Here is a 45601-nt window from a genome sequence, read left to right as displayed (position 1 = left end):
AACTGGAACAGCTGCGCGCACTTACTACTGTTGTTGCCGATACCGGCGACATCGAAGCGATTAAGAAATACCAACCGCAAGACGCCACCACCAACCCTTCCCTGATCCTGAAAGCCGCAGAAATTGAACAGTACGCACCGCTCATCGACGATGCGATTGCTTATGCCAAAGCGCAGAGCAGCGATAAAGCCCAGCAAATCGAAGACGCCGGTGACAAACTGGCGGTCAACATCGGTAAAGAAATCCTCAATGTGGTGCCGGGCCGTATCTCCACTGAAGTGGATGCCCGCCTGTCTTATGACACCGACGCCAGCGTGGCCAAAGCCCGCAAGCTGATCAAAATGTATAACGATGCCGGCATCAGCAACGACCGCATCCTGATCAAACTGGCTTCGACCTGGGAAGGGATCCGCGCGGCCGAAATCCTGGAAAAAGAAGGCATCAACTGTAACCTGACTCTGCTGTTCTCTTTTGCCCAGGCCCGTGCCTGTGCTGAAGCCGGTGTGTACCTGATCTCGCCGTTCGTCGGCCGCATCATGGACTGGTACAAAGCCAAAGAAGGCCGTGACTTCGACGCTGCTGAAGATCCGGGCGTGCTGTCGGTAACGGCTATCTATAACTACTACAAAGCCCTGGGCTACAACACTGTGGTGATGGGCGCGAGCTTCCGTAACACCGGTGAGATCCTGGAGCTGGCCGGCTGTGACCGCCTGACCATCAGCCCGCAGCTGCTGCAGGAGCTGTCTGAAGCCCAGGGTGACGTGGTGCAGAAACTCTCTGCTGACGTGGCGTCTGAAGAGCGTCCGGCACCTATGACCCACGCGGAGTTCCTGTGGGATCACAACCAGGACCCAATGGCCATCGAGAAGCTGGCGGAAGGGATCCGTAACTTCGCGATCGACCAGGGTAAACTGGAAACCATGATCGAAGCGCGTCTGTAATCCCGTTTCTATTTGAGAGCAGCACAACGCTGCTCTCACTCGTTTATGACCAACCTGTATTGAGTAAGAAGAACTAATTATGGATCGTAAAGTATTAGCGAATGCTATCCGTGCCCTGAGCATGGACGGTGTACAACAGGCCAACTCCGGCCACCCGGGTGCCCCGATGGGGATGGCGGACATCGCGGAAGTGCTGTGGCGCGACCACCTCAATCACAACCCGCAAAACCCGAACTGGGCTGACCGCGACCGCTTCGTGCTGTCCAACGGTCACGGCTCTATGCTGATTTACTCCCTGCTGCACCTGAGCGGCTACGAGCTGTCGATTGACGATCTGAAACACTTCCGTCAGCTGCACTCCAAAACCCCGGGTCACCCTGAGTACGGCTACGCGCCGGGCATCGAAACCACCACCGGCCCTCTGGGTCAGGGCATCTCCAATGCGGTGGGTATGGCGATTGCTGAAAAATCGCTGGCTGCACAGTTTAACCGTGACGGCCACGATGTGGTTGACCACTATACTTATGCGTTCCTGGGCGATGGCTGCCTGATGGAAGGGATTTCTCACGAAGCCTGCTCGCTGGCCGGTACCCTGGGTCTGGGCAAGCTGATCGCCTTCTGGGATGATAACGGCATCTCCATCGACGGTCACGTGGAAGGCTGGTTCTCCGACGATACACCAAAGCGTTTTGAAGCCTACGGCTGGCACGTGATCCCGGCGGTTGACGGCCACGACTCCGCAGCCATCAACGCGGCGATCGAAGCGGCAAAAGCCGATCCTCGCCCAACCCTGATCTGCACCAAAACCATCATTGGTTTCGGTTCGCCGAACAAAGCCGGCTCTCACGACTGTCACGGTGCCCCGCTGGGTCACGACGAAATCGCCGCCGCCCGTGAATTCCTGGGCTGGCAGCACGGTCCGTTTGAAATTCCTGCCGACGTTTACGCGCAGTGGGATGCCAAAGAAGCGGGCGCCGCCAAAGAAGCCACCTGGAATGAAAAACTGGCCGCGTATGAAGCCGCGCACCCAGAGCTGGCCGCGGAATTCAAGCGTCGCGTCAACGGTGAACTGCCGGCACAGTGGGAAGCCGCTACCAGCCAGATCATTGCCGATCTGCAGGCCAACCCGGCCAACATCGCTTCCCGCAAAGCTTCTCAGAACGCACTGGAAGCCTTCGGCAAAATCCTGCCTGAGTTCATGGGCGGCTCGGCCGACCTGGCACCGTCAAACCTGACCATGTGGTCCGGCTCCAAGTCGCTGACCGCAGATGACGCATCCGGTAACTACATCCATTACGGTGTGCGTGAATTCGGCATGACGGCCATCATCAACGGTATCGCCCTGCACGGCGGTTTTGTGCCTTACGGCGCCACTTTCCTGATGTTCATGGAATATGCCCGTAACGCCATGCGCATGGCCGCGCTGATGGGTGTGCAGAACATTCAGGTCTATACCCACGATTCTATCGGTCTGGGTGAAGACGGCCCGACGCACCAGCCGGTGGAGCAAATCGCTTCGCTGCGCCTGACCCCGAACATGAGCACCTGGCGTCCGTGTGACCAGGTTGAATCGGCGGTGGCCTGGAAACTGGCCATTGAGCGTAAAGACGCGCCGTCTGCGCTGATCTTCTCGCGCCAGAACCTGGCCCAGCAGGAACGTAACGACGCGCAGGTTGCAGATATCGCCAAGGGGGGTTACATCCTGAAAGACTGCGCCGGCAAGCCTGAGCTGATTTTGATTGCTACCGGCTCTGAAGTTGAGCTGGCAGTGAACGCCGCGGCCGAGCTGAGCGCCGAAGGTAAGCAGGTGCGTGTGGTGTCTATGCCGTCCACCGATGCGTTCGACAAGCAAGACGCCGCTTACCGTGAGTCTGTGCTGCCATCGGATGTGACTGCCCGTATCGCTATCGAAGCCGGTATTGCTGACTTCTGGTACAAGTACGTGGGCTTTGACGGCCGCATCATCGGCATGACCAGCTTCGGTGAGTCAGCCCCGGCCGGCGAGCTGTTCAAGCTGTTCGGCTTCACCACTGAGAACGTGGTCAGTACAGCGAAAGAGCTGCTGGCGTAAGTGAACCGGAAGAGTTAACTCAACACGCCCCCAAAGCCAGTCGAAAGACTGGCTTTTTGTTTATAAGCAGCTCAGTATCGAGCCCAGTTTGGGGCTACCCGCCACAGCGCCTGAAAGCCTGTCACCGTATCTGTTCATCGCTTCTCTTTTCCACCAGTCAAAGATTTTCGCAGTTCTGCGTCGATAATGTTCTGATCCAGCCCGATATCATCCAGTAAGTAGTCAGGTAATTCACTTAAGTGGCGTAAGTCACGCTCCCGCTGACGCCAGCGTCGATAATAAGAAAAGCCAGACTTAATCCAACTCACCATTTCTTTGCTCCCGGCAAACGCAAGCTTATCTGTTGTTATCCCCATAGCAACCACCTATCATCATCGAAATACAGATTTATCTTCGACCAGAGTCAGCAGTTGCTCAAACGATAGATCCTGACACTCAGTTAAGGAAAACTAATGTCATTACCAAATAAACTCCGACAACGCATGCCGCCACTGCAGGGCTTATACTATTTTTACCAGGCGGCACATTACGGCAGTTTTAAAGCTGCTGCCGAGCACCTGCATGTCACTGCAGCTGCCATCAGCCAGCAGATCCGGTTATTGGAGGACTGGCTGGGTACCGCCTTATTTTACCGCCAGCACCGGCGAGTGGTGCTGACCCCGGAAGGTCAGACGCTGTTTGAGCACAGTCATGAAGGCTTCAAACACATTCAGAATGGCGTTTGGCTGATCAACAATGACCCGGAACCCCAGCGTTTATCCCTGTCGACACTGCCCTCATTTTCTGTCCATTGGCTGGTGCCCCGCATGACAGCATTTCGTGCTGAGCATCCTGACATTTCTGTGTTGGTTGAGTCGAAAAATGAACTGGTGGATTTTGAGCAATCTTCGTTAGATCTCTGTATCCGTTACGGTGAAGGTCGCTATCCGAATTTAACCAGTCAGTGGCTGATGGATGACTTGCTCTACCCCGTTTGCCATCCGATTTATCAGAAAGAACATCAGATTTTTGCGGTTGAAGACTTACAAGGTGCTCATCTGATTGGTGATCTTTTACCGGATATGGACTGGGAGCGCTGGATGTCGATTGTCGGCGTGACAGGCGGTTCCACCTCATTGGTGTACGATGGCGCCAGCTATGTGCTTGAAGGGGCCTTGTCTGTACAGGGCGTTGCGCTGGCCCGGCACAGCCTGGCTCACCGATTTGTCGAAGATGGCACCCTGGTGCGTATCGGTAACATTGCGGTACGACCCAATTACAGTTATTTCCTGTGTGCGCCGGAAGGTTATTTTAAACGTGAAAAGGTCAGGTTATTCAGCGACTGGATTCGCCGGCAGGCAGCAGCGTTTCAGCACACCCGGCCTGCCGATCTGGTAATCAAAGAAGCATGAAGGCAGCAAACAGGGGACGCAACAAATACTGTTCGTGATCTCTACCCCCCGTCCCTGCCTCTGCCTCTGCCTCTGCCTGAACAGTTTACTACCTGCTATTTTTTCAGCGCCGCCTGTAACAGGCTAATCACCGCTGCCGGTGCAGGTAACGAGGGATGACCAACCATCCGATTGAGCGACGCATCAAAATTCTCGTGCCAAACCGGTTCCACCACGTCATAACCGTCTTCACGCAATTGCTGGACATTGCGTTGCACCGCGGGCTTCTTCCACATCACGGCGCCCATCACGGGCAAAAAGCACACGGGAAAATCCGCTGCCAGGATCACGGTCGTCAACCGATTGGTCGCACCGCCCTGGGCTGCAGTAGCAAGTGTATTTGCCGTGGCTGGCATCACAAACAGCACATCATGATCGGCGACGATCCGGGAAGGTTTATCTGTCGGCCAGTCCCGGGGCTGTTCACCCGCGATCACCCGGTCACAATACAGTGCCATGCTGGATGCCGGTATGAATGTTTCTGCCGTCGGTGTCATCAGAACGGTCAGTTCACAGTCAATCTCTCCTTTAATCGCCTGTAAGTATTTTGGCAGCAGCATAATATCCACAGAACCTGATGCACCGATCAGTATCCTGGGCTTTGCTGTGGGTTGATTCTGAAGCTTATCCATATTTGATTTCCTTATTTATTACCGAATCTGTCCCTGACACCGATCAACATCTCTGCCGACGCTGTCGAAGCCGGTGCGTCACATCAAGAGCGTGTCGAGTACCCTTAACATGCCGGACGTATCACGGCCTTGTCTGTCTTTCGGGTAACCCAAAGACACTTCAACATGCGGTATTCCTTCCAGTACCGTGGAGCCATGCATGTGAAGATGCCCGTACACGACAAGGCAGACCGGAAAACGGCTCAGCCAGGACGCAACCTGACGTGTGCCGCACCAGATTGAAAACTCCTGCGGTTGCACGGACTGAGTCAGGACCTGCAGCATTGGAAAATGATTGATAAATATCATGGGAAGCTGCTCTGAGACGGCATTCAGCCGGGCTTCTGTGTACTGAACACGCTCATTACACCAGCTTCGGATATCCGGATAGGGATACGTTTTGAGAAAAAACTCGTCTGAGCAAACCGCACCTGCCCGTCTTGCCCTCTCTAACCCTTGCTGCGGCGTGAAATCAGAAGGGTGACGAAACGAGTAGTCATACAAGGTGAAAATAGGGGCAAGCAAAAATGATTGCCCGTTCTCAGCGGTATAAACCGGATAGTCATCCTCCGGGGTCAGGACGCCATATTGGTGGCAAATCTCGATAAGCTGCCGATATCGCATTTCACCAGGCAACGCCATCGGCTCTTTGGGTGTACACCAAAGCTCGTGATTACCGGGCACCCAGATGACCCGGTAAAACTGCGCGGCAACCAACCGGATGACCCACTCAAAATCGGTAAGATCATCAGCCACATCACCGCCCAGAATCAGCCAATCGCCGCGATGTCCAGCGCACAGTGCTTCTACAACCCGCCTGTTTTCCGGGTGAGAGACATGCAAATCACTGACAGCCACCAACATAGCTTTGCTCCTAAAGTGTGCCCGGAGGCGCTTCTCCCCATCCCCATCTGGGCACGGTATCTCGCTTGGAAGGCTTAGCACCCGGTTGTGAATTGGCCATGGCCCTGCGGGATCCCCACTCTATGTATGCCGTAAACGCTGAGCGGAACTCCGGATCACTTGGCAGTTCAATTTCATCCGCACTTTGCATCATCAAAGATACCCAACGATCACGCTGTTCCGCCTGAATCGAGCGCCCCCTGTGCTTGCGGATCATATTTTTGAACCCTCCTCTGTCATTGGTATACAGGGGCTCACCGCCAAAGACTTCTTCAAACCACATAGCCACATGGACATGGTGATCTGGCGGCATATGCTGAAAAAGGGGCTGCAGTAAGGCATCTTTTTCAACTTTGGCGTAAAACACTTGCAGCAAGTGACGGATCGCGTCGCGTCCCCCCATCCACTCCAGCAATGTGGGTGTTGATGGATTCATCACTTGTTTTTTTTCAGCTGTCTCAAGGTTCTCAGCCATGGTTTCTGTCATAGTTTCTGTCATAGTGTTTTCACTCATGATTAACCTAACTCCAGTGACGCAATGCACCAAACCTTGTGCTCTTGCTCTTTCGGCGGTTCGCCGCGATACATACGAAGTGTATGGAAGATGGATTCAAATCCATGCTGTTCAGCCAGATCAAACAATCTGGTATCTGACTTTTCCGGCACATCCAGCGTGATCAGGACACCTCGCGGAGCCACCGATAAAGCGGCCAGCAACAGGGACCCGACATCATCGGGATGGTCAGCAAACAATGGTCCGATACGGTATCCTTCCTGCGAGCGACGAATCCCTACCACGCCGCTGATACCCTGCCCATTGCGGCAAACAAAGCCGTACCTGTCATCCCCTGAAAACCACCGGTTCAATAAAGCGCTTCGGTTCACACCAGTACAACTGGCGTCATAATGAATCACCTCGTCTAACAGTGATTCGTCTATGGCCTCTATACCCGCAGGACAAGCGTAATCCTGCTGCAATTGTCCGACTAAACGCTGATTATTCCTGTGTGCGACAAAGCCCCATTTCGCATAGTTGTCCACTTGGCTCGGCATGCCATCCAGACCTATCGTACGTTCGCCACAATGATCAATCACACTCTGAAACAAACGCAGTCCGTGGCCCTGACCGCGAAACGAAGGAGGAACCAGATAATGTCCGAAGTAACTGAACTCAGACGAATAGTTCACCATGGACAAGGCTGCAACAGGCTGAGAGCCGATATAGCCGATGAAGAAACCCTCATTATCTACTTCGAAAAAGGCGTCAGCGTCACCGATACCTAAATCCCAGCCTTCATCTCTTGCCCATGCCTGAACCGTTACCCATTGCGACTTGTCTGCCGTTTCAATACGCCAGATGTTGTTTGATGTTTGCGTTTCGTTTTTTACGGTATCCATCATTTCCTCTCTAAAGCCCCATGGATTTACTGACGACTTCCAGCATGATCTCGCTGGTGCCGCCATAAATTTTCTGAACCCGGCTGTTGACCCACAATTTGCCAATCGACGAATCGCTCATATAAGCACTGCCGCCATGCAGCTGCAGGCATTCGTCCGCCACTTTGTTCTGCACTTCTGTTGCCCACCATTTCAGTCGGGCCGCATCTTCCAGGCTTAACGATCCGGTATTAAAACGATCTATGGCGTCATTGAGATAACTGCGGGTGACTTTGATTTGGGTATCCAGCTGCGCCAGTAGAAAGCGGTTGTACTGAAACGCTCCGATCGGCTGACCAAACGCCTTGCGCTGTTTCACGTAAGCCAGCGTTTCTGCCATCATGATTTCCGCGCTCGCCACCGCCACGGTACTGATACTTAAGCGTTCGCGTGTCATGCCTGTCATAAAGTAATAACTGCCAAGATTTTCACGCCCAAGCAGGTTACTTTTGGGTACGACACAATGATCAAACGCTAAATTTGCCGTATCACTGGCATGCCATCCCAGCTTTTTCAGTGCTTCACCCTGAGAAAAACCAGCCATGCCTTTTTCCACCACTATCAGGCTGATTCCCTGTCCCCGCGGCCCGGCGTCAGTCTTCACGGCGACGATAAACAGATCAGCATTCACGCCATTGGTGATAAATGCTTTACGGCCATTGAGCACATAGTTATCGCCGTCTGCTGTCGCTTCCGTACTCATCCCGGCTGAATCTGAACCTCCGCCTGGCTCTGTTATGGCAATGGCGGCTATCCGCCGGCCACTGCACAGGTCCGGTAACCAGCGCTGTTTCTGCTCTTCAGAAGCAAACTGATTGATATAACTGGCAATCACATCGTTATGGGAAATCACAATCGGCGCAGTCATTCCAATCGCCAGCATTTCTTCAGTAAGTGCCAGCGCATAGCGATAATCCGTTTTATCTTGTCCGCCCAGAGCCTGACTGACCCCCATGCCCAGCAGGCCATGGGCTCCCATGGTTTGCCAGAAGTCACGATCAACCAGGCCTTGTGTCTCCCATTTTTCAAGATGGGGTTTCGCGTAATGGTCAAAACACTCCCGGCAAGACAACCGGAATTCCTTTATCTCATCTGTGGTCGTACTCACTGAAACACACTCCAACTGTCCATTCTGTTTTCCACCGCAAGCCTTAACGAGGCTTCGGTATCGATTGCCTGCTGAATCACAGACCAGTGCCGGTAAACCGCAAAGTGGTCACCATCTACCCGGATCATGCTTGTTCGATCCGAAGTATGTTGCTGCCACTTCTGTAGTTGCTCCTCAGTGACGTGCGGATCGTCTGATGCCGCCACCAGCAACAGGGGCTGCGCGACTCGCAGATCCCTGAGCGAAGGAAACTGACTGCGCACCAGAAAATCACTGCGTAACTGAGCTACATAACGCCGGGCCAGCGCCGGTTCATTCAGCACCGTATTCGGTGTTCCCTGATCCTCACGCATTTTTTGCAGCAGCGATTCATCCGACCATAAGTGCAAATCATCGATACCTTGCTCACCAGGCGGAACGGATCCCGACACCATGCTGTAAACAGGTTTGAGCCCGTACTTTTTATGCATCACGTCTGTGACTGCGATACTGAGCACACCGCCAAAGCTGTGACCAAATGTCGCCCAGCACTGAATCCCCTGCTGCTGCTTTTGCTGAAAATCGCTAAACAGGGTATCTGCCAGTTTTTCAGCCAGCGTATGCAGGCATGTCACTTCGGGTTCACGCCCCAGCACTCCCCGTCCGGGTATTTCAACCGGATGTAATAATGCCGTGCCGCTGTTCTGATGAAGCTGGCAGAAAGGGCGATATATACCGGCACTTGCGCCTGCATGGGGAAAGGCATACACAACCAGGTTTTTATTCGCAGACATCCAGACCTCCTGTTCTCAATACATGCGCAATTCGCTCTGCCACCATGATGGTGGTCAAGTTGGTCGGCATGGAGGGAATCACAGGAAACAATGAGGCATCGGCAACGGTCAGGCCGCTGACCCCGTACACCCTGCCATTCTGATCTGCCGCGCAATCCGGGTTATGCTCAGGTCCCATCCGAACCGTTCCGGATGCGTGCCAGCCCGGATTCAGCATGTTCTTCACCGCACTGTGCATCACCCGGTCGCTGTTAATCATGGCCTCAGACCAGAATTGGACCCCATCCAGAAAACGGGCAACATCCGGGTCATGCAGTGCGCGCCACATTTGACGTACGGCACCTACCATGCGGTGAACATCCTCATCGTTCTCACGTAGCGGGAGCTGGATAGATGGCAGTACTTCTGCCTCGCGACTGGTAATAAAAACCTGTCCCCGCGCAGCGGGCTGCATCAGCATGGCAGAAGCACCAACGAGCATGGGATAGTCAAGCCGGTGCCTGAATTTAGGTACGGTGTGACTTTCGACATTGTTGAGCAGACCAATCTGGACATCGGCTTCTTCACCCGTACTGCTACAGATGCGCGCGGCAATCTGACGCCACGGCAAGCCGCGACGGCAGACACCGGCTTTGGGAAGCGCCCAAATCACCAGAGAGGCATGATCCTGCAGATTGCGGCCCACTGCTGGCCGCTCAACCCGCACTGGAATATTCAGGGCATGTAAATGCGCCGGATCGCCAATTCCGGAGCGCTGTAACAAAGCAGGGGTACCAATCGCCCCGGCAGCCAACACCACTTCACTGGCTTCGAAAGTGTGAAAGCGGCCCTGATAAATCGCTTCAATGCCTGATACCGCCGTACCGCTGAACCTGATGGCAGAGACAAGAACGTCTGTCAGTACCGTTAAGTTCGGCCTGTCCTGAACCGGTGCCAGATAAGCCTGGTAGGCGTCCAAACGCTCGGCGTGTTGTTTAACATTGGAAGGTACAGGACCGACACCGGGTGCTTCGCCGGCATTCAGATCTTCAATATAAGGAATGCCTTGCTTCTGGCAGGCGGCGGAGAAAGCCATATCTAGCGGATGCAGGCTATCCGCACCGGGACGACGCAGTACCATCGGCCCCTTATCACCGTGCAAATCATCGTCAGGAAAATCCGTATCGGTTTCCAGACGGCGATACCAGGGCAGTACATGTTGCCACGACCAATCCGGACACCCCATCTCTGCCCAACGCGCAAAGTCACGGGGGAAAGTCCGCAGTGCAACAGCGCCATTCACGGCTGATGATCCGCCCAGCACTTTCCCTACTCGGTAGTCGAAAAGAGGTGGAAATGTCTCCTTCTGTTGATCAGCAGACAGATGGCGAACCAGGTCACTGGCCGGGCTCAGGCTGCCTTTTAATTGCGCTTGATACGACCAGTTGTAACCTTCCAGCACCAAACGCGATGCATCAGCAAGCGGACTGTCAGCAAGGTGGGCATCTGACTCTGGCCCGGCTTCGAGCAACAACACCCGTTTGTGACTGTCTTCCGTCAGGCGGGCTGCGAGCACACAGCCCGCAGACCCTCCACCGACAATGATGAAATCAAACCGGCTCTGAGCCAGTGGTTCTTCGGCTAGAGCACTCATCCCAGGCTGACTCCATCCAGTTGTTTCATTGATTCAATGATCTGAGCAAACTGACGGATGCTGGTGTTCATGAAGAGACCTTCGATCAGATCCTGTTCCTGTACCGCCGTGACCTTGAACTCTTCACGCAGTGTGCTTAACAGCGCGACAGCAATCAGCGAGTCGCCGCCAACATCAAAGAACCCGGCATTCACATCCAGATCATCATGCTGTAACAGCTCGCGCCAGAGACTAAGCAACCGGCTTTCCGTGACAGAAACGGGTTTGGTATCAGCTGTCTGTGCATGCTCTTCCGGCCAGGGTGCCGGCAATGCTTTTCGATCTATCTTGCCGTTTGCGGTGAGTGGCATGTAAGGCAAAATGACGAAGTAAGTGGGCACCATATAGGGTGGCAAGGTGCTTTGTACCTGTTCCCGGCAGCCTTGTTTTATGGCTTCATGATCATAAGAATCAGCGCTCTCATGCAGCACCAGGTAGGCAACCAGCTGCCGTTGTCCCGATTTAGGGTGAACCGGCGCATCGATCACAACATGGTTAACGGCTTGCAAGCTCAGCAGAGCAAATTCCACTTCACCCAGCTCAACCCGGTAACCATTGATCTTGACCTGGTTATCCTCCCTGCCCAGAATTTCTATCAAGCCATCCTGGATATAGCGTCCCAAATCCCCTGTTTTATACAAACGTTCACCGGTTTTCGGATGGGTGAAAAATCGCTGCGCCGTTTTCTCCGGATCTGCCCAGTAACCTTGAGCAACCCCTTCACCCGCGATATACAGCTCACCGATCCCCCATTTGGGACAGTCTTCCAGCCACTCGTTGAGCACATGAAATCGCTGGTTGGCCAGTGGCTTGCCATAAGGAATGCTGACCCAGTCTTTCTCAACACGATCAATGGGATAGCAAATAGACCAGATGGAGCCTTCCGTTGCGCCGCCAAGACTGATCACCTGAGCGTCCGGCAGTGCGTTGCGGATCGCATCCGGCAAATCCACCGGAATCCAGTCGCCGCTCATTAAAATCAGTCGCAATTTGCTGCTGGCCAGCCGATCACTAGCCCGATCCACCATGACTTTGACCGGGGCAGGAACGCTGTTCCAGATAGTGATACCGTGATGAATCAGAGTCTCACACCAGATTTTGGGATCGTTCTGGGCGTCTGCAGCCTGAAACACCAAACGGCCACCGGCACCCAACACCCCGAAATAGTCATACACAGATAAATCAAACCCTGCCGGTGCAATAGAAAGGACGGCATCATCAGCGGTAACCTGGAAGCGGCGATTAATGTCCTCAAGGGTATTGACGGCATTGCTGTGACTGATCATGACACCTTTCGGTTCACCTGTTGAGCCGGAAGTGAAAATCACATAGGCCAGATCATCAGCGCACTGAATGGATGGCACAGCTGACAAAGGAGCTTCATCCGGCAAAGTATCCAAATCCACCCTTAAAAAAGGCTGATATTCTTCAGGGCTGATGAAAACCTCTGTGCTGGTCACAACCGCTTTGGCCTGACAGCGGTGCAGCAATTGCAGTCGTCTTTGCTGCGGTAAAGCAGGATCTATCGAGACATAGGCGCCACCAGACTGCAAGATCCCCAAAATACCAACGATCAGTTCAGGCCCTTGCGGCAAAGACACCGCTATAATATCTCCGGCTTCAATAAGCGCAGATTCTCGTAATTTCACTGCCAGTTGCGTTGATTTCGCGGCCAGTTCGCCATAAGTGAGGCGTTTTTCCCCTTGCTCTATGGCAACCGCATCCGGACAATTTTTCGCCGCATCCAGCAACCCGTCCTGCAACAACCTGGGGCTTACATCAACAAAAGTGTCATTCGCCGCCTGGCGTTCTGCCCTGTCTGACTCAGGTATGCTGACCACAGCACCGGTTTTCTGCCAGATGGTTTGCTCTGAGAGCGCTTCATCTGAAATCACCTGATTCAGCAAGTCCAGATAAGCGTCCATCATGTCTTCCGCCAGGTTTAGCGGGAACAAGCCATCCACATAATTAAAATGGATTCCCAGACCTTGCTGTTCGAGAGTGATCTGGTTTTCCAGCCAGATCTGCGGTGTTTGATTACTGGCATACACCTGCTTGCTGTCTGGTCCCCGCCAGTCGGGCACCCACTCCGCTAACTCAGGGGTCAATGTATTACTGAACACCACTGGCATTGAGATCGCGCGGTTTTCCTGTTTACGGCTGGTCAGCTCACGCAACACTTGAATGCCATTAAATGAGGCATGCAACTTTCCCTGATACAGCAAGGTTTGCACTTCTAGCATCCGCTCTGAAAAAGTACTTTCCGCGACACAAGAGACGGGTAACAGCTGGGGCTGGAGAAAATTCCCTACCGTTTGGTCAATCGCATCGTCATATGGCCTGCGCCCCATCAGGGTCAGGGTCAGGGTGAAATCCTGCCGTTTTGACCACTGACGAATGACCTCTGTGTAGCACCCCAGCAACAAGGCTTCCGCTGTCAGACCATGCTTATCAGCAGCTTGTTTTAAGGACGCCAAGGTCTGCATAGGTAACAATCTGGAAAGGCGCTGAATATTGGGGTGTTCAATTTGTTGCGGGGAAATATTGAGTGGCAGTTCAGGAGCAGGGGGAAGATGATTAATGCGTTCAAGCCAGTATTGCTGGTCGTTCTGGCCCTGCGCCTCCCCCTGAAGTATGCGCTCTGCGGCGACATAATTCAGGAAATCCGGTAACTTTACCGGTGTGGCATCTCCCTTCTGCTGATATTCACTCCAGATATCTTTCAGCACTAGCCTTACACTGATCACATCAAGAAACATGAGATCAAAATGGCAATGCAAGCGCCATGTCTTTTCCGTTAACCGGGTGATTCGCATTTCAAATGACGGCGCCTCGTCCAGCGTAAGCCGTTGCTTTTCCATGCTTTGGCGCAGTGTGGTGAGATACTTGTCCTGCTCTGAAGCTTCCCAGGCACTAATATCTTTTGATTTAATGCAATACAGGCTGCAAGCCGGCACAATTTTTTGTTTGCCGCCAGAAACAGCAACAGCCCTCAGCATGGCATGCCTGCCGATGATCTGATTCACGGCATACTTGAAACGATCCTCATCCAGAGTGTCGACATCCAGCTCCAGATAGTAACTGCTGGATAATCCTCCGAGCTCCAGACCTGTGTTCCGTCCAATCAGATACGCATACTGGATGTCCGTTAATGGCTGTTCCTGTGATTCAGAAACAGCGGTCATTTGCTCGGCCAGTGGCTGATGCAAAGGCAGATGCCCACGGTACAGGACGTCAAGATATGCATCTTCCCGGCCTGCTTCGTGTGACGCTTGACCGTCATGCCTGAATAACAGACGGCCATGCTTTTTAACTATCCGTTTATTAACGACCTGTTTTTTAATGGTTAATTTGCCAACTTGTTCACCGTTCATAATGGGTCATGTGTCCTTAGTTTGTCTTTCAATCATTTGCATTTAATAAAATTGTTATTATCTAAAACGCAAAAACCTATCTACTCGTTACTATGCAACAAGTAGATAGGTTACAAACTAGAAGGCAATATATTATTCGGTCAAGTGATCAATTGATTGTTTTGTATGTGTCTGTGACATATATGATCAAAAACAATATTTACAGTAACTAAAGGTGTCGCTCTATAAGCACTTTATTGCTCATCATCACAGTTAACCTGATTGCTCACTTGCTGTTTGTACTGTCGATTGATATCGACGCCTGGTGATCAACCAAGCCAGCAAGGCTGCCGCCACATAAATGCCCGCAGCTGTAGCAAACGCCAGACTATATCCCCCGACCACATCAGAGGCTATGCCCGTAATGGCCATCAAAGAAGCCAGTCCGAATGTCGGGCCCAGTTCCATCGAAGTATTCATCACTCCTCCCGCCAGACCGGCCTGATGCTGGGGTACATTCATGGTGGACAGCACAGCTGATCCCGAAAACATGAGCGATGTCCCCAAAGTCAGAATAACGATGCCCGGCAGTAATCCTGACACATAGGTGACTTCCTGATGAATGCCCGCCAGCAGGCTTAACCCGACAGCGCCAGTCACTAAGCCGCTGATTGTTACTTTCAGTGCTCCCAGGCGCCCGACAATGCGGCTTGCTGCTTGGTTCATGATCAGTAGGGTTAAGGTATAAGGCACAAAGGCACCTGCTGTTTCAAGCGGGGTCCAGCCTTGTTGAATCTGAAGGAACAGCGACAGCAGGAAAGTGACCAGCCCCATACTGGCGGCAGCCAGAAGAATACCCACCAGGCCCACAATACGATTCGGTTCACCGATAAATCCTTTTGGCAGCAACGGATCATTCACACGCCGCTCAACGGCCAGAAACAGGACGATCAGACAGAAGCCCACCAGTACGGGGACCAAAACCGCAGGGGTTGACCAGCCCAGTTCGCCGCTGGCTATCAGGCCATAGCTACCAATGGAAATACCCAGTGTGGCCAGCAAGGCACCGAGAGGGTCAAGCCCGATCTTATGTGTAGCTGTCTGGCTGTGCGCGTCTTTAGGTAGCACCCATTTCACAGCCATTAATCCGATGATGGCGATAAGCACAGGAACAACAAACATCCAGCGCCAGGAAACCCAGGTCGTTACCACGCCGGAGGCGAGAAAACCCACACCACCACCCAGCACTGATACACCTCCCCAGGTTGCCATTGCTCTCATGAAAGCGTTCGGGTCCGGAAACAGTGTGCGCAAAACAGCAACAGCAGCAGGTGCCGTCAAAGCAGCGCCCACTCCCTGCAAAAAACGCATAGCAACCATCATGTTGAAGTGAGTTGAAAAAGCCGCAACCGCCGAAGCCAGACCAAAAACACAAAGGCCCACTGTGAATAATTTCAATCCGCCGAATCTGTCGGTCAGCCGGCCTCCGAACAACAACAACCCGCTGAAAGGCAGCCCATATGCCGTGCTGACCAGAAGCAAATCTGCAGCCTGAAGCCCGAATTCGCGTCCGATATCCGGCAATGGGATGCCAATCATAACAATGGTGAAAATCAGTGTCGCCTGCACCACAGCCAGCAGGGGGAAAGCAAGTTTAGATGCAGACAGCACGTCCGTACCCATTGTCACCTGTGCATCCTGTTGTTCCTTGAGAGTCATCCCGGAATCCTTATGTAAATAGCCAACTAACGTCTGTTGAATGTTGAAATAACATTCAATTGAATTATTGATTGATATTCAGCATAGGATACCAGTCACCTATGTGTCAACGTTCAATTGATATTCTGGATGTTTATTCGGGGTGCTTATCCTGGATACTTAGAGAAAAGGTTTCTCACCGAACCCTCTCAGTGCGAAACCCAGGTCACTATGATAACCATATCGTTATGAAAACCACGCAATTATGAAGCCATGGAGACACTCAGATTGGATCAGAGAGCGTCAACTTTAAAGCCGGCCGCTTTCCATTCAGGCACACCATCGTTTAAACGGCGGGCAGATAAACCTTTTTCTTTAAGTGCATTAACCGCCGTTATAGATAACGAGCAATAAGGACCACGGCAATAGGCGACAATTTCCTGCTCTTCAGACAGCTCTGACAGCCGCACTTCCAGCTCGCCGAGTGGGATATTGATCGCGCCGGGCAAGTGCCCTTGCTCGAATTCTTCTTCCGGGCGCACATCCAGTAAGGTCACACTATTTTCCTGCATTCGGACCAGTAACTCTTCCCGCGAAATGGCTTCCACATCCTGCTGATGATGCAAAGTGCCTTTAACCAGTTTTCTGATCTCTGAGTGATTGAACTCGGCAAACTGACGCAATGCCATCAGGAGTTCAACAACGGGCGCATCACCGAGACGATAGAACACATGCTTGCCTTCGCGGCGGGTCTGGACATAGCCATTTCGCTTTAGTTGCTGCAAGTGCTGGGATGTGTTTGCCACTGTCAGATCTGCCAGTTCTGCCAATTTTTCAACAGACTTTTCCCCCTGGGCGATATGCTCCAGCAGTATGAGCCGGTGGGCGTTTCCTAATGGCCGGGCGAGGTCAGCCAACTCTGAATAAATATGATACTGATTGTTTATTGTTGACATAGAAGATTAACTGCCCCATCATTCAATCGATTTATTGAATTATATAGCATTATCAGTGAATTGATACCGCCCTTGCCTCATTTGCTGACATTTTTATAGTTAACCGCGCAGCAGCGTGCGATAAACCAACAAGGAGACAACCAAGATGGAACCTGATTTCATACTAAGCGCCATCGCTCTGGGTATAGGCGCCACCCTGGTCATGGACCTGTGGGCACTTTTCCTGAAAGTCTGTTTTAAGATCCCTTCTCTGAACTATTCCATGGTTGGCCGTTGGATCGGGCACTTCCCTAAAGGGCAATTCACCCACGCCAATATTGGTAAGGCAGAACCCGTCGCAGGTGAAACACTGCTTGGCTGGACGGCACATTATGCGATAGGCATTTGCTTCGCCGCCGTGCTGCTGTGGGGCTGGGGACTGGAATGGGCGGCCTCTCCGACCTTACTGCCCGCTTTAATTGTGGGTGTGCTGACTGTAGTTGCGCCATTTTTCCTGATGCAACCGGGTATGGGAGCTGGCGTGGCTGCCTCCAAAACACCACAACCCAATACCGCCCGATTACGCAGCCTGCTGGCTCATACCTCATTCGGTGTGGGGTTATATCTGACGGGGATAATATTGTCAGTTTATTGAATGCCATTTCAGGACGGGACAGAGTCAGCAAAAAAGCCCCCGAACCATTCGGGGGCTTCATCAACATGAACCAAACTGTTTCTGCACCAGAAGCTGGTTGATATTTTCACGGCCGCCGAGTGATCCAGCTTGGCGCGGGGGCAATGTCACTCACAGCGAAAACATCGGAGACATACCGGTATCCTGCCCGTTCATGAGCAATGCGCCGATCACCATCAGCAACACGCCGCAAAGTAGCTGAAGAGAATAACCGGCCAGTTGCCAGCCTGCCTTGCTGTGACTGTTGTCAGTCATCAGATACCGCTGAACCAATTGTTTTCCTGTTAGTGTCATGATTGCAATCAGAGACGTTGTGAATGCAGTCCCTGCGGCCATCACGATGGCACTGACAATACCCATCCAGTAAAGCCCGGCAAGATTGGCAAACAAAAGCACCATCACAGCTCCCGTACAAGGCCGGATCCCAATGGATGCCACAATAGCGACATACTCCCTCCAGGTTGAGGCCCGGTTGATTGCTTCCGCATCTGCGACATGCTGGTGTCCGCATCCGCAGTCCGCATGGTGATCATGACCCTGAGCGGTTTGTCTTGACGCAGTGGCGCGAATAGCCGGACGGTGAATCGCTGATGTTAACGCGGACTGGTACGGCGTAGCTGAACGCACCACCGGGAATGCTAATGACGCAGATGACGCAGATGACAAGGATGAAGCATGGCGCTGAGCACCACGTACTGAATGATAAATTTGCCTGATTGCTTTCCAGCAGATCAAGCCACCCAGTACCACAACCAGCGTAAAGCTCAACGACACGAAAACCATCGCTTTCTCATTCACAACGCGCATCGACGCCTGAAAGCCCCAAACCAGCACACTCACCAGAGCGATGGCAACAAGGGCCTGAAAAAATGCTGAAATGGCAGTCAGCATCAAGCTGGCTTTCACCTTGGTCGGATGTGTCGCGAGGTAGGTTGTCACAATCACTTTGCCATGTCCCGGACCCAGCGAATGCAACATGCCGTAAAGAAAACTGAACCCTGCCAGCGATACGCCGGCGATCAACGGATTAGATTTCGCATCGTATAACAAGTCAGCCAGTTGGGCGTTGACTTCCCGCTGCCACTGAATGCTTGCCACCACCAGGGTTGGCCACACCGACCACAACTGATAAAAGCTGAGAGCCATGACGCATACAAACGTTGCGCTGACATACCAACGACGCAGGTCTATTTTGCTTTGTGCCATTGACTTTATCTCTTCAACTGACTCAAGGATTTCACCTTGCACTGTATCCGGCTGCTTGATGAATCGATTCATTTTACGGCTGCAGTGTGCTCACAATGCATTTGCACGGTTTGCGTAAACAACTGCCCCAACGTGTTATCCGGATTCGCATCGGCGGGCAGAGACATGGCATAGCTCACCTGCTCCGGCGTCGGATTCGGCTCAATGAGTTCAACCCGGCAATCACGGGCAAGCGCATCGGATAACACAACATCCTCTTCACTATTCCATGTCATCCCGAGATAAAAACTCGGCTCAAACACTAACAGTCGCAATGTATCGGGTGTCATTGGCTGAGGGCTGGACAGGGGAAGCACGAAACTGAGCACCAGCTTTGCCCGGTCACGCGTCAGTTGCCCGCTATGGGCCGGTTTGTAGTGAAGCGGCTGATCACCGTCATAAAAATAGGTGAAATACTGATCACCCTGAATGTTTTCCAGCATGGATGCCGCCATCTTACGAAAGGTATGCTGCTCGTTTTCAGGGGAAGTATCCTCACCGTCCAGCATATAAGCGGACGTCATCGCATCAAACGTCCATTCCATTTTAAAGCCAGTGATCACGCCATCCTTTCCCTGGATATGCGTCTTCATATCCGCAAAGGAATGAGGATGCGCCTGTACTGTTGGCGCGACCAAAAGAGCAAACGCCCAGAAGCACCGCTGGATACCTTGCCTGAATCCATCAAAATGTTGCCGAAATCCGTGAATTTGAACCATGTGAGTACTGCTGATCGACATAAAGAAATTGTTATAACATAACGAATGTGAATCACAAGATCGCCGTAGGCGCATCAAATGCATCAGAGGTGCTGTGTTGAGACTCTCCGAGAACCACGACGATAGGCGAGATCCTTGCACGAAAAAAAACGTCATCACAATCTTTCAGCCAACTTCTGAAGAAAGGTAACAGATCGGTAGTACGCCGTGCCAAGCATCTGAGCTAGCTTGACCTGTGTGAATATGCGCTGACTGTGGGCAGAAACATTCCCAGAAGTGGTTTGGTTACTTTGGTTTGGCTGGGGCACTTGTGGGTACTCCGGGTGCCAAAAAACTAGAATTTTTTCCGTGAATTTGTCTCTGGGATAGGGTGATCCACGGACCACTTTAAAAGGACATCAATTCTTGCTGATCATATGTCGCGCTTGAGTTCAGTGCTTCTCTCATCATTGTCTGACGCGCGCCAGTTACTCTTTGCTGGCACAAACAGTAACCAGAAATGCCTTTGTTTCTCTGATGTTGGCCGGGGCGGTTGTAGGCGCTCCCGGCGCCGACAACCTAAAAATACATCCATGTATTTTTCCCCTGATCTGTGAATACATCTAAGTTTTAAAATCGATAGTAGAAATTTGTTACAGGGCACAAGGGCAAGAAGGGCTTCCTCTTTCATCACACCGCCCTGGCAAAAGTCTGGCGGGCACGGCTGCTCGATGCCATTGCACGCCACCCGACGCTTGGGCTGCCTGCGGCACCGCTGCCAACCGCGTGGGTGGTTGACTGCCGTGCGGTCGGACGGGGCCTGCCGGCATTGCAATACCTGTCGCGCTACCTCTACCGTGGCGTTCTGCCCGACAAGGATATTATCCGGTTCCATGACCGTCAGGTGACCTTCCGTTATACCGGACCCGGCAACCGGCAACGCGTACCCTGCCTGTGGTGCAGTTCCTGTGGCTGATCTTGCAGCATGTGCTGCCAAAAGGATTACAACGGGTGCGGGATTATGGCCTGCTGCATGGCAGCGCGCGAACACTGCAGCTCACCATCCAACAGATGTTGCTCAGCTTGCCAACATGGCAGTTGTCTGTGAAAACCGAGCCATTGAAAGCAACACGGGACTGCCCATGCTGCCAGCATGCCATGCACTGCGTCGGCATCACCCGACCGGGATAGCCGAAAGGCAAACAGAATAAGGAGAATGCGTAGCATCACCAACGAGGAGGAAGCCAATGCAAGACCGAATTCAGGCGGTAACCCATTGAAGTGAAACACACCGTGATCACTTCCCGGCTGCGCTCCCCTGAAGAAAACCGCGGGCGCAACCCCCACCGAATCCCAACCGACCAATTTGCTTAATAAGGCTGTCCGGGCTTGTTCAACACCCGGATAGATGTGCCGGCTGCGCGACACGTATCCTTATTTGTTAAACGTTTTTTTGCGAAAAATGTTCAACAACCTTCATTCCTACAACTGTATTTTTATGGTCAAAGAAACCCAAATATTTTTTCAGATCTGATGTACCACTGCGGCTAAGAATCAGTTTATTAACCATGGAACGAATGCCAAATTGGTTTACTAGTGTGTTTAGTGGCTGTCCTTTTACTGCTACCTTAAGTACACCAATACCGGCTGTGAATGTAGGAGCATTAGAGTCTACGGAGTCAATTGTTGAATCAACGTACAAAGAGATAGATTGAAGAATTTTGGAAAATTTATTCATGTCTTTGTAACTGCCATCACTTAATGCTTGCTGATAGCAATTTAACCAATCTCTTAGCTCTTGGTACTCACTTCTCAATTGAAGAGCCACTTTAATCATATCACTCGCAGTATTTGACTCTTGTATTACTCTGATTGGCAATGGAAGCATGTTTACATTTAATGCATATAACTCACTACCAGCATTGTGTAATGAAGCTATAGAAGCTCTTTTCTCTGAGACTAGTCGGTTTAGTCTTAGCACTGAGTCTTCGTTTGAAACCATTATCCCAGCATCAGTAAAAAAGCGCTTTCTCACAGGGTGTGGTGTATATCCTTTTTCATAAACAAAACCTCTAGCCAACATCCCTGCACCACCCCATAAAGTTTGGGATAAATAACCATGAGGAGCATATCTATTTTGAAGAAAACCTACACGGTTTTCTTCGTGATCTTTCTTTAAATCTGATGTTAGACTCAAACGGTCAATAAATTCGTCTCGTGGTCCTTGCAGTCTTTTATAGTCCACTAGAAAAGGATAAGGTCGGATGACACCTTGAGATACAGCTTCTTGAAATGGATTGCCTTCATGATTCCAAGCATGGATAAACTTTTCTTCAACTAAAATCTGATCACGTAAAATTATATCAGTAAGCAAATCAAACAGTGCTTCAGTATTAATGATGGCACTCAAGCTATCTTCGTAAGAATAACTGTCATTTTCTTTATCGATTACTATGTAATGTGATTTGCTTTCGCCAACACCTTTGGTCAATAATTCACCAACATTTTGTAATGACCAATTATCCGAAATTACACTGTGACTCATTTGCGATCCTTTAAATACTACTGATTCTGAAGTTGATAAAAACGTTTAACGCCGCCAGCACGCGCGGCTTTGTAGCGAAGGCGAAAGCCGTAGCGAAAAAGACGTCGCCGTGCCTGGCCTTGTTAGGAGACTCACTCATACCAACTCGAAATATCTACACTGAATCTATTAAGGTTAATAGAGCTACCCAATGGTTGTTTAAAAAGAACTTCCATTTCACTGTATACGGGAAACGAAGCTGGAATTTCAGCACCATCTCCTTTACGCCGATCGGATGCTGACCCATACATTAAGGTCGCACCAATACTCCCCTCAACATGCATTTCCAGAGAGTTAACGCCGATTTTAACAACATGAATTTTTTCCGCTGTTATTTCCTCAATGTACTGGTGGGTCGATATTTCCATTAACTCAACAACCGATTCGCTGTTTATTCTGTCAATCAGAACACCATCGATATCATCGAAAAGCTTATCCGCAACTTTTGTTCTCAGCTCATCAATCTTATTAACAAAGTCAAGAGTTGCTGAAAGGCATTCATCTGCTGTTCTTTCCGTCTCTTCTATTGAACTTTTAAATGTTGCTTCTTCTATGTGTGTAAATTCACTTAGACGATTGATGATAGCTACCAATTCGCTTGAAACCTCATCTAACTCATCAATGTAAAGTTTTTTCGTTACATAAAAATCAGAAAGGCCGCCTTGGATCGCAAATTTAATGCGGTGTTTTCGAGTAATCCCTGTAGATGATGTTTTCTCTGGCGCAAACCATTGGCATTGCTGAAGCTCATCATCTGGCGCCAATCGATGTAAAACATGCCTTGTCAGTTCGCGCAGAGCATAGGCAAAGTTGTTTAATCTAAGTGGGTTTGGTGTCAAAAGATTAACAAAAGCAGAGTCCAATAACTCTTTCTCAAAGCCATCAAGAAGGACACTGTTAATTCTTTCTTGGTATTGCTCTTTCAATCGATCCATTTACCCTCCTAACGCCCTGTTAAGGGGTGAGCAACGCAATACTGATGCCTCTGCATACCACCTTAATCACTTAGACCAACGCATAGTGAAAATGCCACGCGTTGAGAATCCCTCTTAAACAGATTGTTAGAAAAATTCTTGAGTTAGAAACACCTTTTCTACTGGGCCAAGATTATATAGTTCACCATTTTGTAAAAAGATATCTTTGGCATCCTTATTCATCTGATTTAAAAATTCTGACGAAAATACTAGTTTCTCTTTTGTAACATACATTAGGTCTATGAGTTGAAGTTCGTAATCAGCAGCCATCTGAGTGGCAACTTGTTTAGATGTTTCATTATCAAGCCAACAAACAAAAGCTTTTGAGTCCTCAAAAAAATCGATCTTGAACCAAAACAATATACATTCCTCTGTATCTTCTTCCATAGTGCAATCAAATACTTCGGAAAAGCAGTACCCTAGTTTAGGTTGACCTAATTCTCTATACTTAATGCAGTAATCTTGGTTATTAATCCCTGCATAAACCTTGTCGTAAACTTTCGAAAGAATTGAAACCCTTTCTAAGAGAATTTGTTTCTTACTCTCAAAGTGTTGTACAACCTGTTTAACTGGAGGAGAATCCAACAACTCATCCTCAATGTCATCTACAAATTTGTCTACCCCGCTAACTTGAAGGAGAAGATCAAACTTCTTTCTACGTATTGAGCGCAAACACTGCTTGTTTACAAAGTGTTCGTTCAATGAGGGGGAGCAATTTTCAATATCAGAAAACAATTTTGAATCATGCTCAGAACAATATCCTGGGAAGTTACTAGCATTTCTCTTATGTACTTCTTTCTCATGATAAAAAAATGCATTTCCTGATATATTTTTATCAATAATTACTACGTTTGAATCAAGATCTGCGAGGTGCTTAAGAAATAAATTCTCCGATATTTCATGGGAGTAACATGATTCAACCTCACAATTCTCGTGCCCACATTGCCACATTTCTTTACGTTTTAAGGGAAAATAAAGCTGATTTAGCAGTTTTTTATTGTTTTTATTAATATCATCTGGGAGGTTTTTGTAGAAGTTATCAAGTAACAGTGAGCTCATTAGCTCATTACCCTGAGTTAATTCTTCTATTTCAACCAAGTAATCTGAATAACTTTTCTCCATACGTCCTCATTTTTCTAACGTTGCCATCTGCAGCGGCCGGAACGCTTTTAGCGCGAAGCGCGTTGTGTAGGCCGTCTGCAGCATGGCCTTGTTAAGCGGGCCCCACGAAACGCCAAACCTCCCGCTTGAAACCAGACTTCTTGCCGCTCTCTAAACAATACGGGAAAGCCCAGCTACTGGAAAATATTTCTACTAATTTTTGCGCATTGGCGGACGACATACCCGAAAAGTTGGTCTCTACATGCTCAGGAAATCCGCCAATGGCAGGCACATCAAAAGTGACCTCTAGAGTACAGTTACCACATGGCATATCAATTGGGTTCATTGCCGCCAGAGGCAACAAATATCCTTGGTCATTTCTTTGCTCATGACCACAAGCTTGTGGGCGTACGACTTCAGCATCCACTGGAATAACACTACCCCATGCAAATACTGAGAAAAGAAACAAGAGCAACGCAGAATATTTCATCGTAAATGCCGCTTAACGCCGCAAACAGCGGCTGTTTGAAGTGGCATGGAGCGAAGCGGAAGACACTTTAAACTGTCCGACTGCTTTGCTTTGTTAAATCTAGCGACCACTACGAAGCCATCTTATGGATTTAATGATTAACTGTGGCAAGTAGTACCACCAAACAGTACCAACAATACCTATATATAGGGCGGGGTACCAAAAGTTTGGTATGTCTCGGTAGATACTGTAAGCCCCTTCATCTCCGGCAATATCCACGAAATTGATCATCTCAACCACGTAGGCGAGCGGCACCATGCCCCAAGCTACAGGAAAATCTATTGTGAGGTACAGAAGCCACGCCATAACCGCACTTGGATCAGTGCTATTTGCAATTGCATACCCCATAAAGAAAACGGATATGAGGTGTAACATTGCCAGTGTTGCAGAGATTTTTCGTATCATAAAGATTTAACATTTTATTCAACGACACCATGTCGTATAACTCTGTCATATAACTCTTTCAATCAGAAATAACTTAAGGTATTGATTATATTGAACTAAATGCGCTTAACCAGATAAATCTATCAGTAAGATACACGACATCATGTCGTATATCCTACTCAACCCACTTCTGCTAACCAACTGATATTTAATACTTTTCTTGTATTTCATGACTTACACCAAATATCAGCGACGCATAAGCTTGTGAGAAAAGCGACATCGGTCATTTACCCTGCACAAAGAAGCCTCAGCATATCCACCCATCTACAGAAACTGCACTCGTTGTATGGATTGCCGCCTGCGCGGCAATGACAGAAGTGAATAATGAATGCCTGGCTGAAAACACACTGTACAACAACAACCACAAGATCCAAGAAATCCTCTCCCCCAGGGAAAAATTCATGGACGAATTTTTAGGTTGTCGGCGCCGGGAGCGCCTACAACCGATCCGGACAACACCAAAGAATCAAAAGGCATTTCTGGGCACTCTTTGGGCCAGCAAAGAGTGTCTGGCGCGCATCCGGAAATGGTGAGATTGCCACCAAACGTAAGCGCGACATACCCGCAAAATCCTCAGAATTACCCCAAACCACGCTACCGCCAAAGCGCTCTATCAAGCCCCCCCTAAACATCCCGTTTCCAAGACTAGAACACGGTTTCAGGGTTGATGTATTGAATCAACCACAGTGTGATTTCAGGCAACAAATCAGTACAACGGCCTTGTTTTGCAATGTCTTCACCGCAGACGAGCGACCTGAAAGTACGCTCGTCTGGGTTAACTCAACCTGAAAGGTTTGCCCGCTTTGCCGGGCAACAAAAAAATGCCCGGACAAGCACTGCCCCTCTAACCAACAATGGGGCAAAAGCCTGTCACACATTCCCTCCCCAATACATGACTTACTTCAACCTTTCAGGTTGTCGCCTGGCACGGCGTTAAAGGAAGACGGGTATTTTTAGTTTAATATCATAATGTTATGTCGTCATTCCCGCGGATACGGAAATCCAGAGCTGGCGTCTAGGCCAGCTTAAACCGGTTGATCATCGTCATCAGATCAGCAGAGACATGGATTAACTCATCGCTTGCCTGAGCCATTTGGTTTGACTCAGTCGCCACCGACAAGGACATGTCTTTAAGGCTGACTACATTGCTGTTGATATCATTAAGGGTCAGTGTCTGCTGCTCGGTCGCCGTGGCGACATGCTGATTCATCGCCTGAATTGTCTGTACTTCGGCGTTAATGCTGTTGAGTGCCTCTCCGGCATCTGCTGAGATTTTCGAGGCATTGGCAGCTTTTTCTGTCCCTGTTGCCATCACTTTCACCGCATTTTCCGCACCATACTGCAACTGCTCGACGATTTTCTGGATCTCCAGCGTCGATTCCTGAGTGCGCTGCGACAGGGTTCTGACTTCATCGGCAACAACGGCAAAACCGCGTCCGGCTTCACCGGCACGGGCGGCTTCAATCGCGGCATTTAATGCCAGCAGGTTGGTTTGCTCGGCAATCCCGCGGATTACTTCCAGCACGGTATCCACATTGCGGCTGTTGGCGGCCAGTTGCTCTACCACCTTGCTGGCCTGGTCAATATTATCCGCCAGCAGATTGGCTTCCTCGACATTTCTGTCAACAATGGCTTTTCCATTCAAGGTGCCTTTGGCTGCCGACAAGCTGGCATCGTTGGCTTCAACAGTACGGCGGCTGACTTCTTCTACCGTCGCCAGCATTTCGTTCATGGCGGTTGCCAGTTGTTCAACATCGTTTTGCTGCTGGTTTAAATTGCCATCGACGGTATGGATTGACGACGATACCTGATTGGCAGCCGTGGCAACCTGAGTGCCCGCCGTACTGATCTGCACCATGATCTGCTGAACCGATGCGACAAACTGATTGAAGTATCGCGACAAGTCCGCCAATTCCCGCGCGCCCTCTTCTCTGAGGCGCTGGGTTAAATCCCCTTCACCACGCGACAAAGTATTCATTGCCTCCACCGTTCGTCGTAACGGTGTGGTGATGGAGCGAATAATCGCAACAACAAGTACGGACAGTATCAGCAGCATAATGGCGGCATTAGTGGCTGAGATAATCTCAGCTTGCCGGATATCCGCCTGTAAGGCTTGCATATTCATCCCACTGCCAATCATCCACTTCCACGGGCCAAACTCTGCGGCATAGCTGGTTTTCGGCTCTTTGACACCACTGTCGCCACTGGAGGTCCAGACATAATCCACAAAGCCACCTCCCCGGCCGGACTGTACATACAGCTCCCGCACAAACTGGAATCCTTCCGCATCTTCTAAATTCAGAATATTGGTACCAACCAGCGCTTTTATTCCGCTGGCCAGTTGCAGACCATCCTTATCGCCTATAAAAACATAATTACCATTATCAAAGCGCATGGCGCTGACTGCTTCAGCTGCCGCAGCCTTTGCCTGAGCCTCACTCAGAACACCTTCCTGACTCAGCCCGTAATAGTAATCAATAATACCAACCGCACTCTCAACAAGATTAACTACACCCTGTTTATAGTTGTTTGCCATGAATTCCCGGGTCTTACTGGCATTAATTACCGTATTGATCAGTAATCCAACAGCAAACAGTGCCAATAATGCCCAGATTCGTGCAGCAATACTTAATCCAGAAAACCAGTTTTTCATTCTGTATTCTCCCTTGCCCGTAATCACTGACTTTCATGTGGGGCACCCAATCTCTGGCCTTCCAGACAGAGATGATGCTGCTGGTGCATTTCACGTATTTTGTCCTGATTCAATTTCAAATCTTCGCCGCTATTGGCAACAAAATGATTCACAGCCTCTTCAAGTGTGGCCAGTAATATGTGCGACTGCGTGACCTGCTGCTCGGTCATTCCTTTTTCTGCGTTGGCAGTTGCTTGACGAATTCGCTTGTCCCGAGCCTTCTGAAATACATTATCCATGCAGTTTCCTTCTTTTAATGGTGTTCGAAGCGATAAACATTGATACGGTTTAGCGCACAGTCGGGCAGGTAAATATGATTGTCCCTTGCATGCAATAAATACGGCATCCAAAGTTGTCCTTTATTGGTATCGGCCCCAAAACCGCTGAAGCTGTCAATGAAGGTTCCGTTTACATCAAATACTTTAATCGCCCGGTTAACCAGATCAGACACAAACAAATGCTGGTTGTCGTAATCAATACTGGTCGGTAATAGAAAGTGATCGCTGTTAATGCTGTAGCCCGGCTGACCAAAACTGTATTGCCAGTTCAATTCATTATCAAAGACCTGGATCCGGTTGTTATTCTGATCGGTAATGTACAGCCGTCCGGAATCACACACTGCGACATCCGTAGGCGTATGAAACTGCCCGTTACCCTGACCTAACTCACCGAATACCTCTACCAGTCCAACAATGCCTGACGGATGTAAACGCCATCGCGCAACCCGGTTATTTCCCGAATCGGCAATGAAAATGTCATTGGTGAGAGGGTCAACAGCCAGACCCTGAGGTTTATTGAACTGCCATGGCAAGCGGCCCATTCCCCCGAAGCTGGTATAGGGTACAAGCTCGCCAATCCTGCCGTCATACTGAAAGATAGTCACTATGCCGCTGAGATAGTTTCCGACAATAATCAGGGGGACATCGGCGTCCAGCTGACCGGGCAGGGGCTGAGCGGGCTGGTAAGCGACGATTCCCAGTGAGCCCGGCATAAGCGGTAAACTAGCCGGTGACGCCGAGTCCTGAGCACCATTTTCACTGGCCTGGAGCTGGAAATTACCGGCGTCGACCATCCACAGTACTTTGCCCGGATTATCAAACTTATCGTTCAGCATCACGCGGATCCACGTCTGTTGCCAACGTTGCACCCACTCAAGCTGAGTAGACACGGCCAGATTCCACCAGGCTGGCATTGCCGCTGGCTGAAACGCTTTCAGCCAGGTTTCCTGCAACGTCAGTTGATGTGTATACCAATGCTCAAACATCCGTTTAAACGGTGAAGAAGTCTCTGCTTTTGCGGCAGCATTCACAGTGCCCGCAACAGCAGTAATAAAATGAAACTGGCCCGGATTATCCCGTTCATCTCCCACAGTAGTAAGAACCCGTGACGATACCCGTTCTCCACCGGATACCTGAGCCAGATCCACACTGTGCAACTGCAGTGATGCCAGAAAAGGCTCAGTAATCAGCAAGCGCTTGCTGTGGTGAACCGCTGTGATTTGAACTGGCGAGAAAAATCCGCCCAAAGCTCCCTGATACCGGCCATCCATGTCATACACAGAAATCGTGTTAGCTTCTGCCCCAGGAACAAGGATCCGGTTCTGAGCCACAGAGACATCTCTGGCTAGTGCCAGGTTATCGATATAGCAGCGGCCTGATGCCGAAAAGGGCACCCCTTTACCTTGCCAGTCACAACGTACGACAGTAGCAAAGCCGGTATTTGCGATATATAAATACCCCTTATCATCCAGACTCATCCCCTGAGGCCAGAGAAAATGCAGCGGTTCACTGTCGGTCTCTATGTGGTGAATGGCGCGGCGATATTCACCATCTTCTGAAAAGACCACCAGCCTGCTGGCTCCTCCCTCCCCTTCATAAAACTCATCAGCAACACACAGTTCTCCCTGATACAACGCCATACCATTGGGCCCTTTCAGCGCGATATCAGGCGCATCACCAAAACGTTTTACGGACCGGATTGACAGCGATTTGTCGTATTCCAGAATGTGTATCCGTCTGTTACCGATATCACTCACATAGATCCAGTTTTTATCAGGATGCGGGCAGACACGAAACGGCATATTAAACTGCTGTTCGCCATCACCTGTCGTGCCATAGGTCGCCAGAACCTGCTCCATATCTGAGTCAAACACCAGCAGCCGATTATGCGCCGTATCTGCCAGCCAGATGTGACCGAAATGATCAATGCAATTTCCCACCGGCGTATTAAGAGACACATTTCCAAAGGCCGTGCAGGGTAAGGTCGGCAAACTTGTATGTACGCTGCCAATCGAAGCGAGAAACTGTATGCCCATCGGGTTAGCCTGCTGATAATTAAATCAAAAGTATTGTGATAGTCTTCCTGTATGAATAGATGAGCATAGAGTTATTGGGAAGAACTCTGTTCTAAAATTTGATAGCGCTCAAAATTCATACAAAAGGTGCAGATTAACTGACAATAAAATTGGTAATTCCCAGAATGGTAAATATTTAACAACGTCAATTTTACGTCAACGTAAGTTATTGAATAAAAAAGCCAGCCATGAGTATTCCTCTGGCTGGCTCGTGCCGCGTCATGCAATGATGCGCGGCTTGTTATTTTCTGAGTGTGGTGCAATTTGTCGTATTAACCGGGCACTGTTATGCGGTAGTGTCTACCCACACCTCCCCTTTCTCTACTTTCACTGGCCAGACAGGCACACTGACGTCGGGCTGCTCCAGACACTGGCCGGTTTGCAGGCTAAAATGCTGTTTATACAGGGGTGAGGCCACACACACTTCCCCTTTGATGTCTCCCACTATGCCTCTGGCAATCACAAACGCCTTGCCGATAGGGTCCCAGTTATCCAGCGCAAAGACCGCTGGCTCCTGGGTTGGCAGGTAAAAAAGGGCCAGTTGCCGCCCTCCCACTATTGCGCCCATTCCTGAATTGGCGATCAGGGCATCCAGATCGCAGACTTTATCCCAGCTCATGCGCCCTCCTGTTCTGTTTGCTGAATTAACTCCGTCTTAGGATCGACCATCCGAACCGGAATGCGCTGACCGCGTTCGCGTCGGTAATCCGGTGTTGCAGCGGCGTCACCTTCATTGACAAAGCGGCGGAAGCGGGCCAGTTTTTCCGGCGTTGACAAGGTGGTTTTCCATTCACACTGATAGGTGTCCACCACATGATTCATTTGCGCTTCCAGCTCGGCGTTGAGGCCCAGGCTGTCGTCGACCACCACACTGCGCAGGTAGTCCAGACCGCCCTCCAGATTTTGCAGCCACACGGAGGTGCGCTGCAGCTTATCGGCCGTGCGGACATAGAACATCAGCACCCTGTCTATCATGGTCACCAGCTCATCGGTAGACAGATCAGACACCAGCAGATCCGCATGGCGCGGGCGCATCCCGCCGTTGCCGCAGACATACAAATTCCAGCCATTTTCTGTTGCAATCACACCGATGTCTTTACTCTGTGCTTCGGCGCATTCCCGGGTACAACCGGATACGGCAAACTTGAGTTTGTGCGGTGAGCGAAGCCCCTTGTAACGGTTCTCCAGCATAATGGCCAGGCCCATTGAGTCATCCACGCCATAGCGGCACCAGGTGGAGCCGACACAGGATTTGACGGTTCTCAATGACTTGCCGTAGGCATGACCGGTTTCAAATCCGGCGTCAATCAGCGCCTGCCAGATATCCGGTAACTGCTCGAGCTGAGCACCAAACAGATCGACACGCTGACCGCCGGTGATCTTGGTGTACAGGTCATATTTCTTAGCCACTTCCCCTAACACAATCAGTTTTTCCGGGGTGATCTCGCCGGCCGGTATCCGGGGCACAACTGAATAACTGCCGTCTTTTTGCATGTTAGCCAGGAAGGCATCATTGGTGTCCTGTAGCGGCTGATGCCTGGCATCCAGCACATGTTCATTCCACAGGGAGGCAAAAATCGAGGCGGCGGCGGGTTTGCAGACATCACAGCCCATCCCCTGACCATGACGGGCGATCAGCTCGTCAAAACTGCGAATTTGCTCGACCCGGGCCAGATGGAACAGCTCCTGACGGGTATAAGCGAAGTGCTCGCAGATGTGGTTATTGACTTCCATGCCCAGGGCGGCCAGCTCTTCATCGAGTATGGCTTTCACCATAGTGCTGCAGCCGCCGCAGCCTGTGCCGGCCTTGGTGCAGCTTTTTAATTCAGACAGCTCGTGCGTCCCGGCCTGCACCGCGTCGGCGATGTCACCACGTGTCACATTGTGGCAGGAACAAATGATGGCACCGGCGTCTTTGCTGCCCTGCAAAGAAGAACAATCAAACAGCAGCTCAGCCGGATGCGCAGGCAGCGGCATGCCATTGAGGTAGCATTGCAACAGGGCGTCATAGTCCTGATTATCGCCAATCAGGATTGCCCCCAGCAGTTTGTCGCCGGCGTCATTCACCACCAGTTTCTTGTAGACACCGGCGCGCATGTCCTGCAGTACCATCTCCTGGCAGCCTTCGCCCTGACCCAGCGAGTTACCGATGGCAGACACATCGACGCCCATCAGCTTCAGCTTGGTGCTCATATCCGCGCCGCTGAACCGGCTGTCAACGCCAAGAATCTGATCGGCCGTAATGCGCGCCATGCTGTAACCCGGTGCCACCAGCCCAAAGATTCGCTGCTGCCACAGGGCGCATTCTCCGATGGCGTAAATATCCGGATCGCTGGTCTGGCAGGCATCGTTAATCACAATGCCGCCGCGCTCGCCGATCTCCAGACCACACTGGCGCGCCAGCGTATCCTGCGGCCGGATACCGGCAGAGAAGACGATCACATCCACTTCCAGCGGCTCATGGTCGCTGAAGTTCATTCTGTGATACGCGGTTTCACCATCGGTGATCGCCGTGGTGGCACGCTGAGTGTGGACCTGCACACCCAATTCAGACACTTTGCTTTTCAGCAGCGCACTGCCTGCATCATCAATCTGCACCGGCATCAGCCGGGGCGCAAATTCCACCACATGGGTTTCCAGGCCCAGCAAGCGCAATGCATTTGCCGCTTCCAGCCCGAGCAGGCCACCGCCCACCACGGCACCGGTTCTGGCACCGGCACAGGCGGTTTTGATCGACGACAAATCATCCAGAGTGCGGTAGACAAAGCAGTTGTCCCGGTCGCTGCCCTGCACAGGCGGCACAAAGGGGAATGAACCGGTTGCCAGCACCAGCTTGTCATAGGCCAGCTGGGTATCGCTGGCGAGTGTCACTCTTTGCTTGTCGCGATCAATCGCCACAACCTGCTCACCAAGCAGCAACTCAATGCCATTGTCCTGATACCACTGCTCACTGCTGAGCAGCAGATCCTGATGTTCGCTGCCGGAAAACAGCGACGACAGATGCACCCTGTCGTAGGCGACAAAGCGCTCTTCACCCAGCACAATGATCTGATAACGCTGATGGGCGTTCTTCGCCACCAGTTGTTCAATCAGGTGATGGCCGACCATGCCGTTGCCCACCACCAGTAATTTTTCTCTTTGCATCAACATAATACTCTCCTGCACATTCGCGATGTCACTGCTGCGCCCGATCAGGCCACTTTCTTGTTGCTTTTCTTGTCCGGGATCGGCTCCACCTTGCGCTGTTTCTCATAGAGGAAACGCAGCACGCTTTGTCTCAGCCGCTGGTAAACCGGATCATCGGCCAGCGCGACCCTGTCCCTTGGCCGCGGCAATTCGATATCCAGCACCTCGCCGATCGTCGCCGCCGGGCCGTTGCTCATCATCACGATGCGGTCTGACAGCAGCACCGCCTCATCGACGTCATGGGTGATCATAATGACGGTGTTATTGAGCTCGGCCTGAATCGCCATCAGGGCATCCTGCAGATGCGCACGGGTCAGGGCATCCAGCGCGCCGAAGGGCTCGTCCATCAGCAGCACCTTGGGCTGCATGGCCAGCGCCCGGGCAATGCCGACCCGTTGTTTCATCCCGCCGGAGATTTCATCCGGCCGCTTGTCATGGGCGTGATCCATCTGCACCAGTTGCAGGTAATGCATCACCTCATCGCGGATCGCCGCCGACGCTTTGCCTTTGCAGACCTGCTTCACCGCCAGCTCGACGTTCTGGTACACGGTCAGCCAGGGCAGCAAGGCATGGTTCTGAAACACCACAGCCCGTTCGGGTCCCGGCCCGTCAATTTCACGGCCTTCCAGGATCACCCCACCGTCCGTTGCATCGAGCAAGCCCGCAACCAGATTGAGCACGGTGGATTTACCGCACCCTGAGTGACCAATCAGAGAAATGAATTCTCCTTTATTGATGGTGAAGTTGACGTCTTTCAGCGCCACAAATTCGCCGTTTGGCGTCGGAAATCGCATTCCCAGATAACTGAGCAATAAATATTCGCGTGACATGGTTCTCTCCTTGTCTTCAGCTGACTCAGCGCAGGCTCAGCTGTTTATTCCATGAAAAATGTCGTTGCAGGCTGAGCATGCCGCGGTCGAGCAGCAAACCAATAAAACCTATGGTCACAACGGCCACCATGATTCTGCCCAGTGAGGCTGAGCTGCCGTTTTGAAACTCATCCCAGACGAACTTGCCCAGCCCCGGGTTTTGCGCCAGCATTTCTGCGGCGATCAGCACCATCCATGCCACACCGAGCGACAAGCGCAGACCGGTGAAAATCATGGGCACGGCAGACGGCAGCACTATGGTTCGGACATGCTGCCAGCGCGACAGCTTGAGTACCCGGCTAACGTTGAGCAGATCGTTATCGACCGCGGTGACGCCCACTGCCGTATTGATCAAGGTCGGCCACAGGCTGCACATCGCAACGGTAAACAGCGAATTGAGAAAAGACTTAGACACCAGAGGGTCATCGCTGACATAGAGCGCACTCACCACCATGGTGACGATAGGCAGCCAGGCCAGCGGCGACACCGGTTTTAACAGCTGAATCACAGGGTTAAAGGCCGCGTACAGACTCTTGTTCAGCCCCAGCACGATTCCGGCAGGAATGGCTAAGGCAGAAGCCAGCAGGAAACCGGCGGCCACGGTCAGCAAACTGGTGCCAATCTGATCAAAGAAAGTCGGCTTACCTGTGTACTCACGGGTTTTCACCTCTGCCTGCGGATTTTGCGCCAGTATGGCGGTATTGCGCTTTTCCTGACGCTCGTAGAACGCGGCTTCGCGGCTGCGTTCACGCTGATGTTCGTCCACCAGACCGCTGAATTGCTGCCAGGTCTGCGCGGGGCCGGGTAAAGTCCCCAGCGAGGTGTTGACCTGACTGGCCGCCAGATGCCAGATCACCAGAAAAACCAGCAGTCCCAGCGCAGGAAAGGCCAGTCCGCGACTGAAATGAATCACCCGGGCTGGTTTCGGGATAGCCGGTAATGTGAGAATCGATGCCATGAGCGGTACTCCTTACAGTGTGTCGTCGCCTTTCAGACCAATCGCGAACTTGTTGAGGTAGGCATTGGGCTGTTGGCCATCAAAAGTGATCTGATCGATAAAACCTTGCTGGGGAGGACGGAAACCGTCTTCCTGGTCAAAGTCAGGAAAATCGGCCGCCGTCAGCTTGCCTTCTTCGATTAAGGCTTCAGCGGCCTGACGGTAGATATCCGGCCGGTAGACTTGTCTGGCGATCGACATATACCAGTCATCGGATTTCGCTTCAGGGATCTGCCCCCAGCGGCGCATCTGGGTCAGGGTCCAGACGGCATCGCTGTAATACGGGTAAGTGGCGTGGTAGCGGAAGAACACATTGAAATCCGGCGCCGGGCGGATATCGCCTTTCTCATATTCAAAGGTGCCCGTCATGCTGTTGGCAATCACCCTGGCATCTGCCCCCACATACTGGCTGCGGGCGAGTAAGGCCACCGCTTCCTGCCGGTTGGCATTGTTTTTTTCGTCAAGCCAGTGCGCGGCGCGGATCAGGGCTTTCACCACTCGAATATGGGTATTGGGATAGGCATCGGCCCAGGCTTTGCTGACCCCGAACACTTTCTCCGGGTTGTTACGCCAGATGTCGTAATCGGTAATCACCGGTACGCCTATCCCTTTGGATACGGCCTGCTGATTCCAGGGCTCGCCGACGCTGTATCCCTGAATGGTCGCGGCCTCCAGCGTCGCCGGCATTTGCGGCGGTGGGGTGACGCTCAGCAGCACATCCGCCTGACGCTGGCCGCTGTTGTCGCCGTGGGCCGGATCGTAATACCCCGGATGTATTCCCCCGGCGGCTAGCCAGTAACGCAGCTCATAGTTGTGTGTGGAGACAGGAAACACCATGCCCATGTTGAACGACTTACCGTCCGCCTGATACGAGGCAATCACGGGTTTGAGCACGCTGGCGCTGATTGGGTGCCGGGGAGTGCCGTTGTCCGTTTTCGCCAGGTTCGGCTTGATCGCGTCCCAGACGTTATTGGCCACCGTGATGGCATTGCCGTTGAGATCCATGCTGAACGCCGTGATCACTTCTGCTTGGGTACCTATGCCTATGGTGGCACCGATCGGCTGCCCGGCCAGCATGTGGGCACCATCCAGTTCGCCGTCAATTACCCGGTCCAGCAGCACTTTCCAGTTGGCCTGGGCTTCCAGTGACACATACAGGCCTTCGTCTTCGAAAAAGAAATTTTCATACGCCACGGCCAGCGGGGCCATATCAGTCAGCTTGATAAAGCCGAACTTCAGCTCATCTTTTTCCGGCGGGCCTATCTGGGCCTGTGCCGGCAGCGATATCAGGCTGGCACTTGCGATGCCGGCTATCATCCATCGATTGATCGATTCCATATCCAAACCTCTTCCATAGATAAAAAACAAAGCGTTAAAAACAAAAAACGCCGCCCTCCCCGAAAGGAGCAGCGACGTTGCTGTAGTGATCAATTTTTCAGTGGCGCGTGACGTTAGCGCCGGGTCATATACGGTTCAGGCTCAGCAGCAGGTTTTTCGCAATCTGCCCCAAACTCTGGCTGTTGTGCATGGCAGCTTCACGGAGCAGGCGATAGGCCTCTGCTTCATCCAGCCCCTGATGCTTCATCAGCAGCCCTTTGGCCTGCTCTACCAGCCGCCTGTCCTCAAGGCGGCGATTCAGCGTCGCCAGCGCATTTTCCATCTGACTTTGGCTGTCCCTGACCTGGCATGCCCTTTCTACCCATACACTCAGCGCCGTTGCTGAGTCTGCCGGTAAAAGCACATAGCCATTAGGTGCAGGGAGCCGGTCGATATCCTGATGCTCAAGCTGCCGGAGCAGTACCACCAGCGGCCACCGTTGGCTGTCTGCATGGTCTACCAGCATCCTCAGCTCGGCATCGGCTCTGGCCCAGCTGATCACCAGTGCACTGTCCTGCGTCTGTGCCGTCAGTGCCGCAAGCTGGCTGAAGCGACAACCGATAACATTGTCATATCTGGCCGCCAGTTCGCCGGTCAGCTTTGCCTGCTCCCGGGTGCAGTCGCTGCAAACCAGTATCTGACTGGTGTCTTTATGGTTGGTGGCGACTTGCTTTCGATCTGACTTTGCCATTGGCCTGTCTTCCCTGTACACAATGGTTCAACACGCATTCATACATAAAGAAGCAAGCAATCAGCCACTTAGTCAAAATCAGCCGTAAAATACCTCTTTAGGGTTAGTCTCGGTGGTATCGTTGCAGTTAAGTGCTTGATTAAGGGTGGCACGCAGTGCAACAACATCGCCGATGATGAGTAATGCCGGTGACTGTCCTTTTAATGCCTGCCCCAGTTTGGTGAGCTTGCCCAATGACGACACATGGACTTTTTCATCCGGCGTGCAGCCTTTAATGACCACAGCCAGCGGTGTGTCCTTGCTCAGGCCGCCCAGTGTCAGGCCGCTGTGGATCTCTCTGGCCTGCTCGAGCCCCATATAAAAGACGATGGTCTGTCCCGCGCCAATCAGTTGCGCCCAGGCAGGTAACGCACCGGACACCACATGGCCGGTGACCAGAGTGACTGAACGGGACATTTCTCTGTGCGTCAGCGGGATGGAGGTGGATGCCGCGCAGCCAATGGCAGCGGTAATGCCGGGCACGAAATCAAACGGGATCGCCTCTGCCGCCAGCGCCAGCCCTTCTTCCCCGCCACGGCCGAAGATCAGCGGGTCGCCACCTTTCAGGCGCACCACATAGCGGCCTTGTCTGGCCTGCTCGATCAGTACCTGATTAATGGCTTCCTGCTTCATGCTGGGCTGACCGCAGCGCTTACCCACATAGATACGCTCGGCATCCGGGTTCGCCATCGCCAGAATGGCGTCACTGACCAGGCGGTCATACACCAGCACTTCGGCCTGCTGAATAGCTTTGAGGGCTTTTAAGGTCAGCAACTCCGGATCGCCCGGCCCCGCCCCCACCAGACTGACGGAAGGGCGGTGCGGCACCGACTGGAGCCGGGTTACCGTCGCTGTGCTGTGTGTCGATGTCATTGGTTTTGCTGTACTCATACCTGTTCTCCTTCCGTCACTGCTTCTTCCGTGTTCACTTGCGTCTGTCTGAGCAGCGCCTTTACTTCGCCAAGGCAAGACCCGCAGTTAGAGCCGCATTTGAGTTGCGCCTGCAATCCCGCCAGGCTGGTCAGTCCATTGCGCTCAATGGCTTGTACAATCTGCCTGTCCGTTACCCTGAAGCAGCTGCACACCAGTTTTGAGGGTGCCTGTCCCTGGATCGCCAGTGCCAGAAAAGCACTGACCGAAAACGCCTTGTCAAACAAGCCGGTATAGGGCTGGGGATCAGACCGGAGTGGCTGCTCGCTCACAAGGCACATGGCGGTTAACCGGCTGTCGGCTGTCATCAGCGCCGTCCAGCCGCCGTTGCCGGTATCGTCAATCACCAAGGCCTGCGGTGTGATGCCGTACAGGTGGGATTTAGACAGCGGCGTGCGGCAGGCAAAGCGCCAGATATTGATCTTTTCTCCGGTCTGGAAACTGAGGAAATCTGTCTCAAACGGCGGTGGCAGCGCGCCCATCCAGATCCCGTAGCTGGCCGCCCGGGCCGGTGACAGCGTCACACCAGCCGATTTGAAGGCAGGCTGGCCCGACACGGGATCAACCTCAGGCGCAACCATCTGGTTGACCCGGCTGGCAAAACCAAATGCCCCGGCCCAGTGCATCGACATGTAGAGCTGGTTTGGCGACAAGCCATCATCGACCGCCAGCTTGGCCAGCATGTGGTTGCCGTTATAACCCAGTGACACCAGCTGTCCTTCGCTGAGCTGATTTTTACTGGCCGAGAGCGGATGAATATACACAGTCGGCTCGGTTTCGCTTTCGGCCAGCCTGGCTATATGCCCGGTGCGCGTCATAGTGTGCCATTGATCGCGCTGACGTCCGGTATTGAGCCACCAGACGCCGGGCCGGGTCGCTTGTTCGTTATGACGAACAGTGATCAGACTGGCGCGGCCGCTGGCGGTCGGGAAGACCCCGTCACTGAACAGGTGTGACTCCCTGCCCAGCGGCCAGCGCTGCGGTTGCCAGTGGGCATATTCAGCATCCGTCATTGACGCTAACGCTGAAATATCAAACAGATAAGGTGAATTCTGGTTAATGCGGCTTAAGGCCGCGTATTCGCGATACACATCCGCCACCGTGGCGAAATCAAACCCGCTGAAGCCCATTGTTTTAGCCACTTCACAGATAGCCCACCAGTCTGCTTTGGCCTCGCCGGGAGGAGGCAGAAACGCCCGCTGACGGGAGATCATCCTTTCAGAGTTTGTCACCATGCCGTCTTTCTCGCCCCAGCCGGCCGCCGGCAGCAACACATCAGCAAATGCTGCCGTGTCCGCTTCCGGCGAAATGTCCGACACCACCACGTACTCGCAGCGCGCCAGGGCTTGCGCCACTTTGCGGCTGTCAGGCAAAGACACCACAGGGTTGGTCGCAATAATCCAGACAAACTTGATCTTGCCCTGGTGAATCGCCTCAAACAGCTCAACCGCTTTGAGCCCGGGTTGAGTGGCCATATTCGGCGCCTGCCAAAAATCGCCGACCGCTGAGACAGATTGCGGATCAAAGCCTCTGTGGACTGCCAGCTGGTTTGCCAGCCCGCCGACTTCGCGGCCGCCCATGGCGTTGGGTTGCCCGGTCAGCGAGAATGGTCCGGCCCCCGGTTTACCGATTCGTCCGGTGGCCAGATGACAGTTAATAATTGCGTTGGCTTTATCGGTACCGTTGGCCGACTGATTAATACCCTGACAAAACAGGGTCAGGGTATGCGGGGAATCTTTGAACATCGCGTAAAAAGCGTTGAGCTGCTCCCGGCTCAGCCCCAGCGTCTCCGCGCAGCGAGCCAGACGGTATGGCTCGCGGCTGATTTCAGCTTTCAGCGACGCAAAGCCCTCACAATGCCTCGCGATAAAATCGTCATCCAGCGCATGGTGATCAGACAGATAACGCAGCAGGCCGTTAAACAGCAGCACATCGCCGTCGTTCGCAATCGGCAGGTGGAGATCGGCCTGCTCCGCCGTTGTCGTCCGTCTGGGGTCGATCACGACCAGACGCAGATCCGGGTTTGCTTCACGGGCCTGCTGAATACGGCGAAACAATACCGGGTGCGTCCAGGCGGTATTGGCGCCGACGATGACGATAAGATCCGCTGTTGCGATATCGTCATAATGAACCGGGACCAGATCTTCACCGAACGCCCGGTTATGCGCCGCCACCGCCGAGGACATACAGAGCCGTGAATTGGTATCGATATTGGCTGTACCAATAAAGCCTTTCATCAGCTTGTTGGCAACATAGTAATCTTCTGTCAGCAACTGACCGGATACATACATGGCCACACTGTCCGGGCCGTGTTTGGCAACCGTTTCCTTCAGCTTCTGTGCGATAGCATCGGTGGCAGCAGACCAGCTGACTTCCTTGTCCCCCAGGCGCGGATACAGCAGGCGATTGGGTATGTTCAGGCTTTCTTTCAGTGCGGATCCTTTGACGCAAAGAGCCCCATGATTGGCAGGATGAGAGACATCACCGACTATTTCAGGCTGCTTGGTCAGGCTGCCGGACTGAAACTTGCCTTGCACCGCCACACCACAACCTACACCACAATAGGGACAGGCTGACTTCACTGCTTCACCTTGCTTACATCCTGCAACCTGACCGGCTGTGTTGCTCATATTCTTCTCCTTCGCGTCCCGCTTAGCGCCGGTTTCAGGCATAAAAAAAGCCACGCCCCCGGGAGAGGACGTGGCTGCAATGCCTAAAACCAAAGTATCAAGTGTTGAATGTCGTGTACCTTAGTTGTTTTGCATCTTGTGTGCCAGTTTTCACCAAACAGCCAAAGTTGTTTTATTTCAGACAATTATCTCTGATAACAACACCGCCGCATGATGCCGCGCAGGTTAAGACAGCCAATCTTAGTGCACAGCTGCACTGAGTTGGGGAGCCCCTTAGCCAAGCCGCGCCTGCCGCTGCCTGAACCACACCCGGCCGAACGTGTTGAACAGGGTCGCCAGTACAATCAGGCTGACACCCACCACTTTGTTCCACACCAAAGTCTGCTCAAAGAAGCTAATCTGCCAGATGAAAGCAAACAGCAGGTTGGTCAGAATCAGCGGCGCCAGGCTGGAGCCGGATTCCACCAGGCGGTAGGCTTTGACCCGAAAGACCTGGGTATTGACGATGCAGACGGCCAGCAACAGCAGCGACGGTAACAGCAGCGATTGCAGATCGGTTAGCTGCTGCCAGCTGGCTGCCAGCCTGTCAGTGCTGTGGGTAAAGAGTACCAGCGGCAGCAGCATCAGGCTGGCGAGCGTAAAGCACCAGGCATTTAAGCCAAAGGCCGACATGCTCCCTTTACTCACCCGGTACAGGCTGACCTGGGATCCGGCATTGAACACCCCCGCCGCTACCCCGACGATCAGCTCCGGCCGCAGGGCAAAACCGCCGGCATTGCCCGCCATCAGTACCACCCCTAAAAAGGTGATCATCAGATTCATGACCGTCATCGGCGGAATCCGGGTGTGAAATAACAGTTTTTCTAACACAGGAATAAACAGCGGCCCGGTACTGAACAACACCACAGTTTCCACCAGACTCAAGTGGCTCAGTGAAAAAAGGAAGCACAGCTGAGCGGCAGCAACACAGAATGCCCGGATCCCCAGTGACTGCCAAAGCTTTTTGCTGTCGGGTACGGCCCACTGAGTCAGCGACATCAACCACATCAGTAACACGGCTGGTATTGAGAATCGCAGAAAACTGAGCATTTCTACGCTGATCTGATCACTTAACAGTTTGGACACCAAACCGTTTACCGACAGACTGAAGGTGGAAGCCAGCATGAAAAAAAGAGGGCGCAAATCTGTTGTCATTAAGTACTCCTTAGCTGGTGAGGAGTCTAACGAGGTTACAAACGATAAAAAAGCGAATAATATTAACCAAAACTGTTAGAAAAACTTACAGATGAGAAAACTCGTAGCACTGAAATCACTCTATGCTTTTGTAGCGGTGGCAGAAACGGGCAGCATGACTGACGCTGCTGAAGCCCTGCATGTCAGTCATTCGGCTATCAGCCAGGCGATAAAATCGCTGGAAAACCAGCTTGGTTTGCCCTTGTTCCAGCGTGTGGGCCGCCGGGTGGAGCTGAACAGAAATGGTCGCAAATATTACCGCCAGGTGGCTCCGGCACTCGAACAGATAGTGGCTGCCGGTGAATCCTTACAGCGGCAGAACCCATACCGGCTGACGCTGAACATGGTGAACTCGCTGGCGCTGCACTGGTGGATCCCCAGAGTGCCCGATTTTCAGGCTCTGGCGCCTCAGATTGATATTCGTATTTCTACCCTGACCCATGTGTTTGATCTCGACAAAGAGGGGGTAGACGTTGCTTTGATTCACGGCCGTTCAGATGACTGGCAAGGCTATCATTGCGAAAAGCTCGGTGACGACCAGTTGATCCTGGTTTGCGCGCCGTCACTCATCGACACCAACAGTGCGCTCAGCGCAGACGCCATGCTGTCGGCCCATCACCCCATTTTTGTCACCAACCCGAGGCGTGAGAATGACTGGCAAATCTGGTGTCAGGCCAATCAGCTGCCGGTACCGGCCCAGCGTCACAACCTTTGCTTTACCGCTTCGATCCAGGCGGTGCAGGCAACGCTGAGGGGATTGGGTATATTGGTCACCCATCGCCTGTTTGTCAGGGATGAAATCAGGCAGGGACTGCTGACGGAAATCGGCCCGTCTGTACGCAATCCTTACCAGTCCTACTATTTTGTCTGTCAGAAAGAAAAGCTGGTTCAGGAAAGTGTATTAACACTGCGGACCTGGCTGCATCACGAATTCCGGCTGGCAAGCACATGAACAGACAAGGATTACTCTTCTTCCGCCAGCAGCAGGTAATCAGAGAACAGAAAATTGCCTAACAGCATTGACTGGTTCTCAGCGCCATCGAAATAATCCAGATAAAAGCGCACCAGCAAATAGCCGGGAGAATCCCCCTGACCGAGATCTAAAATATTGAGGGGAATTTCCAGCGCTTTGTCCTGCTTCGACTGAAGTACGACAGGCTCGGCCAGGGTCACAGTCTCATCATTCGCCGGTCCCAGACTCATACCCTGTGCGGGAACCGTGAGCCTTGGCGGTATATGTTCGCCGGGATACCCCGTCCGGGCAGGCGCCGTGACGACAAATACCCGCTCACTGCGCACCGTATTCAGGGTGGCCTCTCTTGCCCCGCTGTTGGTAAAGCTGAAACGCAGGGTGGGCTGCAGCCCGGCATTCACCTCATCTTCTATATAGGCCACAGGTTGGGGTAAATCACTCAAAGGCAGATTGGATAACTTTCCCAGTGCGTCGTAGCGGTAGTAATGCGGCACACCGTCATCCTGGATATAAACATCCAGCCGCGACAGCAAGCTGCCTTTAGCGTCCGGATCACGTTTGATGTGATAAATATACAGCGCATTCTGGCGCGCATTCGCCTGCAGCAATCCTTCAACCACCAACTGAGAGGGAGAGGCAAACTGCTTCATCTGATCTGTGTGCTGAAGATATCCGGGATCCCCGCACAACAACCAGGGAGGCATGATGGCTGACCAGCGCTGGCACTCGCCGGGGATGGGATCTTGTTCAGTCGATGCCTCTCGCTCGGCAATCAGAGCGCTGTACTCTTTCTGGCTCATGGTGACCAATTCGGGCAAAAGAAACACCGACTTTTCCCCCGAAAACGGGGGCAGCGCAACGCCGGAAAGATGTAACTCAGCAGGTCTGGTATTATGGGTGTAAATATTAAGTACCACAGCCCCCAGGATCATGGCGAGCAACAGCGGCAGTATGAACCTCAGCAACAGATTTTTTTTGGTCATGACGACAACTCAGCAATCAGCACCAGGAGATTGTGCTAAGTATAGCCTTCCTGCGAGTACCATTATTTACTGTACTGGCCATTTGCTTCACTGGCCGTAACGCTCACGAAACCAGCGCTGCAAAAGATTCGTTACAATGAATAACACATTGTTTCTTCAGGTACATATCACAAAATAAAACGATAAAAGGCAAATCCCGCATTCAATTATGAGCAGAAGGGCATACGCAGCCGCTCATTTAACTTATATTAGTGCACTCAACGGCACCTTTGTGTTCCTGTTCTGTCACATCATCAGTCAGGAACTTCATCAGGTGGTAACAGTCGAATGCTTTTGTGCGACTGAATAACAGATTTATTTTCTCTTAATCTAAGGATGCTGACTATGTGGCAACTTTCCGATCTGGCTCCCCTGCTGTCTGACCATGATGGTTGGGAAGTCGACGTACAGGGTCAGGCGTTACTGATCCGTAATGAAGACAACATTGAAGCTTTTCTGGCGGTTTCAGGTGAGCAGATTCTGGTCGAAGTCTTATTATTTGACGCCGGGCAGGTGAAAGACACCGATGCACTGAACCGTGAAATACTGCGTACCCATAAGATGTTCCCGTTGTCGACCATAGGGATCAATGAAATCAATGGCAGCGATTACTACATTGCCTTTGGTTCACTGTCTTCCCAGTCAAAAGCAGAAAGCGTCGTGATTGAAGTCGCCACGCTTTTCCGTAATGTTGAAGCCTTTATTGATTTGTACCAGGACTTCCTCAAGGAGCAAACGGCATGAGTGTCTGGAAAAAACTCTTCACCGCAATGAAAGGCGGTGCCAACGAAGCCGCAGAAGCCGTCGCAGACAGCCAGGCGCTGCGCATTCTCGATCAGGAAATCCGTGAAGCCAAAGCAGAGCTGCGCCGCTCTGATGAAGCGCTGGTTGGCATAGTGGCCAAACGGAAACTGTCTCAGCAAAAAGTGGAAAGCTTTAATCTGGGGATCACCGAATACGAAACCTATGCCCGTAACGCCATGGACAAAGGCCAGCAGGACTTAGCACTGGAATGTGCACAGAAAGTCGCCAGCCTGCGTAATGAACAGCAGGCCGAACAGACATATCTGGATCAGTTCACTCAATCAGAGCAAACACTGAGAACCAACATCGCTCAGGCCAAAGACAAGCTTCGTCAGCTGGAGCAGCAAGTGGATGTGGTGAAAGCCAATGAAGCGGTGCAAAAGGCGCAGTCTGCTGTGTCATCCGGTCACGTCGGTGCCAATGCAAAAATGCATACCGCGGCCTCGTCGCTGGAGCGTATCAAGCAGCGTCAGGCGGAAAAAGCCGCTCAGCTGGAAGCGTCTGCAGAAATGGCAGCCGAACAATCCGGCAGTGCACTGGACAA

The 45601-nt window shown here is 52.0% G+C and carries 38 protein-coding genes and 1 pseudogene (1 of these 39 cut by a window edge); 9 read left to right on the top strand and 30 right to left on the bottom strand.

The annotated features are described in order from the left end of the window. Positions 1-2: 2 nt before the first annotated feature. Positions 3-941, top strand: coding sequence for a transaldolase (gene tal / locus H511_RS0102240; protein ID WP_027250846.1), 939 nt, complete (start codon positions 3-5; stop codon positions 939-941). Positions 942-1020: 79 nt separating this feature from the next. After that, positions 1021-3012 (top strand): transketolase, encoded by a 1992-nt coding sequence (gene tkt, locus H511_RS0102235; RefSeq protein WP_027250845.1) that lies wholly within the window; start codon positions 1021-1023, stop codon positions 3010-3012. Between the two features lie 134 nt (positions 3013-3146). On the opposite strand, the gene H511_RS0102230 is transcribed toward tkt, so the two are convergent. Next, entirely contained in the window at positions 3147-3368 is a 222-nt protein-coding gene (locus tag H511_RS0102230; protein WP_036758416.1) for a DUF1127 domain-containing protein, read from the bottom strand. Between the two features lie 96 nt (positions 3369-3464). Here H511_RS0102230 and H511_RS0102225 point away from each other — a divergent pair, with 96 nt between their 5' ends. Beyond that, positions 3465-4403, top strand: a complete 939-nt coding sequence (locus H511_RS0102225) for a LysR substrate-binding domain-containing protein (protein WP_027250843.1) — start codon at positions 3465-3467, stop codon at positions 4401-4403. A gap of 95 nt (positions 4404-4498) precedes the next feature. On the opposite strand, the gene H511_RS0102220 is transcribed toward H511_RS0102225, so the two are convergent. From H511_RS0102220 to H511_RS0102175, 10 genes are all read right to left on the bottom strand, one after another. After that, on the bottom strand, positions 4499-5074 hold the full coding sequence (locus H511_RS0102220; protein ID WP_027250842.1) for a flavoprotein: 576 nt from the start codon (positions 5072-5074) through the stop codon (positions 4499-4501). Positions 5075-5152: 78 nt separating this feature from the next. Continuing rightward, complete coding sequence (locus H511_RS22265; RefSeq protein WP_051287707.1) at positions 5153-5977, bottom strand: metallophosphoesterase family protein; 825 nt, start codon at positions 5975-5977, stop codon at positions 5153-5155. A gap of 10 nt (positions 5978-5987) precedes the next feature. After that, complete coding sequence (locus H511_RS0102210) at positions 5988-6530, bottom strand: group II truncated hemoglobin (protein WP_211225167.1); 543 nt, start codon at positions 6528-6530, stop codon at positions 5988-5990. 2 nt (positions 6531-6532) lie between these two features. Beyond that, a complete protein-coding gene (locus H511_RS0102205) occupies positions 6533-7414 on the bottom strand; it encodes a GNAT family N-acetyltransferase (RefSeq protein WP_036758414.1) in 882 nt (293 codons plus the stop codon). 10 nt (positions 7415-7424) lie between these two features. Further along, a complete protein-coding gene (locus H511_RS0102200; RefSeq protein WP_027250839.1) occupies positions 7425-8561 on the bottom strand; it encodes an acyl-CoA dehydrogenase family protein in 1137 nt (378 codons plus the stop codon). Then, the gene (locus tag H511_RS22260) at positions 8558-9334 is read right to left on the bottom strand and encodes a thioesterase II family protein (RefSeq protein ID WP_051287705.1); all 777 of its coding nucleotides are present in this window, start codon (positions 9332-9334) and stop codon (positions 8558-8560) included. Before H511_RS22260 ends, H511_RS0102200 begins: the two co-directional genes overlap by 4 nt. Further along, a complete protein-coding gene (locus H511_RS0102190; protein WP_027250838.1) occupies positions 9321-10967 on the bottom strand; it encodes a GMC family oxidoreductase in 1647 nt (548 codons plus the stop codon). Before H511_RS0102190 ends, H511_RS22260 begins: the two co-directional genes overlap by 14 nt. After that, positions 10964-14380, bottom strand: a complete 3417-nt coding sequence (locus H511_RS22255; RefSeq protein WP_211225166.1) for a non-ribosomal peptide synthetase — start codon at positions 14378-14380, stop codon at positions 10964-10966. Before H511_RS22255 ends, H511_RS0102190 begins: the two co-directional genes overlap by 4 nt. A gap of 252 nt (positions 14381-14632) precedes the next feature. Further along, entirely contained in the window at positions 14633-16078 is a 1446-nt protein-coding gene (locus tag H511_RS22250) for an MFS transporter (RefSeq protein WP_081669146.1), read from the bottom strand. A 272-nt stretch (positions 16079-16350) separates the two neighbouring features. After that, positions 16351-17013, bottom strand: coding sequence for an ArsR/SmtB family transcription factor (locus tag H511_RS0102175; protein WP_027250837.1), 663 nt, complete (start codon positions 17011-17013; stop codon positions 16351-16353). Between the two features lie 145 nt (positions 17014-17158). On the opposite strand from H511_RS0102175, the gene H511_RS0102170 reads away from it, so the two are divergent. Continuing rightward, complete coding sequence (locus H511_RS0102170) at positions 17159-17647, top strand: DUF2938 domain-containing protein (protein ID WP_027250836.1); 489 nt, start codon at positions 17159-17161, stop codon at positions 17645-17647. Between the two features lie 150 nt (positions 17648-17797). Here H511_RS0102170 and H511_RS0102165 read toward each other — a convergent pair whose 3' ends face one another. Then, positions 17798-18832: a nickel/cobalt transporter gene (locus H511_RS0102165; RefSeq protein ID WP_420835027.1), complete on the bottom strand. Its 1035-nt coding sequence runs from the start codon at positions 18830-18832 to the stop codon at positions 17798-17800. Positions 18833-18960: 128 nt separating this feature from the next. After that, on the bottom strand, positions 18961-19650 hold the full coding sequence (locus tag H511_RS0102160; protein WP_248616558.1) for a DUF1007 family protein: 690 nt from the start codon (positions 19648-19650) through the stop codon (positions 18961-18963). Between the two features lie 640 nt (positions 19651-20290). On the opposite strand from H511_RS0102160, the pseudogene H511_RS24960 reads away from it, so the two are divergent. After that, positions 20291-20820 (top strand): annotated as a pseudogene (locus H511_RS24960) (IS91 family transposase); the annotation flags it as partial. A gap of 250 nt (positions 20821-21070) precedes the next feature. Here H511_RS24960 and H511_RS0102140 read toward each other — a convergent pair. The 4 genes from H511_RS0102140 to H511_RS0102125 all read right to left on the bottom strand — a co-directional run bounded on the left by H511_RS0102140 (position 21071) and on the right by H511_RS0102125 (position 24778). Next, positions 21071-22174, bottom strand: coding sequence for a hypothetical protein (locus H511_RS0102140; protein WP_027250831.1), 1104 nt, complete (start codon positions 22172-22174; stop codon positions 21071-21073). Between the two features lie 131 nt (positions 22175-22305). Then, complete coding sequence (locus H511_RS0102135; RefSeq protein ID WP_027250830.1) at positions 22306-23148, bottom strand: pPIWI-associating nuclease domain-containing protein; 843 nt, start codon at positions 23146-23148, stop codon at positions 22306-22308. A 126-nt stretch (positions 23149-23274) separates the two neighbouring features. After that, complete coding sequence (locus H511_RS0102130; protein ID WP_027250829.1) at positions 23275-24309, bottom strand: hypothetical protein; 1035 nt, start codon at positions 24307-24309, stop codon at positions 23275-23277. 91 nt (positions 24310-24400) lie between these two features. Beyond that, positions 24401-24778 (bottom strand): hypothetical protein, encoded by a 378-nt coding sequence (locus H511_RS0102125; RefSeq protein ID WP_027250828.1) that lies wholly within the window; start codon positions 24776-24778, stop codon positions 24401-24403. Between the two features lie 791 nt (positions 24779-25569). Here H511_RS0102125 and H511_RS0102115 point away from each other — a divergent pair. Continuing rightward, positions 25570-25794: a hypothetical protein gene (locus H511_RS0102115; protein WP_027250826.1), complete on the top strand. Its 225-nt coding sequence runs from the start codon at positions 25570-25572 to the stop codon at positions 25792-25794. Positions 25795-26276: 482 nt separating this feature from the next. Here the strand turns inward: H511_RS0102115 and H511_RS0102110 are convergent, their stop codons facing one another. From H511_RS0102110 to H511_RS0102055, 12 genes are all read right to left on the bottom strand, one after another. Further along, positions 26277-27914 (bottom strand): methyl-accepting chemotaxis protein, encoded by a 1638-nt coding sequence (locus H511_RS0102110; protein ID WP_027250825.1) that lies wholly within the window; start codon positions 27912-27914, stop codon positions 26277-26279. Between the two features lie 23 nt (positions 27915-27937). Further along, positions 27938-28192 carry a hypothetical protein gene (locus H511_RS0102105; RefSeq protein WP_027250824.1) on the bottom strand — a complete coding sequence of 85 codons (255 nt, stop codon included), beginning with the start codon at positions 28190-28192 and terminating at the stop codon, positions 27938-27940. Between the two features lie 14 nt (positions 28193-28206). Continuing rightward, a complete protein-coding gene (locus H511_RS0102100) occupies positions 28207-30267 on the bottom strand; it encodes an NHL repeat-containing protein (RefSeq protein ID WP_027250823.1) in 2061 nt (686 codons plus the stop codon). A gap of 325 nt (positions 30268-30592) precedes the next feature. Next, the gene (gene nirD, locus H511_RS0102095; protein ID WP_027250822.1) at positions 30593-30925 is read right to left on the bottom strand and encodes a nitrite reductase small subunit NirD; all 333 of its coding nucleotides are present in this window, start codon (positions 30923-30925) and stop codon (positions 30593-30595) included. After that, positions 30922-33450: a nitrite reductase large subunit NirB gene (gene nirB / locus H511_RS22245; protein WP_051287718.1), complete on the bottom strand. Its 2529-nt coding sequence runs from the start codon at positions 33448-33450 to the stop codon at positions 30922-30924. The genes nirD and nirB overlap by 4 nt, the downstream gene beginning before the upstream one ends. A 47-nt stretch (positions 33451-33497) precedes the next feature. Continuing rightward, complete coding sequence (locus H511_RS0102085; RefSeq protein WP_027250821.1) at positions 33498-34322, bottom strand: ABC transporter ATP-binding protein; 825 nt, start codon at positions 34320-34322, stop codon at positions 33498-33500. 25 nt (positions 34323-34347) lie between these two features. Further along, positions 34348-35319 carry an ABC transporter permease gene (locus H511_RS0102080; protein ID WP_036758411.1) on the bottom strand — a complete coding sequence of 324 codons (972 nt, stop codon included), beginning with the start codon at positions 35317-35319 and terminating at the stop codon, positions 34348-34350. Positions 35320-35331: 12 nt separating this feature from the next. Then, positions 35332-36675, bottom strand: coding sequence for a CmpA/NrtA family ABC transporter substrate-binding protein (locus H511_RS0102075; protein WP_248616559.1), 1344 nt, complete (start codon positions 36673-36675; stop codon positions 35332-35334). A gap of 145 nt (positions 36676-36820) precedes the next feature. Next, complete coding sequence (locus tag H511_RS0102070) at positions 36821-37426, bottom strand: ANTAR domain-containing response regulator (RefSeq protein WP_051287703.1); 606 nt, start codon at positions 37424-37426, stop codon at positions 36821-36823. A 78-nt stretch (positions 37427-37504) separates the two neighbouring features. Then, positions 37505-38356, bottom strand: a complete 852-nt coding sequence (gene cobA / locus H511_RS22240) for a uroporphyrinogen-III C-methyltransferase (protein ID WP_051287701.1) — start codon at positions 38354-38356, stop codon at positions 37505-37507. Continuing rightward, positions 38353-41025 (bottom strand): nitrate reductase, encoded by a 2673-nt coding sequence (locus H511_RS0102060; protein WP_051287700.1) that lies wholly within the window; start codon positions 41023-41025, stop codon positions 38353-38355. The genes cobA and H511_RS0102060 overlap by 4 nt, the downstream gene beginning before the upstream one ends. A 273-nt stretch (positions 41026-41298) precedes the next feature. Continuing rightward, complete coding sequence (locus tag H511_RS0102055) at positions 41299-42219, bottom strand: DMT family transporter (protein WP_027250816.1); 921 nt, start codon at positions 42217-42219, stop codon at positions 41299-41301. 91 nt (positions 42220-42310) lie between these two features. On the opposite strand from H511_RS0102055, the gene H511_RS0102050 reads away from it, so the two are divergent. Next, positions 42311-43210: a LysR substrate-binding domain-containing protein gene (locus tag H511_RS0102050; RefSeq protein WP_027250815.1), complete on the top strand. Its 900-nt coding sequence runs from the start codon at positions 42311-42313 to the stop codon at positions 43208-43210. A gap of 11 nt (positions 43211-43221) precedes the next feature. Here H511_RS0102050 and H511_RS0102045 read toward each other — a convergent pair whose 3' ends face one another. Beyond that, positions 43222-44214, bottom strand: a complete 993-nt coding sequence (locus tag H511_RS0102045; protein ID WP_027250814.1) for a hypothetical protein — start codon at positions 44212-44214, stop codon at positions 43222-43224. A 384-nt stretch (positions 44215-44598) separates the two neighbouring features. Between H511_RS0102045 and H511_RS0102040 the strand changes: the two genes are divergently transcribed. Both H511_RS0102040 and H511_RS0102035 read left to right on the top strand, forming a co-directional pair. Then, the gene (locus H511_RS0102040) at positions 44599-44997 is read left to right on the top strand and encodes a DUF2170 family protein (RefSeq protein ID WP_237582802.1); all 399 of its coding nucleotides are present in this window, start codon (positions 44599-44601) and stop codon (positions 44995-44997) included. Further along, on the top strand, positions 44994-45601 hold the 5' portion of the coding sequence (locus H511_RS0102035; RefSeq protein WP_027250812.1) for a PspA/IM30 family protein. The gene runs 82 nt beyond the window's last position; 608 of the gene's 690 nt are visible here — the first part of the coding sequence; the start codon lies at positions 44994-44996; its stop codon lies beyond the right edge, outside the window. The genes H511_RS0102040 and H511_RS0102035 overlap by 4 nt, the downstream gene beginning before the upstream one ends.

Origin of the sequence: Photobacterium halotolerans DSM 18316, assembly GCF_000425165.1 — a bacterium.
Taxonomy (GTDB): domain Bacteria; phylum Pseudomonadota; class Gammaproteobacteria; order Enterobacterales; family Vibrionaceae; genus Photobacterium; species Photobacterium halotolerans.
The sequence above is the reverse complement of the archived record's forward strand: the minus strand, read 5'-3'. Positions and strand labels throughout refer to the sequence as shown.

What these genes read in the sequence shown, in the direction of transcription:
- H511_RS0102085 (WP_027250821.1), bottom strand. Translation starts at nt 34,322, where the DNA reads ATGTCACGCGAATATTTATTGCTCAGTTATCTGGGAATGCGATTTCCG.
- H511_RS0102080 (WP_036758411.1), bottom strand. Translation starts at nt 35,319, where the DNA reads ATGGCATCGATTCTCACATTACCGGCTATCCCGAAACCAGCCCGGGTG.
- H511_RS0102040 (WP_237582802.1), top strand. Translation starts at nt 44,599, where the DNA reads ATGTGGCAACTTTCCGATCTGGCTCCCCTGCTGTCTGACCATGATGGT.
- H511_RS0102055 (WP_027250816.1), bottom strand. Translation starts at nt 42,219, where the DNA reads ATGACAACAGATTTGCGCCCTCTTTTTTTCATGCTGGCTTCCACCTTC.
- H511_RS0102105 (WP_027250824.1), bottom strand. Translation starts at nt 28,192, where the DNA reads ATGGATAATGTATTTCAGAAGGCTCGGGACAAGCGAATTCGTCAAGCA.
- nirB (WP_051287718.1), bottom strand. Translation starts at nt 33,450, where the DNA reads ATGCAAAGAGAAAAATTACTGGTGGTGGGCAACGGCATGGTCGGCCAT.
- H511_RS0102220 (WP_027250842.1), bottom strand. Translation starts at nt 5,074, where the DNA reads ATGGATAAGCTTCAGAATCAACCCACAGCAAAGCCCAGGATACTGATC.
- cobA (WP_051287701.1), bottom strand. Translation starts at nt 38,356, where the DNA reads ATGAGTACAGCAAAACCAATGACATCGACACACAGCACAGCGACGGTA.
- H511_RS0102075 (WP_248616559.1), bottom strand. Translation starts at nt 36,675, where the DNA reads ATGATAGCCGGCATCGCAAGTGCCAGCCTGATATCGCTGCCGGCACAG.
- H511_RS0102135 (WP_027250830.1), bottom strand. Translation starts at nt 23,148, where the DNA reads ATGGATCGATTGAAAGAGCAATACCAAGAAAGAATTAACAGTGTCCTT.
- H511_RS22265 (WP_051287707.1), bottom strand. Translation starts at nt 5,977, where the DNA reads ATGTTGGTGGCTGTCAGTGATTTGCATGTCTCTCACCCGGAAAACAGG.
- H511_RS0102070 (WP_051287703.1), bottom strand. Translation starts at nt 37,426, where the DNA reads ATGGCAAAGTCAGATCGAAAGCAAGTCGCCACCAACCATAAAGACACC.
- tkt (WP_027250845.1), top strand. Translation starts at nt 1,021, where the DNA reads ATGGATCGTAAAGTATTAGCGAATGCTATCCGTGCCCTGAGCATGGAC.
- H511_RS0102160 (WP_248616558.1), bottom strand. Translation starts at nt 19,650, where the DNA reads ATGGTTCAAATTCACGGATTTCGGCAACATTTTGATGGATTCAGGCAA.
- H511_RS0102225 (WP_027250843.1), top strand. Translation starts at nt 3,465, where the DNA reads ATGTCATTACCAAATAAACTCCGACAACGCATGCCGCCACTGCAGGGC.
- H511_RS0102115 (WP_027250826.1), top strand. Translation starts at nt 25,570, where the DNA reads ATGACAGAAGTGAATAATGAATGCCTGGCTGAAAACACACTGTACAAC.
- H511_RS0102175 (WP_027250837.1), bottom strand. Translation starts at nt 17,013, where the DNA reads ATGTCAACAATAAACAATCAGTATCATATTTATTCAGAGTTGGCTGAC.
- H511_RS0102045 (WP_027250814.1), bottom strand. Translation starts at nt 44,214, where the DNA reads ATGACCAAAAAAAATCTGTTGCTGAGGTTCATACTGCCGCTGTTGCTC.
- H511_RS0102210 (WP_211225167.1), bottom strand. Translation starts at nt 6,530, where the DNA reads ATGAGTGAAAACACTATGACAGAAACTATGACAGAAACCATGGCTGAG.
- H511_RS0102060 (WP_051287700.1), bottom strand. Translation starts at nt 41,025, where the DNA reads ATGAGCAACACAGCCGGTCAGGTTGCAGGATGTAAGCAAGGTGAAGCA.
- H511_RS22255 (WP_211225166.1), bottom strand. Translation starts at nt 14,380, where the DNA reads ATGAACGGTGAACAAGTTGGCAAATTAACCATTAAAAAACAGGTCGTT.
- H511_RS0102205 (WP_036758414.1), bottom strand. Translation starts at nt 7,414, where the DNA reads ATGGATACCGTAAAAAACGAAACGCAAACATCAAACAACATCTGGCGT.
- H511_RS0102050 (WP_027250815.1), top strand. Translation starts at nt 42,311, where the DNA reads ATGAGAAAACTCGTAGCACTGAAATCACTCTATGCTTTTGTAGCGGTG.
- H511_RS0102140 (WP_027250831.1), bottom strand. Translation starts at nt 22,174, where the DNA reads ATGAGTCACAGTGTAATTTCGGATAATTGGTCATTACAAAATGTTGGT.
- H511_RS0102100 (WP_027250823.1), bottom strand. Translation starts at nt 30,267, where the DNA reads ATGGGCATACAGTTTCTCGCTTCGATTGGCAGCGTACATACAAGTTTG.
- H511_RS22250 (WP_081669146.1), bottom strand. Translation starts at nt 16,078, where the DNA reads ATGACTCTCAAGGAACAACAGGATGCACAGGTGACAATGGGTACGGAC.
- H511_RS0102230 (WP_036758416.1), bottom strand. Translation starts at nt 3,368, where the DNA reads ATGGGGATAACAACAGATAAGCTTGCGTTTGCCGGGAGCAAAGAAATG.
- nirD (WP_027250822.1), bottom strand. Translation starts at nt 30,925, where the DNA reads ATGAGCTGGGATAAAGTCTGCGATCTGGATGCCCTGATCGCCAATTCA.
- H511_RS22260 (WP_051287705.1), bottom strand. Translation starts at nt 9,334, where the DNA reads ATGTCTGCGAATAAAAACCTGGTTGTGTATGCCTTTCCCCATGCAGGC.
- H511_RS0102165 (WP_420835027.1), bottom strand. Translation starts at nt 18,832, where the DNA reads ATGGCTCTCAGCTTTTATCAGTTGTGGTCGGTGTGGCCAACCCTGGTG.
- H511_RS0102170 (WP_027250836.1), top strand. Translation starts at nt 17,159, where the DNA reads ATGGAACCTGATTTCATACTAAGCGCCATCGCTCTGGGTATAGGCGCC.
- H511_RS0102130 (WP_027250829.1), bottom strand. Translation starts at nt 24,309, where the DNA reads ATGGAGAAAAGTTATTCAGATTACTTGGTTGAAATAGAAGAATTAACT.
- H511_RS0102125 (WP_027250828.1), bottom strand. Translation starts at nt 24,778, where the DNA reads ATGAAATATTCTGCGTTGCTCTTGTTTCTTTTCTCAGTATTTGCATGG.
- H511_RS0102110 (WP_027250825.1), bottom strand. Translation starts at nt 27,914, where the DNA reads ATGAAAAACTGGTTTTCTGGATTAAGTATTGCTGCACGAATCTGGGCA.
- H511_RS0102190 (WP_027250838.1), bottom strand. Translation starts at nt 10,967, where the DNA reads ATGAGTGCTCTAGCCGAAGAACCACTGGCTCAGAGCCGGTTTGATTTC.